The sequence below is a fragment of the Rhodococcus sp. NPDC003382 genome, assembly GCF_053589135.1.
Genome location: NZ_JBSFRH010000021.1, coordinates 1 through 57,083 on the forward strand (window position 1 = coordinate 1; position 57,083 = coordinate 57,083).

Here is a 57,083-nt window from a genome sequence, read left to right on the forward strand (position 1 = left end):
GTCGCGGTCGGCTTCGACGCGAAGGTCGCGATTCACCCCGGCCAGATCGAGGTCATCCGCCAGGCCTACGCCCCGACCGAGGAAGAGGTCGAGTGTCGTGAGCCTGGCAATGTTCGCGTGGAAGTCGTCGCTCTGGAACGTCAGGTCCTCCGCGGTCATCGCGTAGTCCAGGCTCGCGAGGATCGCGCGCTCGAGGTGGATGTTCACCAGCCGCTTCGTGCTCTCGACCGCCTTCTGCGGAAGCTCGGAGATCTTCTTCGCCGCGGCGAGGGCCTCGGTGAGTGGATCGGCGACGACGTGGTTGGCCAGACCGAGCGCGAGCGCCCGCTCCGCCGGGATCCGCGTGCCGAGGAGCGCGAACTCCTTGGTCTGCAGGAGGCTGATCTGCAGCGGCCACGTGAGCGGCCCGCCGTCGGCCGCGACCAGGCCGACCTGCACGTGCGGATCGGCGAGGTACGCATGCTCTGCCATGTAGACGACGTCGCTGAGCGCCACCAGGCTGCAGCCCAGGCCGACGGCCGGGCCGTTGACGGCGGCGATCACCGGAATCCGGCAGCGCGCCATCCCGATCACCAGCTCGCGGCCGTCCGCGATGGTCTTCGCACGCAGATCCGCGTCCTCGGCCAGCTCCGCGAGGTACGCGAAATCGCCGCCCGCGGAGAACGCCTTGCCGGCGCCGGTGATCACCGCGGCGCGCGCGGTGCGGTCGGCGGACAGTTGCGGCCACAGCTGCGCGAGCCCGTGGTGCAGGTCGTCGTTGACTGCGTTGAGTGCATCCGGGCGGTTCAGCGTGATGATGCGCAGCGGACCGTCCGCGCGAACGTCGATCTCTTCCGGCATGTCGTACATGTCAAACTCCCAATCCGAGGATGCGCGAGGCCACGATGTTCTTCTGGATCTGCGACGTTCCACCCATGACGGACTGCGCGCGGCTGTACATGTACGTGCCGAGCATCTCCGTGTCGCGGGTGCCGGCCTCCGACAGGGCCGCGTGACCGACGGATTGCTCGACCCAGGTCATGAGCAGCTTGTCGAGCGAGCCCTCCGAGCCGTGGGTCAGGCCGTCGAGCTGCTCGGACAACCGGCGGCGCACGTGCAGCCGCAGCATCTCCGATTGCACTGCAGCCCAAGCCAGTTCGTCGGACGGCGGGCCGTCCGACTGGGCGGCGAGCTCGCGGACGGTCTTCGCGTAGCGGGCCGCGAACCCGAGTGTCGACGGTTCGCGCTCGTGCCCGACCACCGTCATGGCCAGCTTCCAGCCCTCGCCGGGGTTGCCAACCATCCGCGACGCCGGGACGCGCGCACCGTCGAACAGCACCTGCCCGAACTCCTTGGTAACGCCGCTGATCATCTTCAGCGGTCGCTGTTCGATCCCGTCCTGGTGCATGTTCACGATGAACGCCGAGATGCCCTTGTGCCGCGGCTTGTCCGGTTCGGTGCGGGCGAGCAGCAGGCACCAGTCGGCGACGTCGGAATAGCTCGTCCAGATCTTGTGCCCGTGGATGACGTACTCGTCGCCGTCGCGGGTCGCGGTGGTGGTCAGCGACGCCAGGTCCGATCCGGCACCCGGTTCGCTGAAGCCCTGGCACCAGCGTTCGGTGCCGTTGATCATGCCGGGCAGGAACTCCTGCTGCAGTTCCTTGCTGCCGTGGTGACCGAGACCGATCACCAGATAGCCGAGGCTCGGCCGGGCCGGTGCACCGGCGATCGCGAGTTCCTCGTCGAGGATCACGTCGTAGACGGGCGGCAGGTCCTGTCCCCCGAATTCCTTCGGCCAGGACAGCCCGAAGAATCCGGCGTTGTACAGCGCCCGATGCCACTCGGGCTGTTTCGCCCAGTACTCGTCGCCGGATGTCGGGAATTGCTTGGCCGTGGTCGCGAGCCAGGACCTCAGACGGTCGCGGAACGCGGCTTCCTCCGGCGAATCACGAAACTCCAAGGTCGATCTCCTTCAGGCTCACGGGGAACAGTTCGGTGGACGCGAGCGCCCGCCGCAGGTAGACGTGCGCGAGGCATTCCCAGGTGTTGCCGATGCCGCCGTGCACCTGGATCGAGGTCTCGCAGATCGTGAAAGCGGCTCGCGCGCAGTAGATCTTCGCGACCCGGGCAGCCTGGATCGCCTCGGCCGTATCGAGTTCGTCGACCGCCCAGGCCGCGTGCCGGAGCACGCTGATCGACCCTTCGATCAGCGCCTGGCTCTCGGCGAGCATGTGCGCGACCGCCTGGTACGACCCGATGGTGTGGCCGTACTGCTCGCGCATCTTCGCGTAGTCGACGGCGAGGTCCTGCGCACCGCGGGATACGCCGACGAGGTCGGCGGTGGTCGCGACGAGAGCGAGCGCGTACCAGCGGTCCGCGTCGTCGGCTGACAGTTCACCGAGCGGCTCGCCCGGCTCGCCGAGTTCCGCGAAACAGCGGGTCAGGTCCGCGGCGGCGGCGATGTCGGCACCGACGGGCGCCGAAAGGATCTGCCTGTCCCGCACGATCACCGCATCGGTGAGGCCGCGCGCGTCGACCGCTTCGGAGCCGACACCGATCGCCCACGGCGACTGGTCGTCGCCGAGGTGACGCCGCAGGTCGTCTGCGAGGACGGGACCGAGGAAGGGTACGTCGACGAGACCGCGACCGAACTCCTCGGCGACGATCGCGACCTCGACACCGGACGCGCCGTCGGAGCGCAGGGCGCGCCAGCCGGTCGTGTCGACCGCCTTCTCGAGCCGGGCGACCCGGCTGTCGTCGTCGAGATCCTGGACCGATCCAGGACCGAGGTCGTCGGCGAGTTTCGCTGCCGCATCACGTAATTGTCGTTGTTCACTCGTCAGACGGACGTCCATAGCGCTCCTTGAGTACTCGGCGCAACACCTTGCCGGAGGGCAGGCGAGGGATTTCGGGGACGAACAGGACCCGGCTCGGGCGTTTGTAAGACGCCAGCCGGTCGCCGACCAGGGCGATCAGTTCGGCTTCGGTGACCGGCCCGCCGGTCGTGACCGCGGCGAGGACGGCCTCGCCGGTCACCGGGTCGGGCACGCCGAACACCGCGCAATCGGTGACCTCGGGATGTCCGTGCAGCACGCTTTCGACCTCGACGGGCGCGACCTGGAATCCCTTGACCTTGATCATTTCCTTCGACCGGTCGGTGATCCGCAGCCAGCCGTCCTCGTCGAGGTAGCCGACGTCGCCGGTGCGGTACCAGCCGTCGGCGAAGGCGTCGGGGTTCGCATCGGCCGGAAGGTAACCGGCCATGAGGGAGTCGGCGCGGGCCTGGATTTCGCCGACACCGCCCGCCGGCAGCACCTCCCCGGTGTCCAGTGACACCACGCGCACCGTCACGCCGGGGACGGGACGCCCGACGCTGTCCAGCCGCGCACCGGCGACCGGATTGCAGGCGATGACCGGGAGTTCGCTCGCGCCGTAGGCAGGCAACCACCCGACGCCGGTGCGGCGGGTGACGGTGTCGGCGACGCTCGCCGTGACCGGGGTGGCGCCCCACATGATGTAGCGCAGCGACGACAGGTCGTACGACTCGAGATGCGGGTGCTGCGCGATCGCCAGCGCGATCGGCGCGACGGCCATCTCGACGGTGATCCGGTCGCGTTCGATGTGCCGGAGCATCACGTCGATGTCGAAGCGGCGATGCAGCCGGAACCACGCGCCGACCTCGAGGGCGGTGACGATGTTGAGGATCCCGAGGATGTGGGACGGCGGTGTGAGCACCTGCATCCGGTCCGTGGACGTCAGTTGCAGCGCGTCACGCCAGTGCGTGACGGCGGCGGCGAGGGAGCCGTGGGTGTGCCGGACGGCCTTGGGCAGCCCGGTCGTGCCCGAACTGAACACCAGTACCGCCTCGGCGTCCGGGTCGTGGGCGGTTGTCGTGCCGTCACCGATCGCGGGTGGGATCGGCTCGTCGAGGTGCAGCATGTCGGCGTGCTCGGCGAGGACCGGATTGTCGCCGACCGCGGCGACCGGCCGCGTCACCTCGAGGGCGTGCACGACCTCGTCGTGCTTGTAGGCCGGGCTGAGCAGCACGACGGACGCCCCGAGGCGCCAGATCGCCTGCACGGCCACGACGAACTCGGGCCGGTTCGACGACATCAAGGCGACCCGGTCGCCGGCGCCGACGCCACGTTCGGCGAGCCGGACCGCCAGGCCTGCCGCGAGCGCGTCGAGCTCGACGCGGCTGTAGGCACGGTCCTCGAACACCAGTGCGGTGGTGGTGTTCCGCGTCCGGTCGATCGTTGGGTCCGACAACTGTGCCTCGTCTCGGGTGGGTGTTCGACGTTGAGAAGATCCTATATCGTAGGTGAGAATATAATTCTCCAAGCAGTAGAACAATCCCCGAGGAGGAGACGATCCATGGCGAGACCCCCTATGTTCCAGCGGGCGCGGGTGACCCGGATCGTGAAGGAGACCTCCGACGCTCGGTCGTTCGTCCTGGCGCCCGTGGACGGCCCGTTCACCTACCGGGCGGGGCAGTTCCTGAACTTCAAGGTCACCGTCGACGGCACCGAGTTGTACCGGTCGTACTCGATGTCCAGCGCACCCGAAAGCGACGACGAGCTCACGGTCACCGTCAAGCGCGTACCCGGCGGCAAGGTGTCGAACTGGCTGCTCGACAACGTCTCCGAGGGCGACGAGGTGGAGATCAGTCGCCCCACCGGCACCTTCCTGCTGCGGGAGAGCGACAGGCCGCTCCTCGGATTCAGCGGCGGCAGCGGCATCACCCCGATCCTGTCGCTCGCCAAGTCCACCCTGGCCACCACCGACCGCCCCGTCCGGTTGCTGTGCGCCGACCGCGACCAGCCGTCGGCGATATTCGAATCCGTTCTCGAGGCGCTGGTTGAGCAGTACCCGGACCGGCTGACGGTCGTGCGCCATCTCGACGACGAGAAGGGCCTGCTCGACGCCGAGGCCATCCGCGCGTTCGTCGGCAGCGACGTGGACGCGGACAGCTACCTGTGCGGCCCCGAACCGTTCATGGATCTGATCGAGTCGACGCTGCCCGGCCCGGGCCGCGTGTTCAGCGAGCGCTTCGGCACCCCGCCGGCACCGGCTTCCATCGAGCCGCCCGCCGCCCCCGCCGCGGAGGAATCCGGCGAGCTCGAGGGGACCGTGACGATCTTCGTCGGACGCAAGAAGGGATCGGTACCGCGCCACGCCGGCGAGACCATCCTCGAAAGCGCCCGCCGCGCCGGACTGACCCCGCCGTTCTTCTGCGAGATGGGCAACTGCGGTACCTGCATGGCGCTGGTGACCGAGGGTTGCGCGACGATGCGCACCAACGAGGCACTTTCGGACGACGAGGTCGAGGAAGGCTACGTGCTCACGTGCCAGGCCGTGCCGGACACCCCGTCGATCAAGGTCAAGTACGAGTGACCGACCCCCCGTGCGTGGTTTCGGTAGCCGGTGCTACCGGAACCACGCACGAGGGGCAGGGTCAGGCGCGTGCCGGAAGTACGCCGTGCTCACCGAGCCGCGGCGGCGCGCCGTAGACCGGTTCGTAGCCGGCGACCTTGATGGGACTGCCGACGAGCCGGAAATCGCCCGCCGTGACCACGGCCTCGGGGGTCTGAGCGAGCGCCTCCGGCAACGACCGGACCGCCGCGGACGGCACCCCGAGCGGCCGCAGTCGCGCCTCCCACCCGGCGGCGGTGTCGGTCGCGAGCGCCGCGGTCACCGCGGCGAGCACCTCGTCCCGATTCTGCGCGCGCTCGGCCATCGTCGCGAAACCGTCGATACCCGCTTCCTTCGCGAACGACCGCCAGAACCCGTCGTGCGTGACGAACAGCGCCAGATACCCCTCCGCGGTCGGAAAGAGTTGCGCTGGAACGTAGTACGAGTGCGCGCCGTACGGCATACGCCGCGGCTCGGTGCCCTCGTTCAGGTAGGCGGACGCGCGGTAGTTGAGCTGCGAGAGCATGACGTCGCGCAACGACACGTCGACCTGCCCGCCGCGGCCGGAGACGACCTGGGCGAGCAGACCCAGCGCCGCGGTCAGGCCCGTGGAATTGTCCGCCGCCGAATAGCCGGGCAAGGTCGGCGGACCGTCCGGGTCGCCGGTGAGCGCGGCCACCCCGGTCTCCGCCTGGATGACGTAGTCGAACGCCGGATCGTCGCCGGAGTCGAGACCGTACCCGGTGAGCGCGACGCACACGATCTTGTCGTTGAACCTGCGCAGAGCGTCGTACGTCAGACCGTACTTGCGGATCGCCGACGGCTTGAGATTGACCAGCAGCGCATGGGATTCGGCGGCGAGCTCACCGAGCCGGCGTTGTCCCTCGTCGCTGCCGAGATCGAGGCAGATGCTGCGCTTGCCGCGATTGAGGCTCGCGAAGTAGGCGTCGCTGACCTGACGCGAGAGGTCGCCGGTCGGGGGTTCGACCTTGGTGACCTCCGCGCCGAGATCGGCCAGCATCATCGTCGCGTACGGCCCGGCGAGGATGTGGCCGACTTCGAGGATCTTGATCCCCGCGAGCGGACCCGCATTCACCGCAGTTCCTTGACGAGTTCCGAAACGACCTCGCGAGTACGGTATTTAGACGCGACGAGCTCGTCGCGGGTGTTGCCGATCGGCAGCAGCCGCATCGACAGGTCGGTCACCCCCGCCTCCTCGTACCGGCGGAACCCGGCAAGGATCGCGTCCTCGTCGCCGACGATGGCCATGTCGCCGATGTCCTTCGACTCGCCGTGTTCGAGGAGCCGCTGGTAGTTCGGGGAGATCTCGGCCTCGGCGAGGATCCGGTTGGCGCGTTCACGGGCGACGTCGACCTCCGACGGTGCGCACAGACACACCGGCACACCGGCGATGATCCGCGGACTCGGTCGTCCGGCGTCCGCAGCGGCCTTGGTGATACGCGGTGCGATGTGCTCACCGATCGCGCGTTCGTCGGCCATCCAGAGCACGGTGCCGTCGGCGCGTTCCCCGGCGATCTTCAGCATGACCGGTCCGAGCGCGGCGACGAGCACCGGCATCGGGGCCACGGGTGCGATGTCGAGCGGATTGTGCACCGTGAACGTGTCGTTCTCGACGTCGATCGTGCCGGGCAGATCCTTGATCGCACCGAGCACCTCGAGGTAGTCCCGGGTGAACTTGGCGGGCTTGTCGTAGGGCAGACCCAGCATGTCCTGGACGATCCAATGATGCGACGGGCCGACGCCCAGCGCGAGCCGGCCACCGAGCGCGGCGTGGGTCGACAGCGCCTGGCGCACCAGATGCACCGGGTGCTGCGCCTGCAGCGGCACCACGGCAGTGCCGATCTCGATCCGCGACGTGCGGGTACCCATCAGCGCGACCGCGGTCAATGCGTCGAAGTCCGTGGGAATCTGGGGAACCCACACGGTGTCGAGGCCGGCGGCCTCCGCCCACTCGACGTCCTTCAGCATCCGGTCGACCTTGCGAGCGGTGTCGCCCTGTTCGGGCCCGACCATCACTCCGATCCGCACGATTCCTCCACGTTTGTCGAGATCCGTTCCGCTGCAACCCCCGTAGGGCGTCGCGGCGGTGTTGTTGTTGACGTTGCTGCGCTCAGGCCGGGGTGTCGGTACCGGTCAGCTTGCGGACCTCGGTCACCAGGACGTCCAGCGGTGTGCTGGTGGGGAACACGGCCGCAGCCCCCGCGGAGAGCAGCTTCGGTACGTCGCCCTGCGGGATGGTGCCACCGACGATCACCGCGATGTCGCCGGCGTCGGCGGCCTTGAGCGCCTCGATCGTGCGGGTGGTCAGCGCGATGTGCGCACCCGAGAGGATGCTCAGGCCGACGACCGCGACGTCCTCCTGCAGCGCGATGGACACGATGTCCTCGATCTTCTGGCGGATGCCGGTGTAGATGACCTCGAATCCGGCGTCGCGCAGTGCGCGCGCGACGATCTTGGCGCCCCGGTCGTGGCCGTCGAGTCCGGGCTTGGCGACGAGGATGCGGGCGGTCATCAGAACACCACCGGCTGCTGGAATTCGCCCCACACGGCCTTGAGCGCGGAGACCATTTCGCCGACGGTGCAGTACGCGTTGGCGCAGTCGATCAGTTTGTGCATGAGGTTGTCGGTTCCTTCCGCTGCGCGGGACAGGGCGGCGAGACTGGTCTTGACCAGCTCCGGATCGCGTTCGGCCTTGACCTTGGCGAGTCGCTTGAGCTGCAGCTCACAGCCTTCGGCGTCGAGCTCGTACGTGCCGATCTCCGGTGGCGGCTCGTTCGAGGTGAACTTGTTGACGCCGACGACGGTGCGCTCGCCCGCCTCGATCTGCAGGTGGAGTTTGTAGGCCTCGTCCGCGATGAGGCCCTGCAGGTAGCCGTCCTCGATCGCGCGCACCATGCCGCCGTGCTCTTCGAGATCGCTCATGATCTCGACGATCTTGGCTTCGGTCGCGTCGGTGAGCGCCTCGACGAAGTATGAGCCGCCCAGGGGATCGGCGACCCGCGCGACCCCGGTCTCGTACGCGAGGATCTGTTGCGTGCGCAGTGCGAGCGTCGCCGATTCCTCGCTGGGCAGCGCGAACGGCTCGTCCCACGCGGCGGTGAACATCGACTGGACACCACCGAGCACCGAGGCCATCGCCTCGTAGGCGACGCGCACCAGGTTGTTCTGGGCCTGCGGGGCGTACAGCGACGCACCGCCGGCGACGCAGCCGAACCGGAACATCGACGCCTTCTCGGTCTTCGCCCCGTAGCGATCGCGCACGATCGTCGCCCAACGGCGGCGTCCCGCACGGTATTTCGCGATCTCCTCGAAGAAGTCGCCGTGGGTGTAGAAGAAGAACGAGATCTGCGGGGCGAACTGATCGATCGTCATGCGTCCGCGTTCGACGACGGTGTCGCAGTAGGTGACGCCGTCGGCGAGGGTGAACGCCATCTCCTGCACGGCGTTCGCACCGGCGTCGCGGAAGTGCGCGCCCGCCACCGAGATCGCGTTGAACCGCGGAACCTCCGCGGCGCAGAACTCGATGGTGTCGGCGATCAGCCGCAGCGACGGTTCGGGCGGCCAGATCCAGGTGCCGCGCGAGGCGTATTCCTTGAGGATGTCGTTCTGGATCGTGCCGGTGAGCTTTTCGCGGGGCACGCCGGATTTCTCCGCGGCGGCGACGTAGAACGCGAGCAGGATCGCGGCCGTGCCGTTGATGGTGAAGCTGGTGCTGATCTTGTCGAGCGGGATGCCGTCGAACAGGATCTCGGCGTCGGCGAGGGTGTCGACGGCGACGCCGACACGTCCGACCTCCTCACCGTATTCCGGGTCGTCGGAGTCGTAGCCGCACTGGGTGGGCAGGTCGAGCGCGACGGACAACCCGGTGCCGCCCTGGTCGAGGAGGTACCGGTAGCGCCGGTTGGATTCCTCGGCGGTCCCGAATCCGGAGTACTGGCGGAACGTCCACAGCCGACCGCGATAGCCGGTCGCGAAGTTGCCGCGGGTGAAGGGGAATTCGCCCGGTGCAGGCGGTTCGCCGACTCTGTCGGCCGGTCCGTACACCGCATCCAGGGGGATTCCCGACGAGGTCTCAGCGAAATCGGTCACGCCGGATACGATACTTGCAGAAAATGAGAATGCCAATATCATCAGCGAGAACGCTGCGTGTGAACCACCGATTGCAGGGAGAACGATGTCGAGCCAGCCGAATCCACTGTCCGACCGCACCATGGTGATCTCCGGTGCCAGCCGCGGGATCGGCCTGGCCATCGCGGTCGCCGCGGCGAGACAGGGCGCCAACGTCGTTCTGCTCGCCAAGACCGCCGAGCCCCACCCGAAACTCCAGGGCACCGTCCATACCGCCGTCGCGGACATCGAGGCGGCCGGCGGCAAGGCCGTGGCCGTGGTCGGCGACGTCCGAAACGAGGATGACGTCCAGCGGCTGATCGACACCGCGGTCGAGCGGTTCGGCGGCATCGACATCTGCGTGAACAACGCGAGCGCGATCGCGACGGGTGCAACCGAGGACCTGCCGGTCAAGCGGTACGACCTCATACAGGAGATCAACTGCCGCGGCACGTTCCTCATGACGAAGGCCTCGGCTCCGCACCTCCGCAAGTCCGCGAACCCGCACATCCTGACCGTCTCACCGCCGGTCAACATGAACCCCTACTGGCTCGGAGTCCACCCGGCCTACACCCTGTCGAAGTACGGGATGTCGCTGCTGACATTAGGTTTCGCTGCCGAGTACGCCGGGGACGGGATCGCCGCGAACTGCCTGTGGCCGCAGACCTTCATCGCGACCTCCGCGGTCGCGAACATGAAGGACGGGGACACGCTCCTGTCGTCCTCGCGCAGCCCCGAGATCATGGCCGATGCCGCGGTCGAGATCCTCGGCCGTCCCGCGAGGGAGACCACCGGCCGGTGCTTCATCGACGCCGACGTGCTCACCGAGGCCGGTGTCACCGACCTGTCGCGCTACGGCGGCGGCGACAACCCCCAGATCGACCTGTTCCTGGACTGACGGAGCGTGCGATGTACATCTGCCTGTGCCACGGCGTCACCGGCGACACCGTGAGCGAAATCGTCGACCGGGGTGCGCGCAGTTCGAAGGAGATCGCCGCGGCGTGCGGGGCGGGCTCCGATTGCGGGCGGTGCCGGCGGACCGTGCGGTCGATCATCGCGCAGCACAGCGCCACATAGCACCACACCGACGACAAACGCGCCCCCACCTCTCACGGAGGTGGCGGCGCGTTCTCGTTGCGTATCAGGAACTTTCGCGGATCAGAGGTTCCAGTCCCCGAGGCCGTCCCAGCCGTTCAGCACACCGCCGTCGGTGTTCTGCACGATGACCGGATCGCCCTTCTGGGCGTTCTCGAAGAACCACTTGCCGTCCTCGGTGCTCACGTTGAGGCAGCCGTGGCTGACGTTGGTGTTGCCCTGCGCCCACTCCGACCACGGCGCGGCGTGAACGAAGATGCCGCTGTTGGAGATTCGCGTCGCGTACTCGACGTAGGTGCGGTAGCCCTCCGGGGAGTCCACGGGCACCCCGTAGGTGGACGAGTCCATGTACATGTCCCGGAATCGCTCGCCCACGATGTACGTGCCGTTGGGCGTTTCGTGGCCGGGCTTGCCGAACGACGTCGGCATCGTCCGCACGACCTCGCCGTTGCGGGTCACCGTGACGGTCTTGGTGTTGTCGTCCGCCACGGTGATCTGCGCGTCACCGATCGTGAACGACGAGTGGGTGTCGCCGGCGGCGACCGTGACCTGCGTGTGGGCGGGCCAGAACTCGAACGGACGCCACCGCACCTGACGATCGGACGCCCAGTAGAAGTGGCCGCCGACCGCGGGGCTGGTCGTGATCGAGATGGCGCGCTCCGCGGCCGCGCGGTCGCTGATCGGCTCGTTGAAGCGGATGATGATCGGCTGGGCGACCCCGACCGTCTCACCGTTGGTGGGGTTCACCGACGGCGCCGAGAACGGCGCCACCACGGGAGCCGGCGGCGCCGTGGGCACCTGCCCGCCCAGTCCGGGAAAGACCTCCTGAATGCTCGGCAGCTCCGGGCCCCCGGGCCACAGCGGCGCTGCGCCGGCGGGACCGGCGAGCGTGAGTGCGGCGGCGGTGGTACCGATCAGTGCGGTGGCAACTCGCCCGGACCATCGTCCGGCCCGGTTCCCACCGGTCACCCGAACCTGCTTCAAGGACATGCTCCAACCCATCGTGTAGACCGTGCGCTGCCTCTCTGCCTGCCCCGATCGCAGCGCTTCGTGCCCACCCATTAGACACAGCAGCATCTCGGACCGCCAATCGAGCGGCCCGGCTCACACCCGCATTTCTGCGCGTCTGCGCAGGTCAGAGTATTCAGGACTCCAGTCGTGAGGCCTCGAGCATCTCGGCGACGGACACGAACTTCTGCCGCGCCTTCCCTGCCGCAGCACCACGGGAACGTTCCTGCTTGTCGATCCTCTGCCAACCGCTGTAGTCGACGAACCCGGGCCGGCGCTCGGCGACGAGCGTCGCGAGCTTCTCCCGGTCCTCGGCCGGGGTGGCGAGGCGCCCGGCGACGAAGTCGTCGATGAGCCGCTCGACGGTCTGCGCCGAGCACTGCTTGTTGGTGCCGATCACGCCGCTCGGGCCGCGCTTGATCCAGCCGGCGGTGTAGACGCCCGCGAGCGGCTCGCCGGTCTGCGGATCGACGACGCGACCCTCCTTGTTGGGGATCACGCCGCGACGCTCGTCGAAGGGCAGATCCGCCAGCGGTGTGCCGCGGTAACCGATCGAACGGAGCACCAGACCGGTTTCGAGCGTCTCGCGTTCACCGGTGGGCCGGGCCTCGAGGCGTCCGTCGACCTCGACGAGTTCGTTGCGTTCGAGGGTGATCGACTCGACCTTGCCGTCGCCGTTGATCTCCACCGGCGAGGCGAGGTAGCGCAGCACGATGCGCTTGTTGCCCTCGGTGGGCGTGCGTCGTGCGAATCCTTCGGCCTGCTCGACCTTCAGGGCAATGCGCGGTTCGCAGTCGGGATCGTCGAGAAGCGCACGGCTGGCCGGATCGAGCTCGACCTCGGCGGGGTCGACGATCACGTCGATGCCGCGAAGTTGCCCGAGCGCGAGCAGTTCCGGATTCGTGTAGGCGGCCTGGGCGGGACCACGACGGCCCACGATGACGACCTCGCGGATGTTCGAATTGCGCAGGGCCTCCACGGCGTGGTCGGCCATGTCGGTGCGGGCGAAGATCTCCGGATCCATCACGAGCGCGCGGGCGACGTCGAGCGCGACGTTGCCGTTGCCGATGATCACCGCGCGCTCGCCGGACAGGTCGAACTGCCGGTCCGCGTAGTCGGGGTGCCCGTTGTACCAGGAAACGAACTCCGTTGCGGCGTGCGAACCGGGCAGCTCCTCACCCGGGACGTCCAGATGCCGGTCCCCGGCGGCCCCGACCGCGTAGATCACGGCGTGGTGGTGGGCGAGCAGTTCGTCGTGGCTGATGTGGGTGCCGACCTCGACGTCGAAGTAGCACTGGGTGTTCTTGTGGCCGATGGCGCTGCGGAACAGGTCGCCGACCGCCTTGGTGCTCTTGTGATCCGGCGCGACACCCGCACGGACGAGACCGTACGGGGTGGGAAGCCGATCGAAGATGTCGACCTCGACGCGCGGGCGGGACGTCAGTTCCATCGCGGCGTAGCAGGCGGCAGGTCCGGACCCGACGATCGCGACCCGCAGGGTGCCGAGTTCGGCAGGAATCTTCCTGCGCTCACGCAGTTCCGGCCAGTCCGGGCCGATCGGGTACCGCTCGTAGTAGTCCGCGGCGATCTTCAGGTAGGGCTCGTGTTCGGCGGCCAGCTCGTTGTCCGCGGAGATGGCGTCGACCGGGCATTCGTCCACGCAGGCACCGCAGTCGATGCACGTTTCCGGATCGATGTAGAGCAGTTCGGTGGTGGCGAACTGCGGCTCGTCGGGTGTCGGGTGAATGCAGTTGACCGGACAGACCTCGACGCACGACGCATCGTTACAACACGCCTGGGTGATTACATAAGCCACGGGTATACCTGCCTGAGAGTGCCGGTGTGATACGACGTTTCACATCCAGACTATAACGTGTTGCAGTTATGGTCGAGAATTGCCGATCACCGGCGATGCGCAGGTTTCCCGAGGGGTTCCGGCGCGGAACCGGAAGCCGAACCCGCGGTCTAATCCGCGAACTCGTCGCCCGATTCGATCCGGAAACCGATCTTCAGGGTGACCTGCGTATGCGCGACCGCACCGTCGTCTATGTGGCCGCGCACGTTCACCACTTCGAACCATTCCAGGTGCCGCGTCGTCTCGGCGGCCCTTGCCACTGCTCTCGCGATGGCATCGTCGACACCTTCCGTCGACGACCCGACCACCTCGATGACTCGGTAGACATGGCTCATTGTGGTGCCTCCCTTTCATACCAGACACAGCACCTGTATCCAATAGTGCGAGTGCACCCCGGCCACCGTCTGCGAAACGCGCGAAACCACAAATGTCGCAAGGCGACAGCGCGCAATATCGCAACGCGACAGTGACCGAATTGTCCGCCCGCGAAGGGGCGGGACGGGAGCCCGGACGAAGGGCCCGTGCGTCAGGCCTTCCGAGCCAATTCGCGCGCCACCGGGCCGAGCCGCGCCAGACGCAGATCACCGAGCGGCATCGCACCGGCCCCGAGCCGATTGGTGGTGAACGCCAACGACAATCCGTTGTCGAGGTCCGCGAACGCACCCGACCCGCCGACGCCGTAGTGACCCAGTGCCCCACGCGGCCGCTCCCGGCTCGCGAACAACGGCTGGTGGTAACCCAGCCGCCAGGCCATCGGCACCCCGAGCACGTAGTCGCGGCCACGCACCCGGACCTCGTTCATCGCCTCGATCGTCTCCGGCTTCAGGAAGCACACACCATCGATCGTGCCGCCGGCCGCGATCGCGCCGTACATCCGTGCCAGGGACCGTGCCGTGAACACCCCGTTCCACCCGGGCATCACCGAGTCGTGCACGGCGGGGTTACGAACGAGATCGTCGAACCCGTCGGGCATCGCGGCCTCCGCCAAGCCGCGCGTCGGCGCGATCTTCGACAGCACCGACGCGCTGATCTCCCAATGGAGCCCGGCCGGGTTGATGCGGGGGAACAGCTTGGCGATCCGGTGCCGCTCCGAGGTCGGAACGCGATACCAGAAGTCGGGATTTCCGAGGGGTTCGGCGATCTCCCGCCGGACCACGTCCTCGAAGGGCAGTCCCGTTGCCCGCCGGACGATCTCCGCGACCAGCCACCCGTAGGTGACCGCGTGATAGCCGGTGCCCTGGAGACGGCGACGGGACGGGCGGGCAGCGGCGAGCGCGGCGACCGTCGTGTCGTAGTCGAGGATTCCGTCGCGGCCGGGAACCAGTCCCCGAACCCGGTGCAGACCGGCGCGGTGCGTCATCACGTCCGCGACGGTGATCAATTCCTTGCCGGCCGCGGCGAACTCCGGCCAGTACTGCGCGACCGGAGCGAAGTAGTCGATGATTCCACGTTCCGCGAGCCGGTGCACGACCGTCGAGGCCACGCCCTTGCCCGTCGAGAAGGACAGCGACATGGTGTCGCGGTTCCAGCGCCGGTCCGGACCCGACCACCCGGCCCAGATGTCCAGGACCTTCTCGCCGTGGAGGTAGGCGGACAGAGCGCCGCCGCCGTCCTGGGGCTGCCGGTACATCGCGAAGAAGCGGTCGGCGAGCGGCAGGAACCGCGGGTCCACATGCATCTCGGTCGGTGGCCGCTGGTCGGCCTCGTACTCGAGCTGGACATCCGTCAGCATCGTCATGGAACTCTCCCCATCCCGGCAATTCCGACAGACTATGTGTCGGATTGCATCCACGAAAGGGTTGATTCCGCTGAACGGAAGGGATATAAGCGCTCAGGGTGCCGCGTATCGGAACGACCCGACGACGACACAGCTCCGGCCCGTCGTGAGATTCACCGCCGCCGCCGAGCCCTCACACAGCATCGGATCGGCGCCGTCGCCGACATACGCCTGCGACTGCGGTCCGGCCAGTACGACCGCGGTCGCCGGATCGTCGAGAACGCCCAGGGCGAGGGCCCCGTCGCCGAAACCGAGCGCCGCGAGCTGTCCCCCGCGGCTCTCCCCCGCGCCGACCCCACCGGACAGGCCGGCCCCGACCACGAGCGCACCACCGCTGGCGTCCGCGAAGCCGACACCGCCGTCGGTGTAGCCCCACGCACCGCTGGTCGCATCCGTGTTGGCGCCGCACCCGGTGGTGCCCTCGATCTCGACGATCGATGCCGGGGTTCCCGGGGGCGCCGCGCACGTCAGAGCCTGCGCGGATGCGGCGGAAAGAAGGGGGACGGTGATGGCGGCGGCAACGACCGCGACCGCACCGCCGAGTGCGCGTAGTCGAATCCGGGGGCACGTCACCGCGGTAGTCCTCCTCGGAACCGGTCGGCGAGCTGTTCTCCCGAACAGTTTACGGAGGTTCCTACAGGTGCCGCTCACAGCAGAGGTAACAACCGGAACGCGATTTCGGGAACAGCAGGGATCGCGGTCATCCCCGCGCGCGGTCCTTCCGGTCGGTGTCGCGCGACGGCTGCACCCGCTTGGGTTCACCGGGCATCTTCGGATGCGTGGGCGGATACGGCAGATCACCGAGGCCGGCGGCCGCGTCACGCTCGGCCATCTCGAGCAACACGTCGAGCGTGTGCGCGGTGTCGTCGAGCCCGGCCATCGGGTCGCCGCGGCGGGCCACCAGATCCGGCACCGTCGCGATCGTGAAGTCGTCGGGATCCGCGTCGGCCAGCTCGTCCCAGGTCAACGGCGTCGACACCGTCGCGATCGGCGTGCGGCGCACCGAATACGCGGAGGCGATGGTCTTGTCGCGGGCGTTCTGGTTGTAGTCGAGGAAGATCCGCTCACCGCGTTCCTCCTTCCACCACGCGGTCGTCGCACGACCACCGCTGCGGCGTTCGATCTCGCGCATCAGTGCGATCCCGGCCCGGCGCACCCCGACGAAGTCCCAGTCGGGAACGATCCGCAGATACACGTGCAGACCACGGCCCCCGGACGTCTTCGGAAATCCGGTGAACCCCAGTTCGTCGAGCAGGGGCCGCACGACCTCGAGCGCGATCGCCCGCGCGTCATCGAAATCGGTGCCGGGTTGTGGGTCCAGGTCGATGCGCAATTCGTCGGGACGGTCGGCGTCGGAGCACCGCACGGCCCACGGATGGAACGTGACTGTGCCCAGGTTCGCCGCCCACACGATGTCCGCCGCGGACCGGACGTGCAACACGTCGGCCTTCCGGCCCGAGGGGAACGTGACCTCGCACGTGCCCACGTGGTCGGGATGCCGCGCGGGGACCCGCTTCTGGTAGATCTCCTCGCCCTCGATGCCGTCGGGGAACCGCTGCAGATGGGTGGGGCGGTCCCGCAGTGCGGTCAGGAGCGGCGCGTCGCCGGTCGCGACGGTCCGGTAGTACTCGACGAGGTGCCGTTTCGTGCCGCCGTCGGCGCCGAGTCGCGGGAAGTACACCTTGTGGGGATTCGACAGCCGCACGGCGGTGCCGTCGATGTCGAGTTCCTCCGCCGGGGACCGTTTGCTCGCGCCCGCCACGGTCAGCTTTCCGATCGGTCGAGAACGTCGGCGAGGTCGTACCGCACGGGAACCTCCAGTTGGTCGTAGGTGCAGCTCTTCGGATCACGGTCGGGACGCCAGCGCAGGAATCTCGCGGCGTGCCGGAAGCGAAGGCCGCCCTCGACCGACCCTTCCATCTGGTCGTAGGCGACCTCGAGGACCCGCTCGGGGCGCAACGGCACCCAGCTGCGGTCGATCGCGGATCGCCACCGGGTCGGTTCGCCCTCGGCGACGACGTCGGCTCCCACGCGCAGCGGTTCGAGTTCGGCGAGGAGTTCCTGTCTGCGCTGCACGGTGAACGCCGACGCTCCGCCGACCATCACCAGCTCGCCGTCGTGGTACAGGCCCAGCAGCAACGATCCGACGCCCTCGATGCTCTTGTGCTTCCGGTATCCGGCGAGCACGCAGTCCGCGGTCCGCGAATGCTTGACCTTCACCATCTCCCGTTTGTCCGGGACGTAGAGCCCGTCGAGACGTTTGGCGACCACCCCGTCGAGGCCGGCGCCCTCGAACTCCTCGAACCAGCGTTGCGCGGTCGCCGCGTCGCTGGTCGCGACGGTGACGTGGCAGCTCGGACCGTCACCGGCGATCTCCTGCAGCCGGGTCCGCCGGTCCCGGAAGGGGGTGTCCATGAGGTTCTCGTCGCCGATCGCGACGAGATCGAAACCGACGAACTGCGCGGGTGTCTGCTCGGCCAGCAACGCGATGCGACTCGCGGCCGGGTGGATCCGCTCGGACAGCGACTGCCAGTCCAGCCGGGTACGCCCGTCACGTTCGAACGGCACGACGATCTCCCCGTCGACGACGCACCGGCGCGGCAGTTCCGCGCGCACGGCGTCGACCAGTTCCGGGAAGTACCGGGCCAGGTCCTTGCCTCCGCGGGACGCGAACACCACCTCGTCGCCGTCGCGGAACACGAGGGCCCGGAACCCGTCCCACTTCGGTTCGTAGGACCATTCGGCCGGGCCGTCGGACGGCTGCGAGGGCACCTCCGAGACCGCTTTCGCGAGCATCGGAGCGAGCGGCGGAGCCACGGGAAGATCCACCGCACCATGGTGGCATCCACCGGTCGAACCCGCCCTCCAATGAACCGAATTCGTGCGAATCCGGCTCCCCGCCGGCAACCGCGACCACCGGTTCGCCGTGGTCCTACAGCCAGCCGCGCCGGCGGAAGATCGCGAACAGGCTGCAGCAGGTGATCACCATCATCAGCAGCGCGAAGGGATATCCGCCTACCCAGTGCAACTCCGGCATGTGGTCGAAGTTCATGCCGTACACGGTGCCGATCAAGGTGGGCGCGAACAGGATCGCCGCCCACGCCGACACCTTCTTGATCTCCTCGTTCTGCGCGTAGCTCGCCCGCGTCAGGTTCCGCATCTCCTCGTTCTGCACCTGCGAGACGAGGGTGGCGTTGACGGTCAGGATATTGCCGAGCAGCTGCCGGAACCCGTCTACCTGCTCGACGACGGCGGTCGCGTGGTCCGTCACGTCCCGCAGGTACTTCTGCAGTTCCTCGTCGATGCGGTACTTGCCGAATCCGGCGGACAATCCGCTCAGCACGGCGAGCAGCGGCTTGGCCGCGCGCTGGAACTCGATGACCTCGCGGGACAGCTCGTAGATGCGCCGCGACACCTTCGGATCGCCGCTGAACACTTCCGTCTCGATCTCGTCGATGTCGTTCTGCAGACCCGCGACCACCGGTGCATAGCCGTCGACGACCGCGTCGAGGATCGCGTACAGCACCGCTTCCGGACCGCGCCGCAACAGCTCCGGGTCGTGTTCCATCCGGTTCCGGACGGCCGACAGGTCGGGTGATTCGCTGTGCCGGACGGTGAGAACGAAGGTCGGGCCGACGAACACGTGCAGTTCCCCGAAGTCGACGCGTTCGGATTCGTCGACATATCGCGCGGCGCGCAACACCACGAACAACGTGTCGCCGTACCGTTCGAGCTTCGGGCGTTGATGCGCGACGATCGCGTCCTCGACCGCGAGTTCGTGGAACCCGAACTGCGCGGCCGCCTCGTGCAGCTGGGCGTCGCTGGGCCGGTACATCCCGATCCAGGCCATCGAACCGTCGCCCGGCAGGTGGTCGAGCGCGTCGGCGAGGGTCGCGGGGGACGCCGTGCGCCGGCCGTCCCGGTACACCGCGCTGTCGACGATGCTGCTCTCGGCGCGCGAGTCGGGTGAAGTCACCGGCACCGGGACGCGAGAGTGCGGCGAGACACCGAAGTTCTCGCTCTCGCCGAAGCCACCGGAGGTGGGCACGGTGCGGCGCGGCAGAAGGGCACGGACAGGGCGGTTCCGGAACATGACGGCACGGCTTTCGCAGGACGGGATCGGCGGCGGGACCGTTCCCGCCCGGGTGTACGCGGACAGCAGCGCCGCGCACGATCACCGCGTGCCGGGGCTGCTGTCAGTCGGTACTGGGAGGCTGACTGCTCATCGGAGCACCACACCTCCTCTTCCTCGTCCGGCATGCGAGCCGGGTTGTCGACAACTTCGTGCAGCGTACGCCGCACCTCACCGCGAAGCCATTCGCCGAGGTTGTCGGTGCCACCGGACACAATGCCTCCAGCAGTACCGCTCACGGCACGACACCACGACGGAGGTCCCACGGATGATGCGCTGGCCCGACCGCCCGATCTGTGCGTTCGACCTCGAGACGACCGATCGGGATCCGCGGACCGCGCGCATCGTGTCGGCCTGTGTCGCAACGTTCGACGGCGATCGCATCGAGTCGAGAACGTGGCTGCTCGACCCCGGCATCCCGATACCGGACGAGACGGTCGCGATCCACGGGATCACCACGGAACGCGCCCGCGCCGAGGGGCAGGACTACGCGAGCGGATACGCGCAGATCCGGGAGGCGTTGTGCGAGTCCTGGGTGCGCGACCACATCGTCGTCGCGTTCAATGCGAGCTACGACCTGACGGTGATCGACGCGGAAGGTCGCCGGCTGGGGCTCGCCCCACTCGTGACGGGCACCGTCGTCGACCCCTATGTGATCGATCGGGAGATGGATCGGTCGCGGGAGGGGAAGCGCACGCTGCAGGCGGTGTGCGAGGCGTACGGGGTCGCGCTCTCCGCGGCGCACGAGGCCGAGGCGGACGCACTCGCCGCCGGGTTCCTCACCCGCGCGCTCGTCGAACGTTTCCCGCAACTCGCCGAGCTGGACATCATGGCCGATCAGGCGGCGTGGCACGCCGAGCGGCAGCGCAACTTCGCCGAGTATCTGCGGGAGCTGGGCCGTGAGGCCTCCGACGTCGACGGGGCCTGGCCGATCCGCGGCACAGCCTGACCCTGCGATTCGGTCACGGCAACAATCCCTGCCGACGCGCTTCGACGACGGCCTCGTGCCGGCTGTGCACCTCGAGCTTGCCCATCAGATTCCGCATGTAGCTCTTGACCGTCTCGAGGCTGAGCGACAGACGCTCGGCGATCTCCGCGTTGCGGCATCCCAGCGCGACGTAGCCGAGCACGTCGCGTTCGCGTTCGGACAGGTGCACCCGCGCGGCGGCCGGCGCCCGGCCCGCGGTCAGGCTGCGGAGCTTCTCCCCGACCGCACGCAACTGTGCTTCCAGCGCCGGGTCGGACGTCTGCGCCGCGATCTCCCTCAACGCCAGGTAGCTCTCGGTGATGCCCTCCGAGACCGACGCGGAGACTCCCGTCGATCCGGCGCCCGCGTCCCGTGCGTTCTCGAGGAGTTCGACTCGGCGATCCACCTCGTCCCGGATCTCGATCTCACGGGCCAGCGCCCGCGCACCGGCCATCACCTTCTCCGCGACCGTGTCGCCGATCGGCATGTTGACCCGGAGACCGCCGTAGAGCGTGGCGCGGGTACGCCCGCGCACGACGACGGGTGCGGCGAGCAGCGATTCGATGCCCTCACCCGCCACCTGCGGGTCGTAGTCGTGGGTGATGCGGTCGGAAGCGAAATAGTCGGCGATCGAGACCGGCCGCTGCTCGGCGATGGCCCGGCCCCCGACACCGCACTCGGAGCTGATGACGAGGTTGCGCAGGATGTTGCTGCGGGTCCCGACGAATCCGGACAGGGTCATGTCCCGGCCGTGGACGGCGCCTCCGAAGAGGACGGGCAGTCCGGTGGAGATCTGGAGCAGTCGCAGTTGGGCGCGCAGTGCGTCCTCGTCGCTGGGCCGGAGCCGGCCGATCGGCTGGGGATCGGTCCATGCGTTGGTCATCGACGAATCCTTCCGCCAGCAAACCGCTCGACTACCCACTTCAGAGGGTAGCGGGCCGTCGATCGTGGCCCATAGCCTCCAAACCGACCGGTGTTGCTGCCATCACAGTTGCCCGCTTTTCCCGCTGAGCCCACGTCCCCGGAGGTCATCGTGTCCACGCCGACGGCGCATACCGCCAACCACTCCCCGCTCAGTCCGTTGCGGTTCCTGGAGCGGTCCGCGTCCGTGTTCCCGGATCGGGTCGCCATCGTGCACGGCGACCGTCGCTACTCGTACGCCGAGTTCGCCGCGGAGGCCCAGCGGTTCGCGCAGGCACTGCGCGCCCGCATCAAGCCCGGCGACCGCGTCGCGTTCCTGGCGCCGAACGTGCCGGAACTGCTGATCGCGCACTTCGCGGTACCGCTCGCCGGCGGTGTGCTCATCGCGCTCAATTCCCGGCTGGCCGGACCGGAACTCGAGTACATCCTGAACCACTCGGAGAGTTCGCTGCTCTTCGTCGATTCCGAGCTGGTCGGATCGGTCTCCGGGGTCGCGGCGAACGTGCCGTCCGTCGCCGACATCATCGAGGTGCCGGACTCGACGGTGCCCTGTCCGGACGTGCCCGCCGGGATCGTCACCGCTCGCTACGACGAGTTCCTCGCCTCCGCCGACACCGACGGCACGCCGCTGCCGTGGACCGTCGACGACGAACAGCAGGTCATCGCGATCAACTACACGTCGGGCACCACTGGCAAGCCCAAGGGCGTGATGTACACCCACCGCGGGGCGTACCTCAACTCGATGGGCGAGACCTTCCACAACGGGTTCGACGGCAAGACGAAGTACCTGTGGACGCTGCCGATGTTCCACTGCAACGGCTGGTGCACGCCGTGGGCGGTCACCGCGGCCGGCGGCACCCACATCTGCCTGCGGGCGGTGCGGGCCGACGCCGTGTGGGACGCCATCGACAACCTCGGCGTCACCAATCTGTGCGGTGCACCGGCGGTGTGCTCGACGATCGCGAACGCCGAGCAGGCACACGTCCTGGACCGGCCGCTGCGGATCACCACGGCCGGCGCGCCGCCGTCGCCGACGGTGATCGCGCAGCTCGACGCCATCGGGATCACCGTCGTGCACGTGTACGGGCTGACCGAGGTGTACGGGCCGTACACGATCTGCGAGTACCAGGAGTCGTGGGACGACAAGCCCGCCGAGGAGCGGGCGGCGCTGCTGTCGCGGCAGGGCGTGGGCATGCTGCAGGCGGAAAACGCCCGCGTGGTCGATTCGGAGATGAACGACGTGCCGGCGGACGGGCAGACGATGGGTGAGATCGTGCTGCGCGGCAACAACGTGATGCTCGGGTACTACAAGGACCCGGAGGCGACGGCCGAGGCATTCGCCGGCGGCTGGTTCCACACCGGCGACCTCGGCGTCATGTATCCCGACGGCTACATCCAGCTCAAGGACCGGGCGAAGGACATCATCATCTCGGGCGGCGAGAACATCTCGACGGTCGAGGTGGAGCAGGCGATCGTCAACCACCCGGCGGTGCTGGACGTCGCCGTCGTCGGGGTGCCGGACGAGAAGTGGGGCGAGCGGCCGCGGGCGTTCGTGATCCGCAAGCCGGGCGAATCCGTCACCGCCGAGGAGATCATCGCGCACGTGCGCGCGCAGCTCGCGGGGTACAAGGTGCCGCGTGACATCGTGTTCCCGCACGATCTGCCGCGCACGCCGACCGGCAAGATCCTCAAGTTCGAATTGCGGGCTTCGCAGGACGCTCAGGCGTGACCTTGGATAATCGACAACCATGACCTCCGGATCCGGTACCGCGCGACGTTCCGAGTCGGCGGGACCCGACCCTGCCCAGTTCCGGGTACACGTGGTCACGCAGGCCATCCGATTGTTCTCCGAGCACGGCTACGAGTCGACGACGGTCGAGCAGATCGCGTCGGCCGCCGGGGTGTCCCGGCGCACCTTCTTCCGGCAGTTCCGGTCGAAGGAGGACGTGATCTTCGCCGACCACGAGTCGCTGCTCGAGCAGGTCGCCGCCTATCTGTCGCGCGAGTTCGACGACCCGTGGGCGGCGACCTGCGACGCCGCGCAGCTGGTGTTCCGGCATTTCCGGGATCGCCGGGAACTCGCGGTGTGGCGGTATCGGGTGGTGCAGCGGGTTCCTGCGCTGCGCGACCGCGAGCTCGTCACCACCTATCGGTACGAGCGGTTGTTCACCGAATACCTGCGGTCCGCCGTGCCCGGTGAGAAGCCCATCCGCATCGTCAGTTACGCCGCGGCGATCACGTCGGCGCACAACTACCTGCTGCGGGCGATGATCCGCGGGGACGAGACCGCGACGGCCGAGGCGCTGGCACGCGAGCTGTTCGAGCTCCGGCTGACGTTCGGGGTGGTGCCCGGTATCGAGGCGCCGGCGGTGGACTCGGCACCGCGTGCCGTGACGGTTCTGACGTACCCGATCGGCACGTCTCCCGAGGAGATCGCCGAGCAGGTCCGTCGCCAGCTCGGCGGCTGACCCCGCTCCTCCGTGCGTGCTTTCGGTAGCCCCCGCTACCGAAAGCACGCACGACACCCATTGACCTGGCACTCCGTGCCGTGTTTAGAATTGGGTGATTCCGTGACGTCGCGAGCCCGACTATCGAGAAAGGGCCGCGGATCCACCCTCACGAATGGCACCGCGTGCCGATAGGAGTTCCACCCTCATGGCTCTCAACGCCGATTTCGATCTGTTCAAGCTCAGCGACGAGCACGACGCCCTGCGTGAGGCCATCCGCGCGCTGTCCGAGAAGGAAATCGCCCCCTACGCCAAGGACGTCGACGAGAACTCCCGCTTCCCGCAGGAGGCCCTCGACGCCCTCAACAAGTCCGGCTTCAACGCGATCCACGTGCCCGAGCAGTTCGAGGGCCAGGGCGCCGATTCGATCGCCGCGTGCATCGTCATCGAAGAGGTAGCCCGCGTATGTGGCTCCTCGTCGCTGATCCCCGCCGTCAACAAGCTCGGCACCATGGGCCTGATCCTGCGCGGCTCCGACGAGCTCAAGGCGAAGGTGCTGCCGGACATCGTCAACGGTGCGATGGCCTCCTACGCGCTGTCCGAGCGTGAGGCCGGCTCCGACGCCGCGTCGATGCGCACCCGCGCGAAGGCCGACGGCGACGACTGGATCCTCAACGGCTCCAAGTGCTGGATCACCAACGGTGGTAAGTCCACGTGGTACACGGTCATGGCCGTCACCGACCCGGAGAAGGGCGCCAACGGCATCTCGTCGTTCATGGTCCACAAGGACGACGAGGGCTTCGTCGTCGGCCCGAAGGAGAAGAAGCTCGGCATCAAGGGCTCCCCAACCGCCGAGCTGTACTTCGAGAACTGCCGCATCCCCGGCGACCGCATCGTCGGCGAGCCCGGCACCGGCTTCAAGACCGCGCTCGCGACCCTCGACCACACCCGCCCGACCATCGGCGCGCAGGCCGTCGGCCTCGCCCAGGGTGCGCTCGACGCGGCGCTCGCCTACGTCAAGGAGCGCAAGCAGTTCGGCCGGCCGATCGCCGACAACCAGGGCGTGCAGTTCATGCTCGCCGACATGGCCATGAAGGTCGAGGCCGCCCGCCTGATGGTCTACACGTCCGCAGCTCGCGCCGAGCGCGGCGAGGGCAACCTCGGCTTCATCTCCGCCGCAGCGAAGTGCTTCGCCTCGGACGTCGCCATGGAGGTCACCACCGACGCCGTGCAGCTGTTCGGCGGTGCCGGCTACACCACCGACTTCCCCGTCGAGCGCATGATGCGCGACGCCAAGATCACCCAGATCTACGAGGGCACCAACCAGATCCAGCGCGTCGTCATGTCCCGCGCGCTGCTCCGCTGAACCCGCCGCAGTACTTTCGTCTGGACAAACTTTCGTCTCCGAGGAGTATTTCGTGGCAATTGAACTGGTAGGCGTGGTCGGCGGCGGCACGATGGGCGCCGGCATCGCCGAGGTGTGCGCCAAGGCCGGCAGTGACGTGATCGTGCTCGAAACGAGCGAAGAGTTCGCCGCCAAGGCCCTCGACCGCGTCACCACTTCGATCAACAAGGGTGTCGCCCGCGGCAAGATCAGCCAGGAGGACGCCGACGCCGCCGTCGCGCGGGTCCGCGTCACCACCGACATGGCCGATCTCACCGACCGCGACCTGGTCATCGAGGCCGCACCCGAGATCGAGTCCCTGAAGACCGACATCTTCGCCAAGCTCGACGCGGTCGTGAAGCCGGGCGCCATCCTGGCGACGAACACGTCGTCGCTCGCGGTCATCAAGATGGCCCAGGCGACGAAGCGCCCGGGCCAGGTCGTCGGCGTCCACTTCTTCAACCCGGTGCCGGTGATGCCGCTGGTCGAGGTCATCTCGGCTCTCACCACCGACGAAGAGGCCGCGAACGTCGTCTTCGACTACGTCAAGAACACCCTCGGCAAGACGGCGGTCCGCGCGGGCGACCGCGCCGGCTTCATCGTCAACGCCCTTCTGATCCCGTACCTGTGCCAGGCGGTGCGGATGCTCGAGTCGGGCTACGCGACGAAGGAAGACATCGACGCCGCGATGAAGGGTGGCTGCGGCTACCCGATGGGTCCGCTCACGCTGCTCGACACCGTCGGCCTCGATGTCGCGCTCAACGCGGCACAGTCGCTGTACGACGAGTTCGCCGAGCCGCACCTCGCGCCGCCGGCGCTGCTGCGCCGCATGGTCGACGCCGGTCGCCTCGGCCGCAAGACCGGTGAGGGCTTCTACTCCTACAAGTAGATCCTGAGCTCAGACGCCCCCGCGGTTTCCCTCCGGAACCGCGGGGGCGTTTCTGTATTCGTCACCCGGAGCCGCCGAGGGGAAAGACAGCAGCGCGATGTCGGCAGCGCGCGGATATCTTCCGCCCGTGCGGATTCCATCGGCATTACTTGGCCGCCGATGGCTGGCACATCGTTTGCTATGGTTCGACGGAACACATCGGGGGATTCTGTTCGGGGGGACAGTGACGTTGAAGGTCGATCCGGAGGCACTACGTGCGTTTGCCGCATCCGTCACCGGCACGGCCGAAGCTATCGCCGAATGGAATATCGGAGAACCGTTCGAACAGTCGCAATCGGCGCTTCCCGGAACCGATTTCGCAGAACTGTGTGTCCGCACGAATCTGGCAGCTGCATTCGCACTGAGCAACGTGCACTCGCGGTTGCTGGAGATCGCCGACCTCGCCGACGGCTCCGCGAACGACTACGAGATCACCGAAGCTGATTTCGTTGCCGCACTCTCCGCGATGGATCTGCCCCGGTGACGCCGACGGTCTCCGCCGTAGCCGCCTGGAATCCCGACGCGCTGCGGGGGACGGCAGGCTCTCTCGACGGACTCGTCGCGAAGTTGGACGGACGCCTCAGAAGCCTCGTCGACGACCAGGACGCACTCGCCGAGCAGTGGACGAGTGATGCCGCAAGTTCTGCGGCCGCACGAATCGTGCGTGAAAGGTCACTGGGCAGCGCAATCGCCGGGGCTCTCCAACAGGTCGCAGACGCCTATCGCACAGGCGCCGTCATCGTCGAAGGTGCGCGCACGCATCTGACGGCGGTCGTGCGCAGCGCCGAGCAACAGGAGTTCACTGTCCACGACGACGGCATCGTCGATGCGTCCTCCCAGATCGCTCTGCTGCAACTACTTCTTCCGGACCGGGAAAGCTTCGAGATCGCCCGAGTCCGGCTCGAGCGGGATGCCGCTGTGCTCACCGTCGCGGTCCTCGAAGGACTCCTCCAGGCCGAAGCTGCCGCCGTCGACGCATCTGCCCGAATCGGAACTGCGGTAACAGCACTCGAAGATGCAGGTCGAGCAGCTATACCCGGAAAGATCATTCGCTCCGAGAACGGCGAGTTTTCGTGGCGACCGGACATGGAAGCCACCGTTGCAGCCTCGACCATCGGTCTGATGGCAGACGCAACCGGAACGGGGTTGTTGAACGCAGCGATTTCGTCGGCCGACGACGTCGCCCGAAGCGTCGCGCGGGGGCTCGGACCGTTCGCTACCGCAATCGGCACCGTCCCGGCCATCCACAACGACATCGAAGGGGGCATGGAACCGACCCAAGCGGTGGTGACGGAAAGCGTCGGCTCTGCTGTCGGTTTCGGCGCTGCATTCTATGGGGCCAAGGGCGGCGCCGCTCTCGGAACCATGATCGCTCCAGGTTTAGGGACCGCAGTCGGTCTGGTGGCGGGCGCATTGGCCGGTGCAGGCGCGACATACCTCACTTCGAAGTCCATGCAGGCAGGTTGGCAGTGGCTCGAGCAATAGCACCGCAAACCACCTATGAACTGGAGTGCAAATGACCGGGCCTCTGCCGGAATCCGATTCGCCGAGGGTGGGAACAACTCCGGACGGGGAGGAACACACACCGTGGCCGCAGTTCCTGCGTCTGTTACCGCTCCTCCTGTCGTGTGCGCTCTCGGGAATCGGAATGCTGTGCCTCATTCTTTCCCTGCACAACCTGGCCCACGCTCCCGTGTTCGTGTCCGTCGGGTTTTTCGGTGGAGCAGCGGTGACGCTTTCGCTTTCCCTTGTCTCGTTCCGGGAATCAGGATTTCGACATATCCGCCTGCCGAGCACTGTTCACGTCCGCGAACATTCCGACTACGGCGCAGGAGTGCACATCCCGATGAGCCGGAAGTTGGTTCCCTTCCTGACAACAGCGTTGGCCGGTGGGGCCGCATACGGCGCATCCGCCGCAATCGGCTGGCACCTGGGCGTCGGGGAATTTCTGCTTCCGTCCGGTCGCGACACTCGCGACGATGCGACCTTCATGGCGGTCTTCGCGGCAGGCTCGATCAGCCTCATCCTGTTGTTCACGCTGATCCGCATCGATACAGCGGTGAGCATTTATCAGGGCGGTGTCGAACGCTACGTTCGACGACGAATACTGTTTTCCACCACGGTTTCCCGACTGTTTCTTCCCTGGGACGAAATCTCTGCCATCGACGTCGGTGATCTCGGGGGGAACTTCGGTCCGGACAAGCATCCTGCGATCGACTTGCACACCGCGTTCGTACCCGAGTTCGCGCGAACGCCGCACGACAACGCGCACAGGATCACACTGATGGCGCACGTACTGCCTGTCGAACCCAACACTTTGCTCGGGCTCCTCAGGCAACTGCGCGACGAACCCGATCGACGCGCGCTCATCGCCCGGCCCGACGCAGTCGAACTTCTGCGCCCACCGCCACTTCGCGATCGCTTTCGGGTTGCCCGTGCACTGAAGCGGGCGCGATGAGTTTGCGCTCCCCGGATCCGATACGAGTCCGGACTGTCACGGAATCCACCGAGCGAAACGACAAACGCGCGGTGCGGGCAGCGCGCGGATACCTTCCGCCCGTGCGGATTTCGATCAGAATGTTCCGTGGACGCGTTCGTGCAGCGACTCCATGCGCAGGTCGAGGTCGCGCGCGGTGTCGGCCGCGAGACGCAGTTCGTCGCGCAGCTCGTCGGGAACGGCACGGTCGTGCTTGTAGTAGATCTTGTGCTCGAGACTCGCCCAGAAATCCATTGCGACCGTGCGGATCTGCAGTTCGACGTACACGGATTCGACGCGGTCGGACATGAACACCGGGATCTCGACGATCACGTGCACACTGCGGTAGCCGTTGGGTTTGGGATGCTCGATGTAGTCCTCGATCTCGACCACACCCACGTCGCCCTGCCGGGTGATCATCTCCATGATCCGATAGACATCGGAGGTGAAACTGCACGTGATGCGGATACCCGCAATGTCGCGGATGTGCTCGCGAATGGCTTCGAGATTTCGCGGCACGCCCTTGCGCCGAGCCTTCTGCAGGATCGAGTCGGGGGACTTGAGCCGCGATTTGACGTGCTCGATCGGGTTGTAGTCGTGGATGTACGAGAACTCGTCGCGCAGGATGTTGATCTTCGTCATCATCTCGTCGATGCCGAACTTGTACACCATGAGGAACCGCTGGATATCGCGCTGCAGCTCGACCGGGGGACGCTCGTGTTCGGAAATCGGGTCGATCACGGGATCCTGCAGAGCGACCAGATCGCCGTGATCCGTGTCGCCCACCGCCGCTGTCACTGTCAATCCTCCTCGAACGTGCTCTCGTCCGAGTCTGCCAGCTTTCTGCGACGGCCGCCGGAACGGTCGAACAGCACCTGCCGAAGCGTGCGGGGTGACACCCCCGCGACGCGGCGGGCCTTGCCGCGCGAGATCAGGATGCCGGTGATCGCGATCGCCCAGATCGGGTACTGCGCCAGCCAGGCCACCCGGAAAGAATCGAACGTGTATCCGCCGAGCCGCTCGAGCACGATACCCATGACCTGCACGACGATGAGGGTCGCGAGGAAGCCGCCGATGTTCACGATGCCGTTGGCGGTGCCCAGCGCCGTGCTCGGGTTGAAGGCGCGGGCGTAGTCGAAGCCGATCATCGAACCGGGGCCGCCGACCGAGATGACGATGATCAGCAGCACCAGCAGCCACAGCGGGGCGGGGCCCGGCAACGCCAGCACCACCGACCACATGGTGACGCTGGCGAGCACGCTGCCGAGCACCAGCCAGGATCGGTGGTTCGGGAACCGCCCCGACAGCACGCCGAGGATCGGTCCGGCGAGGATGGCGGTCGCCACCGACACGGTGAGCAGCGAACCGGCCGCCGCGGCGGACAGGCCCTGCGCGGACTGCAGGTACGGGATGCCCCACATCAGCGCGAACGTGGTGACCGAGAACTGGGTGCCCATGTGCGTGAAGAACCCGAGCCGGGTGCCCGGGCGCTTCCACACGACGGCGATCTGCCCACCGACCGCGCGCAGACCGGCCGGTTCCGAGCGCACCTCGACGCCGGGCGGTGCGTCGCGCACGATCGCGACGACCAGCACACACGCGAGCACGCCGAGCGCCGCGGCGCTTCCGTACGCGGCGGTCCAGCCGGCGCCGGACAGGATCAGGACGAACGGCACCGCGGAGAGCACCTGCCCCAGCTGACCGAGGATGCCGGTCAGCTGGGACATCAGCGGTACCCGCCGCGGCTCGAACCACACCGGAACCAGCCGCAGCACCGAGATGAACGTCAGCGCGTCACCGGCGCCGACGAACACCCGGGCCGCGTAGGCGACGGGAAGCGATTCGGTGGTCGCGAGGACGAGTTGCGCGATCGCCATGACCGCGGCGCCGGTCGCGATCATCGTGCGCGAACCGAACCTGTCCAGCAGCACCCCGGCCGGGATCTGCATGCCGGCGTAGACGACGATCTGCAGGACGACGAACCCGGACAGGACGGCCGGGGAGACGTCGAACCGGTCGCTTGCGGCCAGACCCGAGACACCGAAGGCCGTGCGGTGCAGGACTGCGACGACGTAAGCGAAGACTCCGATGCCCCAGACCAGCCACACGCGCTTCATGATGTCTAGACCTTAACCCGTCCAGACAGGTTACTTTCGGGTACTACTCGCGGCCGAGGGACACCCACGTCGGGTCGGCGGCCCGCTGACCGACCACCAGATCCGCCAGCGCGTCCAGGCGAGCGACCTGCTCCCGGTCGAGCGTCAGGTCCAGCGCACCCACGTTCTCGGTGACCCGCTCGGCGAAACGGGTGCCCGGAATCGACACCGACGGCAGCCCGAACGTGCGGGCCTTGTCGTCGAGCCACGCCAGCGCCACCTGCGCGATGGTCGCGTCGAGCTCGTCGGCGACCGCCCGGACCTCACCGCGCACCTTCAGGTTCCCCGGCAGTGCATCCTCCGCAAAGCGCGGGAACCGGCGACGCAGGTCCTTCTCCTCGATCTGCGTCGCGTCGAACGCGTCGGTCAGCAGACCGCGGCTCACCGGCGAGTACGGCACGAACCCGATGCCGAGTTCCGCGGCGGTCGGGACCACGTGCTTCTCGACGTCGCGCGAGACGATGCTCCACTCGGACTGGATCGCCGCGATCGGATGGACGGCGTGCGCGCGGCGCAGTTCGTCGCCGGTCGCCTCCGACAGTCCGATGTTCCGGATCTTGCCGGCGCGGACCAGTTCGGCCAGTGCGCCGACCGTCTCCTCGATCGGGACCTCGGGGTCGACGCGGTGCAGGTAGTACAGGTCGACGCTGTCGACGCCCAGCCGCTGCAGCGACTCGTCGATCGCCTGCCGGGCGTACTCGGGACGACCGTTGATGCGGCGGTTGCCGGCGGGAGTGCTGCCGCCCAGCGCGCCGACCAGCCCGAACTTGGTGGCCAGCTGCACCTCGTCGCGGCGGTCCTTCAGCAGCTTGCCGACCACGGTCTCGCTGAGGCCGTCGCCGTAGACATTGGCGGTGTCGATGAACGTCACGCCCAGGTCCACGGCGTGGTGCAGCGTCGCCAGCGCCGCGTCGGGATCGGTCCCGCCGTAGACGGGGGCGACCGACATGGCGCCGTAGCCCTGTGCGCTGACGGTCAGGCCGGGGGCCAGTTCGACGGTGGGGACGGGCATGAACTCTCCTCGTGATTCCTCGGTTCCCGGGCCTGCGGAGCCCGGGCACGTATCCGTCGTTCGATCCTTCCCGAAATCCCCGACGCAGGCAGGACTTGAAATCGCGATGATCCCAACACCGTCGGACCTACGCTGAATCCATGGCAGTCGACTGGCTCGAATTGCAGCGCACGGCGGCCCGCGGATTCACCGAGCGGCTCGCACAGGTGACCGACTGGAAGGCCCCCACACCGGACACCGAGTGGGACATCGCCCAACTGGTCGAGCACATGGTCGACGAACAGCGGTGGATCCCGCCGTTGTTGGCGGGCATGACCATCGCCGAAGCCGAAGCCTCGCTCGCGCCGATCGGTGACGACCTGCGCGCCGAATGGTCCCGCTACGCCGAGTCCGCGACCACCGCATGGGCAGCCACCGCCCCGGACGCTCCCGTGCACCTGTCGTACGGCGTCGTGCCCTGCCTCAACTATCTGAAACAGCAGGTCGCGGACATCGCGATCCACACCTGGGATCTCGCCCGAGGCGTCGGGGGCGACGACCGCCTCGACCCGGACCTGGTGGCGGCGGTGTGGGCGGACCTGCAGCCCCAGAAGGACATGCTCGCGGCGAGCGGCCTGTTCGCCGACCCGGTACCGGTCCCGGACGACGCACCACTGCAGGACCGATTGCTCGCCCTGACCGGCCGCGACCCCCGAGGAGACACGTCATGAGCGAAGGCGCCCCCGACATCAAACCCCGCAGCCGCGACGTCACGGACGGTCTCGAGAAGGCGGCCTCCCGCGGCATGCTCCGCGCGGTCGGCATGGGCGACGACGACTGGGACAAGCCGCAGATCGGGGTCGCGTCGTCGTGGAACGAGATCACCCCGTGCAACCTGTCGCTGGAACGCCTGGCCCGGGCCGTCAAGGACGGGGTGCACGCGGCGGGAGGCTACCCGCTGGAATTCGGGACCATCTCCGTCTCCGACGGCATCTCGATGGGACACGAGGGCATGCACTTCTCGCTGGTCTCCCGCGAGGTGATCGCCGACAGCGTGGAGACGGTGATGCAGGCCGAGCGTCTCGACGGATCGGTACTGCTCGCCGGATGCGACAAGTCGCTACCCGGGATGCTCATGGCCGCGGCACGGCTGAACCTGGCCGGCGTGTTCCTCTACGCCGGATCGATCCTGCCCGGCACGGCGAAGCTGTCCGACGGCACCGAACGCGACGTCACGATCATCGACGCGTTCGAAGCGGTCGGCGCGTGCGCGCGGGGGCTGATGTCCCGCGACGACCTCGACGCCATCGAACGAGCGATCTGCCCCGGCGAAGGCGCGTGCGGCGGGATGTACACCGCGAACACGATGGCCAGCGCCGCCGAAGCGCTCGGCATGTCCCTGCCCGGCAGCGCTTCGCCGCCCGCCACGGACCGGCGACGCGACGGCTTCGCGCGCCGCAGCGGGCAGGCCGTCGTGGACCTGCTGCGCCGCGGAATCACCACCGCCGACATCCTCACCAAGGAGGCATTCGAGAATGCCATCGCGGTCGTGATGGCATTCGGAGGTTCGACGAACGCGGTCCTGCATCTGCTGGCGATCGCGCACGAAGCCGACGTGGAACTGACACTCGACGATTTCGTCCGAGTGGGCGCGCGGGTCCCCCACCTCGCCGACGTCAAACCGTTCGGGGCGCACGTCATGAAGGACGTCGACCACATCGGCGGTGTACCCGTGGTCATGAAGGCCCTGCTCGACGCCGGTCTGCTGCACGGCGACTGCCTGACCGTCACCGGACGCACCGTGGCCGAGAACCTCGCCGACATCGCGCCGCCCGACCCGGACGGCAAGGTGCTGCGTGCACTCGGCAACCCCATCCATCCGACCGGCGGCATCACCATCCTGCGGGGCACGCTCGCCCCGGAGGGCGCGGTGGTCAAGTCCGCGGGATTCGACGAATCGGTGTTCGAGGGCACCGCGCGCGTCTTCGAACGTGAACGGGCCGCGATGGACGCCCTCGAGGACGGCACCATCACCGCCGGCGACGTGGTGGTCATCCGCTACGAAGGTCCGAAGGGCGGGCCCGGGATGCGAGAAATGCTCGCCATCACCGGAGCCATCAAGGGCGCGGGTCTGGGCAAGGACGTCCTGCTGCTCACCGACGGCCGGTTCTCCGGCGGCACCACCGGCTTGTGCGTCGGGCACGTCGCGCCGGAAGCCGTCGACGGGGGCCCGATCGCGTTCGTACGCGACGGCGACCGGATCCGGCTCGACGTCGCGAACGGCACCCTCGATCTCCTCGTCGACGACGCGGAACTCGAGCAGCGCCGGACCGGCTGGGAACCGCTGCCGCCCAGGTACACCCGCGGGGTCCTCGCCAAGTACACGAAGCTGGTCGGGTCCGCGTCGATCGGCGCCGTGTGCGTCTGACCCCTCGTGCGTGGTTTCGGTAGCGGCAACTACCGGAACCACGCACGAGCACGGGAATCAGATGGGACGGAAGCCGCTTCCGACACCGCCGCGTGCGTTCACATCCGCCAGGATCGCGCTGAAGTTGGTGCCGACCTCCGGGCCGATGCACGGCGCTGCGAGGTACGCGTTCACCATCGCGACGAGGGTCGTGCCGATGACCAGAGGCGCACCGGAGTCGCCCTCGACGACGCAGACCTGGGTCCATGTCTCCTGCGACTCGAACACGTCACCCCAGACGAGACCACAGGTATTGCCGGTGGTGCGGCCCTCCTTGCAGGCCAGGTTCGGGAACTGCGGCGGCGCACCCACATCGGTGATCGTCACGTTCCCGACCCGATTCACCGGCGTGACCCTGCCCGGATCGAACTGGATCACCGCGTAGTCGAGTGCCTCGTTGCCGGCCACCACACGGCCGAGTACGCCAGCGCCCAGGTTGCGCTCGGACTTGACCGTCGCGCCCGGGCCACCGCAGTGGGCCGCGGTGAATCCGACCAGACGACCGGCAGCGTCGTAACCGATCGTGCTCAGGGTGCAGTCGAAGATGTCGGTGGTTCCGTCACCGAGCGTGATGCCGGACCCACCGCCGAGCGGTATCCCTCCGGGTACCGCCGTCGCCACCCCGGCGCCGCCTCCGATCAGGGCAATCGTTGCCGCGAACGCCATCGCCAACTTCTTGAACATTAGGCCCCTCCCGCCCGGCCACGACAGGCCGCGTCAGCGAGTCAGCCTATCTGGATGCCGGTCGCTCCGAGGCTCTCCAGAGCTTTTTTGGCTTCCTCCAATTGAGCGCTGAGCTGAGCGACCCGCTCCTCGGCGGCCTGCCGCGCCTCGTCGATCACCGACTGCACGGCCTCGAGCGCGGTCTCGTCACCCAGTTCCCGCACGGCCCGTTCGACCGCGTCCGGACCGACCGGCGTGGGCTTTCCGACCCGTCGCGCACCGTGTGCGACCGCCACCGTCCATTCGTTGTCCGGGTCGATCGTGATCGTGATGCTGACGCCGGGCTGCTTCTTCGGCCTGCGGGTCGCGGTCTTCGGCTTCGGGGCGGGCTCGGCGGACTGCGAGGGGGGTGTGGGCACAGCGGTCTCCTTCGTCGCGGGCTTCGGCGCCGCGTTCGAGGCGGGCTTCGGTGTCGGATTCGAGGCGGCGGGCTTCGACACGGACGCGGCGGCCGGCTTCGGTGCGGGAGCGGGTGCCGGTTTCGCGGACGGGCGCGGCGCGGCCGGAGTCGGCTCGGCGGCCCGGGACTTCGGCGTCGCCGGCCGGGTCAGGCGCAGTTCGTCGTATTCGAAGGGCAGTTCGTCGTTGACGCCCTTGGGCCGGACCGTGACGGTGCGACCGTCGATACCGATGACCTTCGCCGATGTCCCCGGCTCGATGCCCAAACTCGGAATACCCTCGATGAGATAGACGGTCGCGCGCCGGTCCTCAGCAAGTGCGGTGGTCAGCTCGGCAAGCTGCTCGTCGCTGAGGTGGTCTGCTCCGGCTCGTCTGCGGGGCGGCATGCCACGTCCTTCCTGGCTTCGGGTGAATTCGGTCCCGGGGTGGGTGGATCGCGAACACTGTCGCACAGAGGTACGACACGACCGTGTGCGACTCTTCGAAGGTCACGTCGTGTCCGCGGCGTGAACGGTGGGTGTTCGCCGAGCAGGTGGTCGGTCGCCCCGGCGGCGGTGAGGAGAGCAGGCGTGGAGGCTTCGGATCGGCAGACGGACGACCGCGGGTCGGCGGTGTCGGAGGCGACCATGTCGCTCGACCCGGAGTTGCTGACAGGAGTGCAGCGCGCATTCGAACGTTCCCTGCTCGGAGGCGACCGCCGCTACACCCAGCGACAGGCCGCGGAACTCGCCGGGGTTTCGACCGAGCGTGCCCAGCGTCTTTGGCAGGCATTGGGTTTCGCCGTCGACCCGGATCCGGGTGCGGTGATGTTCACCGACGGGGACGTGCAGGCACTGCGGAACATCTCGGCGCTCGTCTCCAGCGGCGCGGTCTCCCCCGACATGGAGGTGCCCGCCGCGCGGTCACTCGGCCAGTCGATGTCCCGCCTCGCCGAATGGCAGGTGTCGCTGCTCAACACCCATCTCCTCGACCGGCTCGACACGGCCTATGCGGGAACCGCCCCGGCCCCCGCGGAGATCGACGAGTTCGTCGGCACCCTGCTGCGCGACGTCCTGCAACTCGTCGAGGAGACCCAGATGTTCGTGTGGCGCCGCCACCTGGTCGCGACGACCGAACGCAACATCGTGCGGGCCCGCGAGGACGCGACGAGCCGCGACCTGGTCGTGGGTTTCGCCGACATGGTCGGCTACACGCGCCTGACGAGCCGCATCGAGGCCGACGAACTCAGCGACCTGCTCGAGGAGTTCGAGTCCGCTGTGACCACCGTCATCGCGCAGGGCCACGGATGGGTGATCAAGACCGTCGGCGACGAGGTGATGTTCGCAGCGGAGGATCCCGTCGACGGAGCCCGGATCGCGCTGGCGCTGCAGGAGTCGTTCGGGGCCCGGCCGGACGCCCCGGAGCTGAGGGTGGGGCTGGCATGGGGTCCGGCCCTGGCACGGTTCGGCGACCTGTTCGGCTCGGTCGTCAACATCGCGGCGCGATTGACCGGTGTGGCACGCCCCGGCACGATCCTCGTCGATTCGGCACTGGCCGACCGGCTCCGCGCGTCCGGCGAGTTCGAGGTGCGGTCGATCTGGAACCTACGCGTCAAGGACTTTCATCGGTTGCGACCGTCGGTACTGCGCGCGGCCCGTTCCTGACCGGGCGGCATCCCCGTGCGGCCAGGAAGTCGTCGACGATGCGTTCGCACGCCGCGTGATCGAGTGACGGCAGGGTCGCGAGTTTCGTGAACACGACGGGCCCGATCAGCTGCGCGAGCGCGAGGTCGTAGTCGAAGTCACCGAGCTGCTCCCGCGCGGTCGGGGTGACGAAGACGCGGTCGAATGCCTCGCGGTACCGCTCGACGAGACGCTCACGCAGCGAGAGCAGTTCCGGGCGTTCGTGGCTCAGCGCCTCGGCGCTGGAGTAGTCCCCGAGCCCCGGTCCGAGCCCCATCCAGCACATCGCGGTCAGCGGGATCGGGATCTCGTCGAGGATCCGGGCCTGCGCGACGACCAGCGCCACCAGCTGATCGCGCAGGTCACCGTCCGGCACGGGCGGGATCGGGGGCAGCATTCGCGCGAAGGCCGCCGCGACGAGTTCCTCGCCGTTGGCGAAATGCCGGTAGAGGGTGGCCCGCGCGACGCGTGCCAGTCCGGTCACCGCATCGATGGTGACCGCTTCCGCTCCGCCCTTCGCGAGCAGTGCGGTCGCAGCATCGAGCAGCCGTGCCCGCGACCTCGCCTTGCGGGGGTCCTCGTCGCCGTACCGACCGGGGGCGACCGGGTCGCGACCGTCGTCATCGGGGGCAGGCAGGGGCTGGGTACTCACGTCCACAGTTGTATCCGTTCGGCTTCGCCCTTGCCTGTGATACCGACAGTTCGGTTACGATACCGACAGTCTCGTTTCTTCGTGACCCCGCTCCGGGAAGGCCGGCTCGTGTCCGAAACATCGGAAAAAAGCTCGACCAGCACCACCGCAACACTCGAACACCCGTCACGCCTGACGCGGGCGCAGTGGTGGTTGCTGATCGTCGCCTGCGCGGCCGTGGCCCTCGTCGTCGCCGCGATGGCGTCGCTGAACATGGCGTTGCCCGACATCGCCGTCGACATCGGTGCGACCCAGAGCGAGCTGACCTGGATCGTGGACAGCTACACGCTCGTGCTCGCGGCGTTCCTGCTCCCGGCCGGCGCACTCGGCGACCGCTACGGCCGCCGCGGCGTGCTGGTCGCAGGTCTGGCGGTCGTCGCCGTATCGTCGGCACTGCCCCTCGTGCTCGACAGCCCGACATGGATCATCGCCGCGCGCGGCCTCGCCGGACTGGGCGCGGCCCTGGTCATGCCCGCGACCCTCTCGGTGATCACCGCCGGATTCCCGGAGGAACGCCGTGCACGGGCGGTCGGTGTCTGGGCCGGAACCGCGGGTGCGGGATGCATCGCCGGCCTGCTCGTTTCCGGCGTCATCCTCGAATACAGCTCGTGGATCATGATCTTCGTCAGCTTCGCGGTGGCCGCCGTGGTGCTGCTCGTGGCGTCGCTGACGATCGCGTCGTCGCGGGCTCACGAACACTTCCCGCCGGACCTGGTCGGCAGCGCCCTGTCGATCATCGCGGTGGGCCTGTTCGTGTTCGGGCTCATGGAGGGGCCACACCGCGGCTGGACCGACGCGACGGTCCTCGCCTGCATCATTCTGGGTCTCGCTGCCGCAACGGGTTTCGTCCTCACCGAACTACGGACGCCCGCTCCCCTGCTCGACGTCCGGTTGTTCACCCATCGCGCATTCGGCTCCGGGGCACTGACACTGCTGTTCCAGTTCGTCGCGATGTTCGGCGTCTTCTTCATCGTCGTGCAGTACCTGCAGCTGGTGCTCGGCTACTCGCCGCTCGGCTCGTCGATCCAGTTGATCCCGCTCATCCTGCTGGTGATGACGGTGTCGGTGCTCATCCCACCGCTCGTCCCGCGAGTCGGGCTGCGCTTCCTCTTCACCGGCGGCCTCGCCGTCCTCACGGGCTCGTTCGTGCTGATCGGGAATCTCGATCCGCAGTCGTCGACCGTTCTCATCAACGTGGCCCTGTTGCTGCCGGGCGTCGGGCTGGGCATGGTCTCTGCGCCGGCGACACACGCGATCGTGTCGAGCACGCCCGACGACAAGCAGGGAGTGGCGTCCGCGGTCAACGACGCCACCCGCGAACTCGGCGCGGCGATCGGCGTGGCGGTCGCGGGCAGCATGCTCGCCGCGATGTACGGCCGGAAGATCGAACCGGTCGCGGCCGCGATTCCGGATCCGACCGCCAGTACCGCCGTCTCGGATTCGCTGGCGTCGGCACTGAAGGTCGCGGAGGCCGCGGGACCACGTGGGGACGAACTCGCGGACCTGGCGCGGTCGGCGTTCCTCGCCGGCATGCAGCAGGCGTCGTGGACGATCGCGGTGATCCTCGCGATCGGCGCCGTGGTCGCGGCGTTCCTCTCCCCGGGCCGTTCCCGGGTCACGAAGGCCCGCGAACCGCACTGACCCCGGTTCGCGGCAGCGGCGTCAGCGTCCCGCGACTGCCTGGTCGGCGCACGTGCACCGTTCGGCGACCGGGACGTCGCGCATCACGTCGTCGACGTGCTGGCCGCATCCTTCCCAGCCGGTCTTGCCACACACCGGGCAGGTCACGGGATAACACATGGCGATGTACCTCCAGATACTTCGGGTCTGTCGATTGTGCATGCGCGTCGGCGAGCCCGCTGCAGCGGGCCGGGACCACTCGGCTGCACTTCACCCATTGTGCCGTGCGGGCACTGACTGTAGCCTCGGGTTAACAGTTACTGTCCGTCACACTAAAGGTGGAGACATGACCGCATCGCTCACGCGCTCCCAGGATGTTGCCGACACCGCCACCACCCGGGGATTCGTGCCGAAGGTGGCCCTGTCGGACCGCGAGGACACGGCCCGGCGCCTGCTCGCATCGGTCGCCCGGAAGTCGTACGACCCGATGATCGAGGTCGACTGGGAGGCACCCATCCCCGAGGACAAGTACGGCATGACCCCCGAGTGGAGCACGCTGTACGGCACCGCCCTGTGGGACGAGATGACCGAAGAACAGCGCATCGAACTGACCAAGCACGAGGCCGCAAGCGTCTCCAGCGTCGGCCTGTGGTTCGAGATCCTGCTCATGCAGATGCTTCTGCGCGACGTGTACAACCGCAACAAGCACTCACGTCACGTGCAGTTCGCCCTCACCGAGGTGGCCGACGAGTGCCGCCACTCGGTGATGTTCGCCCGCGCCGGCGAGCGCCTCGGCATGCCCGGCTACGGACCCGCGCCGTACATTCATCGCCTCGGCCGACTGTGGGGTGGTTTCTTCCGCGGCGCGAACGCCTACGCGAGCGTCATGGCCGCCGAGGAGATCCTCGACATGATGCAGCGCGACTTCATGCGCGACGAACGCGTGCAACCGGTCACCCGTACGGTCAGCAAGATCCACGTCCTCGAAGAGGCCCGGCACATCCGGTTCGCCCGCGAGGAGGTCGCACGGCGACTGACCGGCGCGAGCAAGCTGCGCCTGCAGGTCGAGCGGATCAATACGGCCGTAACGGTCTACTTCGTGGTCAAGAGCATGATCCGCGAAGAGGTCTACGCCAACGCCGGCCTGGACCGCGATCGCGCGGTCGCCGAGGCGAAGGCCAACACGCACTACCACGACCGGGTTCGCAAGTCCGGCGCGAAGCTCATGACGTTCCTCGACAGCGTCGGACTGATCGGCGGCCCGTCGAAGATCCTGTACAAGAAGGTGCACCTGCTCTGAGTTCTCCGCCCACGCCTGCGGGACCTTCCGGCGGGCACGGGCCGGGACATTCCGTCGATCTGCTCCTACCATCGGGAAAGGACCGACGAATCGATCCGGCCGAGCCCGCCGGACGCGGACCCGACTCCACCGCATCGGCCACACCCTGAATCGACGAGGGTGCCGGATCACCGAGCGTTTCTCCGGCGACTCGCTCGGCGGGCGAAGGAGGCCGGCATCCGGCAGGAGCAGGAATGACGAACGTCATCGAAACGCGGGACCTCGTGAAGACCTTCGGCTCCACCCGCGCACTCGCGGGTCTCGACCTCGAGGTCGGTCGCGCGGAAATCCACGGATTCCTCGGACCCAACGGCGCCGGCAAGTCCACGACCATCCGCATCCTGCTCGGGAGTCTGCGCGCAACCTCGGGTACCGCAACCGTTTTCGGTCGCGATCCGTGGACCGATGCGGTGGACCTGCACCGTTCGCTGGCGTACGTCCCCGGCGACGTGACACTGTGGCCGTCCTTGACCGGCGGTGAAGTCATCGACCTGCTCGGCCGGATGCGCGGCGGTCTCGACCCGGATCGCCGCGCCGAGCTGATCGAGCGTTTCGAGCTGGATCCGACCAAGCGATCCCGCGCGTACTCGAAGGGGAACCGCCAGAAGGTCGCGCTGATCTCGGCCTTCTCGTCCCACGCGGACCTGCTCCTGCTCGATGAACCGACCACCGGCCTCGACCCGCTGAAGGAGACGGTCTTCCGCGAATGCATCTCCGAGGCCCGTGATCGCGGCACGACGGTCCTGCTGTCGAGTCACATCCTCTCCGAGGTGGAAGCCCTATGCGAACGCGTGACGATCATCCGCGACGGCCGCGTGGTCGAATCCGGGTCTCTGGCGGACATGCGGCACCTGCGTCGGACGTCGATCACGGCCGAACTGCTCGGGGACCCGGGCGACGTCGAACACCTGCCCGGCGTCGCGGACGTGCGGCGCGACGGCAACGTCCTGCACTGCCAGGTGGACGGCGAGCACCTGGGCGCGCTGATCCGGACGCTCGGCGACGCCGGGGTCCGCAGCCTGATCTCGGCGCCTCCGACTCTGGAAGAGCTCTTCCTGCAGCACTACCGGACGGATACACCCATCGATGCCGAACGGGTGCCGCGATGACCACGACACGCGAGCGCCCCTCGACCACCGGTCACGATCTCGCGGGTACCGGCGCGCTGCTGCGTCTGTACCTGCGGCGCGACCGGATCTCGATGCCGTTGTGGGTCGCACTGTTCGCGATCGCCCCACCCCTCTATGTCGCGAGCGTCCAGAGCCTGTACACATCCGACGCCGAGCTCGCCCGCTTCGCGGCGGCGACGAACGCGAGTCACGCCGAAATCGCCATGTACGGACCGATGTTCGGCACGAGCCTCGGTTCGGTCGGCCTGTGGAAGGCCGGCGCCTACTTCACGCTGATCGCGATAGCGACGATCCTCACGGTCGTGCGGCACACCCGAGCCGAGGAGGAAACCGGGCGGGCGGAGTTGATCGGGTCCACCGTGGTGGGACGGTACGCCGGGCTCACCGCGGCACTGCTGATGGCATTCGGCGCATCGATTCTCACCGGCTTCCTTTGCACCGCAGCTCTTCTCGGCAAGGGATTGCCGCTCGGCGGATCGGCAGGTTACGGAGCCGCGCTGGCGCTGTCCGGGGCGGTGTTCGCAGCGATCGCGGCGGTCGCGGCACAGCTCAGCGCGAGCGCACGGATCTCGCGCGGTATCGCGTTCGCGGTGCTGGGTACCGCTTTCGCGCTGCGGGCCGTCGGCGATGCCGGATCCGGGACCCTCTCCTGGTTCTCCCCGCTCGGCTGGGCACTGCAGATGCGGCCGTTCGCGGCGGAACGGTGGTGGGTGGTGGTGCCACTGCTCGCCACGACCGCGGGCGCGACCACCCTGGCCTACGCACTCGCGCGCAGGCGTGACATCGGTGCGGGATTGATCGAGCCACGCCCCGGGCCGTCCGAGGCGCCGCCCGCTCTGGCCGGACCGCTGGGACTGGCCTGGCGGATGCAGCGCGGCACCCTGCTCGCCTGGACCGTCGGCCTGGGGTTGTACGGCCTGCTCATCGGAAGCGCAGCGAAGGGTGTCGGCGATCAGCTCGGCGACAACGCGGCGATCCGCGACCTGGTCGTGCGGATGGGTGGGTCCCAGTCGCTCGAACTCTCGTTCATCGGGTACGCGATGAGTCTGCTCGGCGTCGCCGGCGCGGCGTACGCGATCTCGGCGGCCCTGCGGCTGCACTCCGAGGAGGATGCACAGCGCACCGAGCCGGTGCTCGCTGGGTCGGTCGGGCGAATGCGTTGGGCTGCCGGACATATCGTGTTCTCGCTGGCGGGCCCGATCGTGGCGATGACCGTCGCCGGTGTCAGTGCGGCCCTGACCTACACGGTCGCGGTCGGTGACGGCAGCGTCCTGGGAAAGGTGCTCGGTGCGGCCCTGGTCCAACTGCCCGCCATATGGGTTCTCACCGGAGTGACCGTCGCCCTGTTCGGTATGGCACCGCGCTTCGCACCGGTCGCGTGGGGCGTGCTGGCCGCATTCCTGGCCGTGTTGTTCATCGGGCCGATCGCGCATCTCCCCCAATGGGTGCTCGATCTCGAGCCGTTCGGCCACGCACCGAAACTGCCCGGGAGCGAGTTCACGGCCACTCCCGTGCTGTGGCTGACCACCGTCGCCGCGGCCCTCATCGTGGCCGGTCTGTTCGCGTTCCGACAGCGCGATCTGCGCTGATCCTCGCTCACGAATGCCGTCGGGCGTCGGTATCGACGCTCGCGTGAGCGCTGCAGTGCCGAATGCGCAAGGCCGAAAATCCGTGCGCGCAATTCCCTAGTGCATAGATCGGAAATGTGGTTCCGTCGCGATACCCAACCGGCACTCCGCTTCGAAGGACCCTCATGACCACTGCACCCGTCTCCCACCTGCAGGCCGTCGTCGCGGCCAACCACGACGCCGTGAGCGAGGACCCGACCAAGGCCGCGGTCGTGTTCCGCGCCGACGCCCGAGCCCACTCCGCGGTCGCGAGCACCGTGACCCTCGGCCGGTTCGAGGTCGAGGTCGACGAACCCCCCGCGCTCGGCGGCGAGAACACCGCCCCCAACCCCGTCGAGTACTACCTCGCCTCGCTGTTGTCCTGCCAGGTCGTGACGTACCGGGTGTGGGCCGAGAAGCTCGGTATCACCGTCGACGGGATCACCGCCCGCGCCGAGGGCGATCTGGACGTGCGCGGCTTCTTCGGTTTCGACGACTCCGTCCGTGCGGGGTTCGGCGAGGTCCGCGTCGTCGTGACCCTCACCGGACCGGAATCGCGGGAACGCTACCTGGAACTGCAGGAAGCGGTCGACGCACACTGCCCGGTGCTCGACCTGACCCGCAACGCGACGCCGGTCCGCACGGTCCTCGAAACGGCCTGACCCTCGCCCGCCGGGCCGACGCGACGCGTCCCCGGAACGCTGGTCGGGATCAGGTTCACCGGTTATTGTCGGGTTCGTGAGCAACACACGAGCATGGTCGACGGGTCGCCCGTCGATGCGTCGTCGTGCGCAGTACATGTGTATCTGCGGGTGTTCGGGTCGCTGAGCGTCCCCGCCCGATCCTCCCCAGCGTGGTGTCCGCGCCGGCCGGCGAGTCGGCCGCAGCCGTCTGTCCGAACGCCGCCTCGTGCCGGACCACCGCCGAGTTCCTTCCCCGAAGTCCCAGAAATATCGAGTAGTACGGAGCAGCACCGATGAGCGAGACCACCCCCGACGCCGTCGATCCCACGGCGAGCTGGAGTTTCGAAACCAAGCAGATCCACGTCGGCCAGCCCGCCGGTGGCGACACCAAGGCCCGCGCCCTGCCGATCTACCAGACCACCAGCTACACCTTCGACAGCACCGATCACGCTGCCGCACTGTTCGGTCTCGCCGAGCCCGGCAACATCTACACGCGCATCATGAACCCCACCCAGGACGCGGTGGAGCAGCGCATCGCCGCGCTCGAGGGTGGCGTCGCGGCGCTGCTGCTGTCGTCCGGCCAGGCCGCCGAGACCTTCGCGATCCTCAACCTCGCCGAGGCAGGCGACCACATCGTCGCCAGCCCCTACCTGTACGGCGGCACCTACAATCTGCTGCACTACACGCTGCCCAAGCTCGGCATCGAGGTCACCTTCGTCGAGGATCCCGACGACCTCGAGCAGTGGGCCGCGGCGATCCGCCCGAACACCAAGGCGTTCTACGGCGAGACCATCGCGAATCCGAAGAATCACATCCTCGACATCCCCGGCATCTCCGGGGTCGCGCACGACAACGGCCTGCCGCTGATCGTCGACAACACGGTCGCCACCCCCTATCTGCTGCGTCCGCTCGAGCACGGCGCCGACATCGTCGTGCACTCGGCCACCAAGTACCTCGGCGGCCACGGCACCGCGATCGCCGGTGTGATCATCGACGGCGGCAAGTTCGACTGGACGCAGGGGCGTCACACCAACTTCACGACGCCCGATCCGAGCTACCACGGCGTCGTCTTCGCCGACCTCGGCGCGCCGGCCTACGCACTCAAGGCCCGCGTCCAGCTGCTGCGCGACCTCGGTTCCGCCGTCGCACCGTTCAACGCGTTCCTCATTGCCCAGGGCCTGGAGACCCTGTCGCTGCGCGTCGAGCGGCACGTCGCCAACGCCCAGCGCGTCGCCGAATTCCTCGAGGCCCGGCCGGAGGTCGAGTCGGTGTCGTACGCCGGTCTGCCGTCGTCCCCGTGGTTCGAACGCGGCAAGCAGCTCGCGCCGCGCGGCACCGGCGCGATCGTCGTGTTCGAGCTCGCGGGCGGTGTCGACGCCGGCAAGAAGTTCGTCGACGCCCTGACGCTGCACAGCCACGTCGCCAACATCGGTGACGTCCGCTCGCTGGTCATCCACCCCGCGTCGACGACGCATTCGCAGCTCACGGCCGAGGAACAGCTCGCCGCGGGTGTCACGCCCGGCCTGGTGCGCCTGGCGGTCGGCATCGAGCACATCGACGACATCCTCGCCGACATCGAAAGCGGTCTCGCCGCAGCCGCCAACTGACGGCGGATCCATCGCGAGGCCCGCTCCCGATTCCCGGGGGCGGGCCTCGTTGTCTGTTCACGCACCGTCGCGTGCACTCCCGTTCAGTGGTACAGGCCACTTTTCACGTCGATTCTGATGAGATGTTGTCAGCCGAGAACGGGGCCGGGTACTCGTCGGAAGGGCACGTCCATGTCAGCACCAGCAGATCTACAGCAGATGGTTCAGCAGGTCGTCGCGGCACTCACCGGGCCGGGGGGTCGCTTCGAGATCGCCCCGGAGGAGGTGCGCGGCAACCGAATTCCCGTGGTGCGCAACCGCGACCGCCGGGTCGGCGACCTGGTTGCCGCGTCGAAGACCTGGGGCGACCGCGACTACCTCGTCACCGCGGACCGCCGCCTGTCCTTCGCCGAGCACGCCGATGCGGTCGCCGCCGTGGCCACCGCACTGCGCGAGGACCACGGTGTCGGCAAGGGCGACCGGGTCGGGATCCTCGCCGCGAACTCGCCCGAGTGGGTCGTCACGTTCTGGGCGGCACAGTGCCTGGGTGCGATCGCGGTCGGTCTCAACTCGTGGTGGACACCGAAGGAGATCGAGTACGGCGTCGGTCTGGTGCGACCGAAGGTGATCGTCGCCGACGCCAAACGCGCTGCACTGCTTGCCGATTCGGGACTGTCCGGATTCGCGTTGCTCACCGTCGAGGACGACCTGCCGCGCATCGTCGCCGCCGGCGCCGGCGCGGAACTGCCCACGGCCGACGTGGACGAGGACGACCCGGCGGTCATCCTGTTCACCAGCGGCACGAGCGGACGCCCCAAGGGCGCCGTGCACTCGCAGCGGAACCTGCTGGCCGTCGTCGACTACCACCGGTTCTCCGATGCGCTGGTCGCGCACATGTACGGGCGCACCTACGACGACGCCGTGCCGAGCGACAACCGCTACCTGCTCACGTCCCCGCTGTTCCACATCGCGAGCCTGCACAATCTCGCGGTCCCGCGACTGGCGACGGGCAGCGCCGTGATCATGACCGAGGGCGGTTTCGACGTCGACAAGGTCTTCGGCCTGATCGAACGCGAACGGGTCACCAACTGGGGTGCGGTTCCGACGATGGCCGCGCGCATGCTCGAACACCCGGACACCGACCGTTACGACCTGTCGTCGCTGACCGCGTTCGCGCTGGCGTCGGCGCCGTCGTCGCCGGAATTCAAGCAGCGACTCCGCGCGAAGTTCCCGTTCGCGCAGCAGGCACTGGTGGACAGCTACGGCCTGACCGAGTGCAGCACCGCCATCGCGGTCGCCACCGCACCCGAACTCGAGGCGTTCCCAGGCACATTGGGCCGCCCGATCATGACCGTCGCGCTCGAGATCCGCGATCCCTTCGGGGAGGTGGTGCCCGACGGTGTCGAGGGCGAGATCTGTGTCCGCAGTCCGTTCGTGATGCTGGGGTACTGGGAGGACGAGACGGCGACCGCCGCCGCCCTCACGTCCGACGGATGGTTGCGCACCGGCGACTACGGCGTCGTCGAGGACGGCCGGTTGCGGTTGGCCGGCCGCCGTTCGGATCTGATCCTGCGCGGCGGAGAGAACGTGTACCCCACCGAGGTCGAACAGTGCCTCGAAGAACATCCCGCAGTGCACGAATGCGCGGTCATCGGTGTCGATCACGAGGATCTGGGCCAGGAGGTCGCCGCGGTCGTGGTGCTGCGGGCCGGTCACGATGCGAGCGAGGACGACCTGCGCGAGTTCTGCCGCGAGCGCCTCTCCTACTACAAAGTTCCCTCGCAGTGGCGGATCACTCGTGATCTGTTGCCTCGCAATGCAACCGGAAAGGTCCTGCGGCGCAACGTGACCGTCTGACCGCCCCTCCCCTCGTGCGCGTTTTCGGTAGCCCTCGCTACCGGAATCGCGCACGGCGGGCGGGGTCGCCGGACATCGGATACAGCGCGTGGGTGATCTCCCGGGCAGCCGCGGCCACGAGCGGACCGAGCCGGTCGGGGTCGACGGCCTGCTCCGCGCCGCACAGCGAGATACCCGCGACCGGACCGTCCGTACCGAGTACCGCGGCACCGACACACGCGACACCCGGCACCGATTCACCGCTCTCGAACGCCAGTCCGCCCCGCTCCCGGATTCGCTCGAGTTCGCGGCGCAGAACGTCCGGATCGGCGATCGTGCGGTCCGTGCACATTCGGATCCCGCCCTCGAACAAGCCGGCCAGGGATTCGTCGGGCAGCCACGCGAGCATCGCTTTCCCGCCGGCGTTGGCGTGGGCCGGCCGGCGACCGCCGACGCGGGTGGGAAGGGCCGCGGCGAGCCGGCCGCCGACCTTGTCGAGGTAGACGCTGTCGGCTCCGTCGAGGACCGTCAGATGCGCGACGGTGCCTGTCTGCAGCGCCATACGGTGCAACACCGGTGCCGCCGCGGCGCGGAGCCGGTCGTGCCCCGGTACGACGTCGGTACCTCTGCTGCGACGCCCGAGCCGGTAGCCGAGAGGGGCCCGGTCGATCCACTCGAGCCGGACGAGCTGGTCGAGAATGCGGTGCACCGTCGATCGCGGCAGGCCGGTACGCAGCTCCAGGTCTTCGAGGGACAGCTGGGCTGTCCGGCTGTCGAACGCGTCGAGGATCCACGTCATGCGCGCGATCATCGATTGGGGTTCGTCTCGCCTCGGCCCTGTCGACGCCCCCACGGGCCGATCCACGACGGTCACGCCCCCACCTCCGCCTTCTGTGTTCCCCACCACACTGAAATTGATTCCTGCACGGTAGCGGGTACAGCGAGGAAAGGGAATAGCGTCCGGTCGAGCCTCCTGCTCTCCCCGTACCGGACAGGACCGGCGTCAGGCGATGTCGAACAGGGCGGCCGCGTTGTCGTGACACACCGCGCGCATCCACGCGGAATCCGGGGCCACCCGTTCGAGCGATTCGAGCTGGTGCACGTATCCGTACGGGATGTTGGGAAAGTCGCTGCCCAGCAGAATCTTCGAACGCAGCTCGCCGAGTCGCGGCAGCTCACCCACCGGGAAGGGGGCGTCCTCCTCGGCGAAGTCGGTGAACGCCATGGTCGTATCCAGAAACACCCGCGGATACCGCTCCGCGAGGTCGAGGAAATCGACGTACTCGGGCATCCCCATGTGCGCGATGATCAGGGTCAGATCCGGGAATCGTTGCAGCAGGGACACAATCGGTTTCGGTCCGGTGTGGGTTCCCGGTGCCGGGCCGGATCCGCAGTGAATGACCGTCGGCACACCCGAGTCGGCGAGCATCCCCCACACCGGGTCGAGCAGCGGGTCGTTCGGGTCGTAGTCACCGACCTGGATGTGCGACTTGAAGACCCGGACGCCGTCGGCGAGCGCGGCGGCCACGTAGTCCTCGACACCCGGCTCCGGATAGAACGTCGCCGTGTGCAGGCAGTCGGGGGTACGGGCGGCGAACTGCGCGGACCACGCGTTGAGCCACGCCGCCATCTCGGGGCGATGCGGATACAGCATCGAGGTGAACCGGGAGACGCCGAACGACCGAAGCGTCGCCACCCGCTCGTCCTCGTCGTGCCGGTAGGTGATGGGCCAGGGACGCCCCACGAGCGGCCCGGCCGCGTCGAAGTACTTCCACACCTTGTCCATCACGTTCGCAGGCATGAAGTGGGTGTGCACGTCGATGAGTGCGGCCAGTCCGTGTTCGCGCCGGAATCGGCCGATCCGTTCCGCTTCGTCCATCCCCCGACCGTACCGACCGGCCCGGGGAACCGGACCCGCGCACGCCCCGCCGGGGAGACGGAGACCACAGGAACATTCAAGATTTGACTTTTACTCGTAGTGTCCCGAACGAATGGGTAGGTAAGCCTAGGGTAAACTCCCGTCCGCTGCGGCGCCGTGCCGCTCACCCGAAGCAGAACTCGAGGATCACCGTATGAAAGCCACCCGCATGTATCGGCGCGCCGCTGTCGGCGCGTTGGCTGTAGTCGCTCTGGCCGGCTGCTCGACCTCCACCACGGACTCGTCCGAGGACACCGCCTCGGCGACGACGATCACGGTCGAGGACAACTTCGGTGAGCAGACCGTGACCGTGCCGCCGAAGTCGGTCGTGGCCACCGACAACAGCACGTTCGAGACCCTCGACACCTGGGGTGTGAAGCTCTCGGCGGGTGCCGTGAGCCTGATGCCCAACACCATCGGCTTCACGCAGGACGACAGCATCGTCAACCTGGGCAGCCACCGCGAGCCGAATCTCGAGGCCATCGTCGCCGTCGAGCCCGACCTGATCATCAACGGCGGTCGTTTCGCTCAGTTCCGCGAGGACTTCCAGCGGCTGGCGCCGGACGCCGCGATCGTCGAGGTCGCGCCGCGCGACGACCAGCCCTTCGACGCCGAACTAAAGCGCGGCACCACCGTGCTCGGCGAGATCTTCGGCAAGGAGTCCGAGGCGCAGGCCCTCAACGACGCACTCGACGCCTCGATCGCACGGGTGAAGGCCGCCTACTCCCCCGACACGAAGGTCATGGGCCTGATCACCTCGGGTGGCGAGATCGGCTACGTCGCCCCGAGCACCGGCCGCACCATCGGCCCCATGTTCGACATCTTCGGCCTCACCCCGGCTCTCGAGGTTCCGGAAGGCACCGACAACCACCAAGGCGACGACATCTCGGTCGAGGCCATCGCGGCTTCCAACCCGGATCTGATCATCGTGATGGACCGCGATGCCGGCACCGCCACCGGCGCCTCGGCCGAGGGCTACCGTCCCGCCGCGAACATCATCGAGACCACCGAAGCCCTGAAGTCGGTCACCGCGGTCAAGGACGGCAAGGTGATCTACCTGCCCACCGACACCTACACCAACGAGAGCATCCAGACCTACACGGAGTTCTTCAACGCTCTCGCGGACCTGCTCGAGCAGCAGAAGTCCTGATTCTCGTCTCGTCCTGTCACCCCGCGGGCCCGCCCGCGGGGCACAGGCATAAGTGCACTACGGAAGACGACGGCACCACATGAGCGTTACGACAGCTCCCACCCGCAGCAAAGGGCGCCTGTTCGACTGGAAACTCCTCCTGGGCATCCTCGGCGTCGGTGTCCTGCTGACCCTGTCGCTGTTCACGGGGGTCTACGACATCTTCGGCGGCGAACAGGGCTGGGAGATGTTCGAGATCACTCGCATCCCCCGAACCATCGCGCTGGTTCTCGCCGGTGCCGCGATGGCGATGTCCGGACTGGTGATGCAGTTGCTCACCCAGAACCGATTCGTGGAACCGACCACCGCCGGCACCACGGAATGGGCCGGTCTCGGCCTCATCCTGATGCTGATCCTCGTGCCCGACGCGGGTCTCATGCCCCGGATGATCGGCGCCATCGCCGCCGCGTTCGTCGGAACCATGATCTTCTTCCTGTTCCTGCGCCGGGTCGCGTTGTCGTCCTCGCTGATCGTGCCGATCGTCGGGATCATGCTCGGCGCCGTCGTCGGCTCCGTCACCACCTACCTGGCCCTGGCCACCGACACGCTCCAGAGCCTCAGCGTGTGGTTCGCCGGCAGCTTCACCTCGATCCTGCGCGGGCAGTACGAGGTGCTGTGGATCGTGGCGCTCGTCGCGATCGCGATCTTCGTCGTCGCCGACCGCTTCACCGTCGCCGGCCTCGGTGAGGACGTGGCGACCAACGTCGGGTTGAACTACAACCGCCTCATCCTCCTGGGTACGGGCCTCATCGCGATCGCCACCGGCGTCGTGACGGTCGTCGTGGGGAACCTGCCGTTCATCGGGCTCATCGTGCCCAACATCGTCTCGATGTTCCGCGGAGACGACCTGCGCAGCAATCTGCCGTGGGTGTGCCTGCTGGGCATCGCCATCGTGACGGTGTGCGATCTCATCGGCCGGACGATCATCGCGCCGTTCGAGATTCCGGTGTCCCTCATCCTCGGTGTGGTCGGCGCCGTCGTGTTCATCGCCCTTCTGCTGCGGAGCCGCCGCCATGCTTGAAACCTCGACCCCGCACGCCGACATCACCGCGGCGCCCGCGCCCGCGGGGGGCTCCACGTCCGACGCCTTTCCCGATGCCAAGTCGCGGCGCCGCTACTGGATCCTCCTCGCCGCACTGGCCGTCCTCTCGTGCCTGTTCGCCGCCGGAACGCTGGTGTGGGACAACCCCATGCCGTTCGGCAGCGCCGGCTTCTGGCGGATCACCGAGATGCGAGCGACCAGCCTGATCGTCATCGCGATCGTCGTCGTGTGCCAGGCCACCGCCACCGTCGCGTTCCAGACCGCGACGAACAACCGGATCATCACGCCGTCGATCATGGGGTTCGAGTCGCTGTACGTGGCGATCTCCACCGCCGCCGTGTACTTCCTCGGCGCCACCGGTGTGGTTGCGCTCCAGGGCACCCCGCAGTTCATCCTGCAGATCGCGCTGATGGTCGTCTTCTCGCTGATGCTCTACGGATGGCTGCTCTCGGGCAAGTACGGCAACCTGCAGGTCATGCTGCTCGTCGGCATCGTCCTCGGTGGCGGGCTAGGCTCCGTCTCGACCTTCATGCAGCGACTGCTCACCCCGAGCGAGTTCGACGTCCTCACCGCCCGGCTCTTCGGGTCGGTGTCCAACGCGGACGCCGACTACCTGCCGATCGCGATTCCCCTGTGCGTCGCGGCCGCGGTCGCGTTGTGGTGGCGTGCACGCAGACTCAACCTCGTCGCGATGGGCCGGGACGTCACCACCAACCTCGGGCTCGATCATCGCCGCGAGATCATGATCGTGCTGTTCCTCGTGTCCGTCCTCATGGCGGTCTCGACCGCGCTCATCGGCCCCATGACCTTCCTGGGCTTCCTCGTCGCCACGCTGGCGTACCAGTTCGCGAACACCTACGACCACCGCTACGTGTTCCCCGTGGCTGTGCTCACGGGATTCACGGTTCTCACCGGGGCCTACTTCGTCCTGAAGAACATCTTCTACACCGAGGGCGCCGTGTCCATCATCATCGAGGCCGTCGGCGGATCGGTGTTCCTCTTCGTCATCCTCCGAAAGGGCAGACTGTGATCGAACTCAAGAGTGTCCGTAAGGATTACAACAGTGAGGTGTCGATCGGCCCGGTCGATCTGCAGATTCCGGCCGGGGGCATCACCGCGCTGGTCGGCCCCAACGGAGCAGGCAAGTCGACACTGCTGACGATCATCGGCCGACTGCTCGGCGCCGATTCCGGATCCATCGAGATCGCCGGATACGACATCGCGCGGACCCCCTCGAAGGACCTGGCCAAGATCGTCTCCATCCTGCGTCAGGAGAACCACTTCGTCACCCGGCTGACGGTGCGCCAGCTCGTCGGGTTCGGCCGGTTCCCGCACTCGAAGGGGCGGATCACGCAGCGGGATCAGGAGATCATCACCCGTTCTATCGAGTTCTTCGACCTCGGCCCGCTGGAGAACCGGTACCTGGACCAGTTGTCCGGCGGGCAGCGCCAGCGCGCCTACGTCGCCATGGTGCTGTGCCAGGACACCGATTACGTCCTGCTCGACGAGCCTCTCAACAACCTGGACATGCGCCATTCGGTGCTCATGATGCAGCACCTGCGCAGGGCGGCCGACGAACTCGGGCGCACGGTGGTCATCGTGCTGCACGACATCAACTTCGCGGCGCACTACGCGGACCGGATCTGCGCGGTGAAGAACGGCCGCGTCGTCGAGTTCGGCACCTCCGAGGAGATCATGGTCGACGACACGCTCTCACGCGTGTTCGACACCCCCGTCACCTGTGTCGACGGGCCCAACGGCCCGCTGGCGGTCTACTACCGCTAGAGCGGGCCGGTTGGTACAGCCCCGGATCAGAACAGCGTCAGCTCCGTGTCGTCCGTACCGCGCGCAACCACGGGCTTGACGACGTGCCGCACCGACCGGGGCACCTCGATCGGACCCGGACGGGCGGCGGCCTCGCGCGCGGCGGCACCGGCGAGCGTGTCGGCCACCTCGTTGAAGTGGTTGCCGACGTGCCCGCGCACCCAGCGGAAGCGAACCGGACCCGAGCGCTCCGCGATCTCCTGGTCGATGGCGCGCACGAGTTCGACGTTCTTCACCGGCGCGCCGGTGGAGGTCTTCCAGCCCTTGCGCTTCCACCCCGGAAGCCATTCCGAGGCGCACTTGATCGCGTACTGCGAATCGGATTCGATGATCATCGGTTCGGAACCGGGATGGGCACGCAGCGCCTCGAGCAACGCGCGCAGTTCGGCGATCTGGTTCGTACCCGACCGCTCACCCCCCGATGCGCTGGGGCCCTCGTGGTTGACCCACGCCCACCCGATGGCGCCACCGGGATTCCGCAGGCAGGACCCGTCGGTGCTCACGATGATCATGTTGCAGACCATAGCCTTTCCGTCCGACACCGTGGAAACCGATGCGGTCGCCGTGCGAGGTACGGTGAACCGGTGACCGCGTACGTCGGTGAAGCCACCCCTTTCGACACCCGGGTCGAGCTGCCGTGGCCCGTCGACGTCGCTCAAACCCTACGCCCGTTGCAGCGCGGACCGTATGACCCCTGTCACCGGCACGTCGCCGATGACGTCTGGCGCACGTCCCGGATGGAGTCCGGGCCCGTCACCTATCGCATCCGTCAGGACGGCCCCACCGGCGCCCGGTGCCTCGCGTGGGGCCCCGGCGCCGAGGAACTCCTCTCCGCCCTGCCCGCGCTGCTCGGGGCCGGTGACGACGCATCCGGGTTCGCCCCCGAGCATCCGCTGCTGGCCGACGCGCACCGGCGCCTGCCGGGGCTGCGCATCACCCGCACCGGCCGGGTGTTCGAAGCGCTCGTGCCGGCGATCCTCGAGCAGCGCGTGCACGGCGTCGCGGCGTTCGCGTCGTGGCGTCGTCTCGTGCTGCGGTTCGGCGACCCGGCGCCCGGCCCGGCACCGCGCGGCATGGCGGTGCCGCCGTCCGCAGACACGTGGCGGCGGGTCCCGTCGTGGGAGTTCCACAAGGCGAACGTCGACCCCGGCCGCGCCCGCACCGTCGTGCGATGCGCGCAACTCGGCGACAGCCTCGAACGCCTCACCGCCGAATCCCCGCAGCAGGCGCAACGCAAGCTGCGGTCGGTGCCCGGCGTCGGCATCTGGACGGCGGCGGAGGTCGCCCAGCGCGCGTTCGGCGACGCCGACGCACTCTCGGTCGGCGACTACCATCTCGCGTCCGTCGTCGGATGGTCGTTGCTCGGGCGGCCGCTGGACGACGCGGGCATGGTGGAACTCCTGGAACCGCTACGGCCACACCGCTATCGGGTGATCCGGCTGATCACCGAGACCGGTGGTTACCGCCGGGTGCCCCGGCGTGGGCCCCGCACCGCGATCACCGACCACCGCCACCACTGACATTTCGTTGGTTGCACCAACGATAGGTAGGATGGACCCGTGTCCGACCCCGACAACTACCCCGTGCCGACCCGGCTCGATCACCTCCCGAGCTTCCTGCTGATGCAGTCCGCACGGCACGTGCACCGCATGGTGTTCGACCGACTCGACGCCGCCGACGCCCGCGGCCACCACTACCGCATCCTGGCCGCGCTCGGCGAGGGCGGCCCGTCCAGCCAGATCGAACTCGGCCGCCGGTGCGGACTCGACCGCAGCGACGTCGCCGCCGCCGTGGACGCCCTGTCCGACCGCCGCTTCGTCGAGCGCGCCCCCGATCCGAAGGACCGCAGGCGCAACATCATCAGCCTCACCCGGAGGGGACGCCACCGCCTGTCGGAGCTCGACGACGTCCTCACCGCCGTGCAGGACGAGGCCTTCGCGCCGCTCGACGCCGACGAACGCGCACAGCTGACCGCGATGCTCACGAAGATCATCGGCCATCACACCCGGGACCGTGCCCGGCACAACGGACACGTGGTCCCGCGCGAGTCGTAGGCTGGAAAGGGCCGTGCGACGGAGATCCCGCCGCACGCAACCCCCGAAAGGACGATCGTGCAGCCGAAACCGTGCCGCGAATCCCGAGTTGTCAAGACCAGCAGGGTCTTTCCCAACGACGTCAACGACCACAACACGTTGTTCGGCGGGAAACTGATGAGCGACATCGACATGACAGCGTCGATCTCCGCGACCCGGCACAGTCGTGCATCGGTGGTCACGGCGTCGACGGACTCTGTGGCGTTCCTCGCACCCGTCCGCCCGTCGGATTCGGTGTGCCTCGAATCGTTCGTCACCCGGACCGGCCGCAGTTCGATGGAAGTGTTCGTGAAGGTCACCGCCGAGGATCTGCGCAGCGGTGATCGCCGCATCGCCGCGACCGCGTTCCTCACGTTCGTCGCGATCGACGACGCGGGCCGGCCCACCGAGGTGCCCCCGGTGCTGCCCGAGTCCGAGGAGGAACGCCGGCTCAACAAGAGCGGCGACGAACGCGCCGAGCACCGGCGCATCCACCGCCGCCAGAGTCAGGAAATGGCCGAATATCTGTCCACCAGTCGTCCCTGGTGACTTCGCGCTCCGGGTGACGGGAACCGATACGATCGGTTCCCGTCACTCCGGCGTCTACAGCGACCGCGAGATGAGCATCTTCATCACTTCGTTGGCGCCGGCGTAGATCCGCTGCACCCGCGCGTCCTCGTACATCCGCGCGATCAGGTACTCGCGCATGTAGCCGTAGCCGCCGTGCAACTGGACGCAGCGGTCGATGACCTCGCACTGCTTGTCGGTCAGCCAGTACTTGACCATCGCGGCGTCCGCGGGATCGAGTTGCCCCTTCAGGTGCTGTTCGATGCAGTGGTCCAGGAAGACCTGGCACGTGCGGGCGATGGTCTGACACTCGGCGAGTTCGAAGGCGGTGTTCTGGAAGTCGAACAGCGTGTGCCCGAACGCCTGCCGCTGCTTGGTGTAGCGCACCGTCTCGTCGACCGCCCGCTGCATCGCACCGGCCGCCTGCGCGCCGATGATCAGCCGTTCCTGCACCAGCTGCGCCATCAACTGCGCGAAGCCCTGGCCTTCGCTGTCCCCCAGCAGATTCGACACGGGAACCCGCACGTCGGTGAACGACAGCTCGGAGGTGTCGGCGCCGTGCTGGCCGACCTTGTCGAGCACTCGGCCGACGGCGAAGCCCGGGCAATCGCGCAGGTCGACGATGAGCAGCGAGATGCCTTTGGCGCCGGCCTTCGGGTCGGTCTTGACCGCCAGCACGATCATGTCGGCGGAGGCGCCGTTGGTGATGAACGTCTTCGAGCCGTTGACGACGTACTCGTCGCCGTCGCGGATCGCCGTGGTCTTGATCGCCTTCAGATCCGATCCGGCGCCGGGCTCGGTCATGCCGAGCGCACCGAGGATCTCGCCGGTGGCCATGCCCGGCAACCAGGTTCGCTTCTGCTCCTCGGTGCCGTACTCGAGGAGGTAGTGCGCGACGATACCGCTGTGGATGGAGATACCGAACGCGAGATCACCCGCGTAGCCCTGCGCCTCGAGGACCGCGAGGTCGTGCGCGAATGTGCCTCCGCCGCCGCCGTATTCCTCCGGAATCGAGCACAGCAGCAGCCCGAGCTTGCCGGCCTCGAGCCACACCTGCCGGTCGATGCGGTGCT

The 57,083-nt window shown here is 68.0% G+C and carries 55 protein-coding genes and 2 pseudogenes (1 of these 57 running past the window's edge); 29 read left to right on the forward strand and 28 right to left on the reverse strand.

Features of this window, described 5'->3' with window-relative positions:
• Positions 1-90: pseudogene (locus ACWDUD_RS15630) on the forward strand (CoA ester lyase); the annotation flags it as partial.
• Positions 91-99: 9 nt separating this feature from the next.
• Here ACWDUD_RS15630 and ACWDUD_RS15635 read toward each other — a convergent pair.
• From ACWDUD_RS15635 to ACWDUD_RS15650, 4 genes and pseudogenes are all read right to left on the reverse strand, one after another.
• Positions 100-849 (reverse strand): annotated as a pseudogene (locus tag ACWDUD_RS15635) (enoyl-CoA hydratase/isomerase family protein); the annotation flags it as partial.
• Between the two features lies 1 nt (position 850).
• Positions 851-1,939: an acyl-CoA dehydrogenase family protein gene (locus tag ACWDUD_RS15640; protein ID WP_450109864.1), complete on the reverse strand. Its 1,089-nt coding sequence runs from the start codon at positions 1,937-1,939 to the stop codon at positions 851-853.
• Positions 1,926-2,834, reverse strand: coding sequence for an acyl-CoA dehydrogenase family protein (locus ACWDUD_RS15645; protein ID WP_450109865.1), 909 nt, complete (start codon positions 2,832-2,834; stop codon positions 1,926-1,928). Before ACWDUD_RS15645 ends, ACWDUD_RS15640 begins: the two co-directional genes overlap by 14 nt.
• Entirely contained in the window at positions 2,812-4,248 is a 1,437-nt protein-coding gene (locus ACWDUD_RS15650; RefSeq protein ID WP_450109866.1) for a class I adenylate-forming enzyme family protein, read from the reverse strand. Before ACWDUD_RS15650 ends, ACWDUD_RS15645 begins: the two co-directional genes overlap by 23 nt.
• Positions 4,249-4,353: 105 nt before the next feature.
• Here ACWDUD_RS15650 and ACWDUD_RS15655 point away from each other — a divergent pair, with 105 nt between their 5' ends.
• On the forward strand, positions 4,354-5,373 hold the full coding sequence (locus ACWDUD_RS15655; RefSeq protein WP_450109867.1) for a 2Fe-2S iron-sulfur cluster-binding protein: 1,020 nt from the start codon (positions 4,354-4,356) through the stop codon (positions 5,371-5,373).
• Between the two features lie 61 nt (positions 5,374-5,434).
• On the opposite strand, the gene ACWDUD_RS15660 is transcribed toward ACWDUD_RS15655, so the two are convergent.
• From ACWDUD_RS15660 to ACWDUD_RS15675, 4 genes are all read right to left on the reverse strand, one after another.
• Positions 5,435-6,487 carry a CaiB/BaiF CoA transferase family protein gene (locus ACWDUD_RS15660; RefSeq protein ID WP_450109868.1) on the reverse strand — a complete coding sequence of 351 codons (1,053 nt, stop codon included), beginning with the start codon at positions 6,485-6,487 and terminating at the stop codon, positions 5,435-5,437.
• Positions 6,484-7,440, reverse strand: coding sequence for an LLM class F420-dependent oxidoreductase (locus ACWDUD_RS15665; protein WP_450109869.1), 957 nt, complete (start codon positions 7,438-7,440; stop codon positions 6,484-6,486). The genes ACWDUD_RS15660 and ACWDUD_RS15665 overlap by 4 nt, the downstream gene beginning before the upstream one ends.
• A gap of 82 nt (positions 7,441-7,522) precedes the next feature.
• A complete protein-coding gene (locus ACWDUD_RS15670) occupies positions 7,523-7,924 on the reverse strand; it encodes a cobalamin B12-binding domain-containing protein (RefSeq protein WP_248673441.1) in 402 nt (133 codons plus the stop codon).
• On the reverse strand, positions 7,924-9,501 hold the full coding sequence (locus tag ACWDUD_RS15675; RefSeq protein WP_450109870.1) for a methylmalonyl-CoA mutase family protein: 1,578 nt from the start codon (positions 9,499-9,501) through the stop codon (positions 7,924-7,926). The genes ACWDUD_RS15670 and ACWDUD_RS15675 overlap by 1 nt, the downstream gene beginning before the upstream one ends.
• 85 nt (positions 9,502-9,586) lie before the next feature.
• On the opposite strand from ACWDUD_RS15675, the gene ACWDUD_RS15680 reads away from it, so the two are divergent.
• Positions 9,587-10,417, forward strand: a complete 831-nt coding sequence (locus tag ACWDUD_RS15680) for an SDR family oxidoreductase (RefSeq protein ID WP_450109871.1) — start codon at positions 9,587-9,589, stop codon at positions 10,415-10,417.
• Positions 10,418-10,428: 11 nt separating this feature from the next.
• Positions 10,429-10,596: a (2Fe-2S)-binding protein gene (locus ACWDUD_RS15685; RefSeq protein ID WP_450109872.1), complete on the forward strand. Its 168-nt coding sequence runs from the start codon at positions 10,429-10,431 to the stop codon at positions 10,594-10,596.
• A gap of 81 nt (positions 10,597-10,677) precedes the next feature.
• Here the strand turns inward: ACWDUD_RS15685 and ACWDUD_RS15690 are convergent, their stop codons facing one another.
• From ACWDUD_RS15690 to ACWDUD_RS15725, 8 genes are all read right to left on the reverse strand, one after another.
• Positions 10,678-11,604: a L,D-transpeptidase gene (locus ACWDUD_RS15690; protein ID WP_450109873.1), complete on the reverse strand. Its 927-nt coding sequence runs from the start codon at positions 11,602-11,604 to the stop codon at positions 10,678-10,680.
• A gap of 154 nt (positions 11,605-11,758) precedes the next feature.
• Entirely contained in the window at positions 11,759-13,438 is a 1,680-nt protein-coding gene (locus ACWDUD_RS15695; RefSeq protein WP_450109874.1) for a 4Fe-4S binding protein, read from the reverse strand.
• Between the two features lie 149 nt (positions 13,439-13,587).
• Entirely contained in the window at positions 13,588-13,812 is a 225-nt protein-coding gene (locus tag ACWDUD_RS15700; protein WP_197257443.1) for a dodecin, read from the reverse strand.
• A 191-nt stretch (positions 13,813-14,003) separates the two neighbouring features.
• Positions 14,004-15,209, reverse strand: a complete 1,206-nt coding sequence (locus ACWDUD_RS15705; protein WP_450109943.1) for a serine hydrolase domain-containing protein — start codon at positions 15,207-15,209, stop codon at positions 14,004-14,006.
• Positions 15,210-15,308: 99 nt separating this feature from the next.
• Entirely contained in the window at positions 15,309-15,827 is a 519-nt protein-coding gene (locus ACWDUD_RS15710) for a DUF6764 family protein (protein WP_450109875.1), read from the reverse strand.
• A gap of 127 nt (positions 15,828-15,954) precedes the next feature.
• Complete coding sequence (locus ACWDUD_RS15715) at positions 15,955-17,016, reverse strand: DNA polymerase domain-containing protein (protein WP_450109876.1); 1,062 nt, start codon at positions 17,014-17,016, stop codon at positions 15,955-15,957.
• Positions 17,017-17,018: 2 nt separating this feature from the next.
• Positions 17,019-18,083 (reverse strand): ATP-dependent DNA ligase, encoded by a 1,065-nt coding sequence (locus ACWDUD_RS15720; RefSeq protein ID WP_450109877.1) that lies wholly within the window; start codon positions 18,081-18,083, stop codon positions 17,019-17,021.
• 103 nt (positions 18,084-18,186) lie between these two features.
• Complete coding sequence (locus ACWDUD_RS15725) at positions 18,187-19,347, reverse strand: magnesium and cobalt transport protein CorA (RefSeq protein WP_450109878.1); 1,161 nt, start codon at positions 19,345-19,347, stop codon at positions 18,187-18,189.
• A gap of 307 nt (positions 19,348-19,654) precedes the next feature.
• Here ACWDUD_RS15725 and ACWDUD_RS15730 point away from each other — a divergent pair, with 307 nt between their 5' ends.
• Positions 19,655-20,335: an exonuclease domain-containing protein gene (locus ACWDUD_RS15730; protein WP_450109879.1), complete on the forward strand. Its 681-nt coding sequence runs from the start codon at positions 19,655-19,657 to the stop codon at positions 20,333-20,335.
• 13 nt (positions 20,336-20,348) lie between these two features.
• Here the strand turns inward: ACWDUD_RS15730 and ACWDUD_RS15735 are convergent, their stop codons facing one another.
• Positions 20,349-21,236 (reverse strand): LuxR C-terminal-related transcriptional regulator, encoded by an 888-nt coding sequence (locus ACWDUD_RS15735; protein ID WP_248673449.1) that lies wholly within the window; start codon positions 21,234-21,236, stop codon positions 20,349-20,351.
• A 150-nt stretch (positions 21,237-21,386) separates the two neighbouring features.
• Between ACWDUD_RS15735 and ACWDUD_RS15740 the strand changes: the two genes are divergently transcribed.
• The 7 genes from ACWDUD_RS15740 (at position 21,387) to ACWDUD_RS15770 (ending at position 28,491) form a co-directional block, all read left to right on the forward strand.
• Positions 21,387-23,003, forward strand: coding sequence for an acyl--CoA ligase family protein (locus ACWDUD_RS15740; RefSeq protein ID WP_197257432.1), 1,617 nt, complete (start codon positions 21,387-21,389; stop codon positions 23,001-23,003).
• 19 nt (positions 23,004-23,022) lie between these two features.
• Positions 23,023-23,742 (forward strand): TetR family transcriptional regulator, encoded by a 720-nt coding sequence (locus tag ACWDUD_RS15745; RefSeq protein ID WP_450109880.1) that lies wholly within the window; start codon positions 23,023-23,025, stop codon positions 23,740-23,742.
• Between the two features lie 187 nt (positions 23,743-23,929).
• Positions 23,930-25,087: an acyl-CoA dehydrogenase gene (locus ACWDUD_RS15750; protein WP_248673451.1), complete on the forward strand. Its 1,158-nt coding sequence runs from the start codon at positions 23,930-23,932 to the stop codon at positions 25,085-25,087.
• A gap of 58 nt (positions 25,088-25,145) precedes the next feature.
• Positions 25,146-25,994: a 3-hydroxybutyryl-CoA dehydrogenase gene (locus ACWDUD_RS15755; protein ID WP_450109944.1), complete on the forward strand. Its 849-nt coding sequence runs from the start codon at positions 25,146-25,148 to the stop codon at positions 25,992-25,994.
• A gap of 127 nt (positions 25,995-26,121) precedes the next feature.
• Positions 26,122-26,517: a hypothetical protein gene (locus tag ACWDUD_RS15760; protein WP_450109881.1), complete on the forward strand. Its 396-nt coding sequence runs from the start codon at positions 26,122-26,124 to the stop codon at positions 26,515-26,517.
• Positions 26,514-27,518, forward strand: coding sequence for a hypothetical protein (locus tag ACWDUD_RS15765; RefSeq protein ID WP_450109882.1), 1,005 nt, complete (start codon positions 26,514-26,516; stop codon positions 27,516-27,518). The genes ACWDUD_RS15760 and ACWDUD_RS15765 overlap by 4 nt, the downstream gene beginning before the upstream one ends.
• 31 nt (positions 27,519-27,549) lie before the next feature.
• Complete coding sequence (locus ACWDUD_RS15770; RefSeq protein ID WP_450109883.1) at positions 27,550-28,491, forward strand: hypothetical protein; 942 nt, start codon at positions 27,550-27,552, stop codon at positions 28,489-28,491.
• A 114-nt stretch (positions 28,492-28,605) separates the two neighbouring features.
• On the opposite strand, the gene ACWDUD_RS15775 is transcribed toward ACWDUD_RS15770, so the two are convergent.
• The 3 genes from ACWDUD_RS15775 to ACWDUD_RS15785 are packed head-to-tail and all read right to left on the reverse strand — an operon-like array spanning position 28,606 to position 31,677.
• On the reverse strand, positions 28,606-29,250 hold the full coding sequence (locus tag ACWDUD_RS15775; RefSeq protein ID WP_450109945.1) for a GTP pyrophosphokinase: 645 nt from the start codon (positions 29,248-29,250) through the stop codon (positions 28,606-28,608).
• Positions 29,251-29,309: 59 nt separating this feature from the next.
• Positions 29,310-30,626 carry an MFS transporter gene (locus ACWDUD_RS15780; RefSeq protein ID WP_450109884.1) on the reverse strand — a complete coding sequence of 439 codons (1,317 nt, stop codon included), beginning with the start codon at positions 30,624-30,626 and terminating at the stop codon, positions 29,310-29,312.
• A gap of 43 nt (positions 30,627-30,669) precedes the next feature.
• Positions 30,670-31,677: an aldo/keto reductase gene (locus tag ACWDUD_RS15785; RefSeq protein ID WP_450109885.1), complete on the reverse strand. Its 1,008-nt coding sequence runs from the start codon at positions 31,675-31,677 to the stop codon at positions 30,670-30,672.
• A 140-nt stretch (positions 31,678-31,817) separates the two neighbouring features.
• On the opposite strand from ACWDUD_RS15785, the gene ACWDUD_RS15790 reads away from it, so the two are divergent.
• Both ACWDUD_RS15790 and ilvD read left to right on the forward strand, forming a co-directional pair.
• On the forward strand, positions 31,818-32,387 hold the full coding sequence (locus ACWDUD_RS15790; RefSeq protein WP_450109886.1) for a TIGR03086 family metal-binding protein: 570 nt from the start codon (positions 31,818-31,820) through the stop codon (positions 32,385-32,387).
• A complete protein-coding gene (gene ilvD, locus ACWDUD_RS15795; protein ID WP_450109887.1) occupies positions 32,384-34,084 on the forward strand; it encodes a dihydroxy-acid dehydratase in 1,701 nt (566 codons plus the stop codon). The genes ACWDUD_RS15790 and ilvD overlap by 4 nt, the downstream gene beginning before the upstream one ends.
• A gap of 57 nt (positions 34,085-34,141) precedes the next feature.
• On the opposite strand, the gene ACWDUD_RS15800 is transcribed toward ilvD, so the two are convergent.
• On the reverse strand, positions 34,142-34,807 hold the full coding sequence (locus ACWDUD_RS15800) for a chymotrypsin family serine protease (protein ID WP_197257428.1): 666 nt from the start codon (positions 34,805-34,807) through the stop codon (positions 34,142-34,144).
• A gap of 41 nt (positions 34,808-34,848) precedes the next feature.
• Positions 34,849-35,631 (reverse strand): DUF6319 family protein, encoded by a 783-nt coding sequence (locus tag ACWDUD_RS15805; protein ID WP_450109888.1) that lies wholly within the window; start codon positions 35,629-35,631, stop codon positions 34,849-34,851.
• A gap of 240 nt (positions 35,632-35,871) precedes the next feature.
• On the opposite strand from ACWDUD_RS15805, the gene ACWDUD_RS15810 reads away from it, so the two are divergent.
• Positions 35,872-36,888: an adenylate/guanylate cyclase domain-containing protein gene (locus tag ACWDUD_RS15810; RefSeq protein WP_450109946.1), complete on the forward strand. Its 1,017-nt coding sequence runs from the start codon at positions 35,872-35,874 to the stop codon at positions 36,886-36,888.
• Here ACWDUD_RS15810 and ACWDUD_RS15815 read toward each other — a convergent pair.
• Positions 36,836-37,543, reverse strand: coding sequence for a TetR/AcrR family transcriptional regulator (locus tag ACWDUD_RS15815; protein ID WP_197252819.1), 708 nt, complete (start codon positions 37,541-37,543; stop codon positions 36,836-36,838). The two genes, ACWDUD_RS15810 and ACWDUD_RS15815, sit on opposite strands and share 53 nt — an antisense overlap.
• Positions 37,544-37,666: 123 nt before the next feature.
• On the opposite strand from ACWDUD_RS15815, the gene ACWDUD_RS15820 reads away from it, so the two are divergent.
• A complete protein-coding gene (locus ACWDUD_RS15820) occupies positions 37,667-39,238 on the forward strand; it encodes an MFS transporter (protein ID WP_450109889.1) in 1,572 nt (523 codons plus the stop codon).
• A 21-nt stretch (positions 39,239-39,259) separates the two neighbouring features.
• On the opposite strand, the gene ACWDUD_RS15825 is transcribed toward ACWDUD_RS15820, so the two are convergent.
• Positions 39,260-39,397 (reverse strand): hypothetical protein, encoded by a 138-nt coding sequence (locus ACWDUD_RS15825; RefSeq protein ID WP_450109890.1) that lies wholly within the window; start codon positions 39,395-39,397, stop codon positions 39,260-39,262.
• Between the two features lie 166 nt (positions 39,398-39,563).
• Here ACWDUD_RS15825 and ACWDUD_RS15830 point away from each other — a divergent pair, with 166 nt between their 5' ends.
• From ACWDUD_RS15830 to ACWDUD_RS15855, 6 genes are all read left to right on the forward strand, one after another.
• A complete protein-coding gene (locus ACWDUD_RS15830) occupies positions 39,564-40,517 on the forward strand; it encodes an AurF N-oxygenase family protein (protein WP_450109891.1) in 954 nt (317 codons plus the stop codon).
• A 233-nt stretch (positions 40,518-40,750) separates the two neighbouring features.
• Positions 40,751-41,665, forward strand: a complete 915-nt coding sequence (locus ACWDUD_RS15835; RefSeq protein ID WP_197252801.1) for an ABC transporter ATP-binding protein — start codon at positions 40,751-40,753, stop codon at positions 41,663-41,665.
• Positions 41,662-43,275: an ABC transporter permease gene (locus ACWDUD_RS15840; RefSeq protein WP_450109892.1), complete on the forward strand. Its 1,614-nt coding sequence runs from the start codon at positions 41,662-41,664 to the stop codon at positions 43,273-43,275. The genes ACWDUD_RS15835 and ACWDUD_RS15840 overlap by 4 nt, the downstream gene beginning before the upstream one ends.
• 164 nt (positions 43,276-43,439) lie before the next feature.
• Positions 43,440-43,955: an OsmC family protein gene (locus ACWDUD_RS15845; protein WP_450109893.1), complete on the forward strand. Its 516-nt coding sequence runs from the start codon at positions 43,440-43,442 to the stop codon at positions 43,953-43,955.
• Positions 43,956-44,269: 314 nt separating this feature from the next.
• Positions 44,270-45,583, forward strand: a complete 1,314-nt coding sequence (locus tag ACWDUD_RS15850; protein ID WP_197252804.1) for a bifunctional o-acetylhomoserine/o-acetylserine sulfhydrylase — start codon at positions 44,270-44,272, stop codon at positions 45,581-45,583.
• A gap of 171 nt (positions 45,584-45,754) precedes the next feature.
• The gene (locus ACWDUD_RS15855; RefSeq protein WP_450109894.1) at positions 45,755-47,419 is read left to right on the forward strand and encodes a class I adenylate-forming enzyme family protein; all 1,665 of its coding nucleotides are present in this window, start codon (positions 45,755-45,757) and stop codon (positions 47,417-47,419) included.
• Between the two features lie 37 nt (positions 47,420-47,456).
• On the opposite strand, the gene ACWDUD_RS15860 is transcribed toward ACWDUD_RS15855, so the two are convergent.
• Complete coding sequence (locus tag ACWDUD_RS15860) at positions 47,457-48,272, reverse strand: IclR family transcriptional regulator (RefSeq protein WP_450109895.1); 816 nt, start codon at positions 48,270-48,272, stop codon at positions 47,457-47,459.
• Positions 48,273-48,401: 129 nt separating this feature from the next.
• Complete coding sequence (locus ACWDUD_RS15865; RefSeq protein WP_450109896.1) at positions 48,402-49,277, reverse strand: amidohydrolase family protein; 876 nt, start codon at positions 49,275-49,277, stop codon at positions 48,402-48,404.
• Positions 49,278-49,470: 193 nt separating this feature from the next.
• On the opposite strand from ACWDUD_RS15865, the gene ACWDUD_RS15870 reads away from it, so the two are divergent.
• The 4 genes from ACWDUD_RS15870 to ACWDUD_RS15885 all read left to right on the forward strand — a co-directional run bounded on the left by ACWDUD_RS15870 (position 49,471) and on the right by ACWDUD_RS15885 (position 53,332).
• Positions 49,471-50,466 (forward strand): siderophore ABC transporter substrate-binding protein, encoded by a 996-nt coding sequence (locus ACWDUD_RS15870; RefSeq protein WP_450109897.1) that lies wholly within the window; start codon positions 49,471-49,473, stop codon positions 50,464-50,466.
• Between the two features lie 79 nt (positions 50,467-50,545).
• Positions 50,546-51,526 (forward strand): ABC transporter permease, encoded by a 981-nt coding sequence (locus ACWDUD_RS15875; protein WP_450109898.1) that lies wholly within the window; start codon positions 50,546-50,548, stop codon positions 51,524-51,526.
• Complete coding sequence (locus tag ACWDUD_RS15880; protein ID WP_450109899.1) at positions 51,519-52,577, forward strand: iron chelate uptake ABC transporter family permease subunit; 1,059 nt, start codon at positions 51,519-51,521, stop codon at positions 52,575-52,577. Before ACWDUD_RS15875 ends, ACWDUD_RS15880 begins: the two co-directional genes overlap by 8 nt.
• On the forward strand, positions 52,574-53,332 hold the full coding sequence (locus ACWDUD_RS15885) for an iron ABC transporter ATP-binding protein (protein WP_450109900.1): 759 nt from the start codon (positions 52,574-52,576) through the stop codon (positions 53,330-53,332). Before ACWDUD_RS15880 ends, ACWDUD_RS15885 begins: the two co-directional genes overlap by 4 nt.
• 26 nt (positions 53,333-53,358) lie before the next feature.
• Here ACWDUD_RS15885 and ACWDUD_RS15890 read toward each other — a convergent pair whose 3' ends face one another.
• A complete protein-coding gene (locus ACWDUD_RS15890; RefSeq protein WP_450109901.1) occupies positions 53,359-53,883 on the reverse strand; it encodes a ribonuclease H family protein in 525 nt (174 codons plus the stop codon).
• 72 nt (positions 53,884-53,955) lie between these two features.
• Between ACWDUD_RS15890 and ACWDUD_RS15895 the strand changes: the two genes are divergently transcribed.
• Genes ACWDUD_RS15895 through ACWDUD_RS15905 form a run of 3 tightly spaced genes read left to right on the forward strand, consistent with a single transcriptional unit; the run spans position 53,956 to position 55,992 of the window.
• Positions 53,956-54,891, forward strand: a complete 936-nt coding sequence (locus ACWDUD_RS15895; RefSeq protein WP_450109902.1) for a DNA-3-methyladenine glycosylase family protein — start codon at positions 53,956-53,958, stop codon at positions 54,889-54,891.
• 39 nt (positions 54,892-54,930) lie between these two features.
• Positions 54,931-55,425, forward strand: coding sequence for a MarR family winged helix-turn-helix transcriptional regulator (locus ACWDUD_RS15900; protein ID WP_450109903.1), 495 nt, complete (start codon positions 54,931-54,933; stop codon positions 55,423-55,425).
• A gap of 57 nt (positions 55,426-55,482) precedes the next feature.
• A complete protein-coding gene (locus ACWDUD_RS15905; RefSeq protein ID WP_197252812.1) occupies positions 55,483-55,992 on the forward strand; it encodes an acyl-CoA thioesterase in 510 nt (169 codons plus the stop codon).
• A 54-nt stretch (positions 55,993-56,046) separates the two neighbouring features.
• On the opposite strand, the gene ACWDUD_RS15910 is transcribed toward ACWDUD_RS15905, so the two are convergent.
• Positions 56,047-57,083, reverse strand: partial view of an acyl-CoA dehydrogenase family protein gene (locus ACWDUD_RS15910; protein WP_197252813.1) — the 3' portion only. Its footprint extends 115 nt past the window's final position; the window shows 1,037 of its 1,152 coding nt (coding positions 116-1,152); the start codon falls outside the window, past its right edge; the stop codon is at positions 56,047-56,049.

Excerpts from the sequence above, each read along its gene's own strand:
- ACWDUD_RS15865 (WP_450109896.1), bottom strand. The coding sequence starts at position 49,277 with ATGGACGAAGCGGAACGGATCGGCCGATTCCGGCGCGAACACGGACTG.
- ACWDUD_RS15750 (WP_248673451.1), top strand. The coding sequence starts at position 23,930 with ATGGCTCTCAACGCCGATTTCGATCTGTTCAAGCTCAGCGACGAGCAC.
- ACWDUD_RS15730 (WP_450109879.1), top strand. The coding sequence starts at position 19,655 with ATGATGCGCTGGCCCGACCGCCCGATCTGTGCGTTCGACCTCGAGACG.
- ACWDUD_RS15705 (WP_450109943.1), bottom strand. The coding sequence starts at position 15,209 with ATGCTGACGGATGTCCAGCTCGAGTACGAGGCCGACCAGCGGCCACCG.
- ACWDUD_RS15855 (WP_450109894.1), top strand. The coding sequence starts at position 45,755 with ATGTCAGCACCAGCAGATCTACAGCAGATGGTTCAGCAGGTCGTCGCG.
- ACWDUD_RS15790 (WP_450109886.1), top strand. The coding sequence starts at position 31,818 with ATGGCAGTCGACTGGCTCGAATTGCAGCGCACGGCGGCCCGCGGATTC.
- ACWDUD_RS15870 (WP_450109897.1), top strand. The coding sequence starts at position 49,471 with ATGAAAGCCACCCGCATGTATCGGCGCGCCGCTGTCGGCGCGTTGGCT.
- ACWDUD_RS15850 (WP_197252804.1), top strand. The coding sequence starts at position 44,270 with ATGAGCGAGACCACCCCCGACGCCGTCGATCCCACGGCGAGCTGGAGT.
- ACWDUD_RS15680 (WP_450109871.1), top strand. The coding sequence starts at position 9,587 with ATGTCGAGCCAGCCGAATCCACTGTCCGACCGCACCATGGTGATCTCC.
- ACWDUD_RS15880 (WP_450109899.1), top strand. The coding sequence starts at position 51,519 with ATGCTTGAAACCTCGACCCCGCACGCCGACATCACCGCGGCGCCCGCG.
- ACWDUD_RS15655 (WP_450109867.1), top strand. The coding sequence starts at position 4,354 with ATGGCGAGACCCCCTATGTTCCAGCGGGCGCGGGTGACCCGGATCGTG.
- ACWDUD_RS15825 (WP_450109890.1), bottom strand. The coding sequence starts at position 39,397 with ATGTGTTATCCCGTGACCTGCCCGGTGTGTGGCAAGACCGGCTGGGAA.
- ACWDUD_RS15890 (WP_450109901.1), bottom strand. The coding sequence starts at position 53,883 with ATGATCATCGTGAGCACCGACGGGTCCTGCCTGCGGAATCCCGGTGGC.
- ACWDUD_RS15735 (WP_248673449.1), bottom strand. The coding sequence starts at position 21,236 with ATGACCAACGCATGGACCGATCCCCAGCCGATCGGCCGGCTCCGGCCC.
- ACWDUD_RS15835 (WP_197252801.1), top strand. The coding sequence starts at position 40,751 with ATGACGAACGTCATCGAAACGCGGGACCTCGTGAAGACCTTCGGCTCC.
- ACWDUD_RS15685 (WP_450109872.1), top strand. The coding sequence starts at position 10,429 with ATGTACATCTGCCTGTGCCACGGCGTCACCGGCGACACCGTGAGCGAA.
- ACWDUD_RS15690 (WP_450109873.1), bottom strand. The coding sequence starts at position 11,604 with ATGTCCTTGAAGCAGGTTCGGGTGACCGGTGGGAACCGGGCCGGACGA.
- ACWDUD_RS15645 (WP_450109865.1), bottom strand. The coding sequence starts at position 2,834 with ATGGACGTCCGTCTGACGAGTGAACAACGACAATTACGTGATGCGGCA.
- ACWDUD_RS15875 (WP_450109898.1), top strand. The coding sequence starts at position 50,546 with ATGAGCGTTACGACAGCTCCCACCCGCAGCAAAGGGCGCCTGTTCGAC.
- ACWDUD_RS15670 (WP_248673441.1), bottom strand. The coding sequence starts at position 7,924 with ATGACCGCCCGCATCCTCGTCGCCAAGCCCGGACTCGACGGCCACGAC.
- ACWDUD_RS15785 (WP_450109885.1), bottom strand. The coding sequence starts at position 31,677 with ATGCCCGTCCCCACCGTCGAACTGGCCCCCGGCCTGACCGTCAGCGCA.
- ACWDUD_RS15770 (WP_450109883.1), top strand. The coding sequence starts at position 27,550 with ATGACCGGGCCTCTGCCGGAATCCGATTCGCCGAGGGTGGGAACAACT.
- ilvD (WP_450109887.1), top strand. The coding sequence starts at position 32,384 with ATGAGCGAAGGCGCCCCCGACATCAAACCCCGCAGCCGCGACGTCACG.
- ACWDUD_RS15845 (WP_450109893.1), top strand. The coding sequence starts at position 43,440 with ATGACCACTGCACCCGTCTCCCACCTGCAGGCCGTCGTCGCGGCCAAC.
- ACWDUD_RS15810 (WP_450109946.1), top strand. The coding sequence starts at position 35,872 with ATGTCGCTCGACCCGGAGTTGCTGACAGGAGTGCAGCGCGCATTCGAA.
- ACWDUD_RS15805 (WP_450109888.1), bottom strand. The coding sequence starts at position 35,631 with ATGCCGCCCCGCAGACGAGCCGGAGCAGACCACCTCAGCGACGAGCAG.
- ACWDUD_RS15800 (WP_197257428.1), bottom strand. The coding sequence starts at position 34,807 with ATGTTCAAGAAGTTGGCGATGGCGTTCGCGGCAACGATTGCCCTGATC.
- ACWDUD_RS15725 (WP_450109878.1), bottom strand. The coding sequence starts at position 19,347 with ATGTTCCGGAACCGCCCTGTCCGTGCCCTTCTGCCGCGCCGCACCGTG.
- ACWDUD_RS15780 (WP_450109884.1), bottom strand. The coding sequence starts at position 30,626 with ATGAAGCGCGTGTGGCTGGTCTGGGGCATCGGAGTCTTCGCTTACGTC.
- ACWDUD_RS15830 (WP_450109891.1), top strand. The coding sequence starts at position 39,564 with ATGACCGCATCGCTCACGCGCTCCCAGGATGTTGCCGACACCGCCACC.
- ACWDUD_RS15840 (WP_450109892.1), top strand. The coding sequence starts at position 41,662 with ATGACCACGACACGCGAGCGCCCCTCGACCACCGGTCACGATCTCGCG.
- ACWDUD_RS15700 (WP_197257443.1), bottom strand. The coding sequence starts at position 13,812 with ATGAGCCATGTCTACCGAGTCATCGAGGTGGTCGGGTCGTCGACGGAA.
- ACWDUD_RS15745 (WP_450109880.1), top strand. The coding sequence starts at position 23,023 with ATGACCTCCGGATCCGGTACCGCGCGACGTTCCGAGTCGGCGGGACCC.